40 protein-coding genes, 2 tRNA genes and 2 riboswitches (1 of these 44 running past the window's edge) are annotated in these 57671 nt (G+C 69.9%); of the genes, 16 read left to right on the top strand and 26 right to left on the bottom strand.

Annotated features, from left to right (window positions below; all coding sequences use genetic code 11):
* The 9 genes from purB to fbaA all read right to left on the bottom strand — a co-directional run.
* Window positions 1-330: the beginning of an adenylosuccinate lyase gene (gene purB, locus CcI49_RS21535; RefSeq protein WP_006542335.1), read on the bottom strand. It extends 978 nt beyond the left edge of the window; only the first 330 of its 1308 coding nucleotides appear in the window; its start codon is at window positions 328-330; its stop codon lies beyond the left edge, outside the window.
* Window positions 327-875, bottom strand: coding sequence for a 5-(carboxyamino)imidazole ribonucleotide mutase (purE, locus tag CcI49_RS21530; RefSeq protein ID WP_076828887.1), 549 nt, complete (start codon window positions 873-875; stop codon window positions 327-329). Before purE ends, purB begins: the two co-directional genes overlap by 4 nt.
* Window positions 876-886: 11 nt before the next feature.
* On the bottom strand, window positions 887-2152 hold the full coding sequence (purD, locus tag CcI49_RS21525) for a phosphoribosylamine--glycine ligase (protein ID WP_054568956.1): 1266 nt from the start codon (window positions 2150-2152) through the stop codon (window positions 887-889).
* 88 nt (window positions 2153-2240) lie between these two features.
* Entirely contained in the window at window positions 2241-3257 is a 1017-nt protein-coding gene (locus CcI49_RS21520; RefSeq protein WP_076828985.1) for a hypothetical protein, read from the bottom strand.
* A gap of 145 nt (window positions 3258-3402) precedes the next feature.
* Window positions 3403-4686: an adenylosuccinate synthase gene (locus CcI49_RS21515; RefSeq protein ID WP_054568957.1), complete on the bottom strand. Its 1284-nt coding sequence runs from the start codon at window positions 4684-4686 to the stop codon at window positions 3403-3405.
* A gap of 88 nt (window positions 4687-4774) precedes the next feature.
* Window positions 4775-5203, bottom strand: coding sequence for a DUF3151 domain-containing protein (locus CcI49_RS21510; RefSeq protein ID WP_054568958.1), 429 nt, complete (start codon window positions 5201-5203; stop codon window positions 4775-4777).
* Between the two features lie 135 nt (window positions 5204-5338).
* A complete protein-coding gene (locus CcI49_RS21505; protein ID WP_054568959.1) occupies window positions 5339-6082 on the bottom strand; it encodes a transglycosylase family protein in 744 nt (247 codons plus the stop codon).
* A 1-nt stretch (window position 6083) separates the two neighbouring features.
* Window positions 6084-6322: riboswitch (cyclic di-AMP (ydaO/yuaA leader) on the bottom strand.
* A 1336-nt stretch (window positions 6323-7658) separates the two neighbouring features.
* A complete protein-coding gene (locus tag CcI49_RS21500; RefSeq protein WP_054568961.1) occupies window positions 7659-8345 on the bottom strand; it encodes a transglycosylase family protein in 687 nt (228 codons plus the stop codon).
* 6 nt (window positions 8346-8351) lie between these two features.
* Window positions 8352-8597: riboswitch (cyclic di-AMP (ydaO/yuaA leader) on the bottom strand.
* 1691 nt (window positions 8598-10288) lie between these two features.
* Window positions 10289-11323 (bottom strand): class II fructose-bisphosphate aldolase, encoded by a 1035-nt coding sequence (fbaA, locus tag CcI49_RS21495; protein WP_054568962.1) that lies wholly within the window; start codon window positions 11321-11323, stop codon window positions 10289-10291.
* Window positions 11324-11610: 287 nt separating this feature from the next.
* Here fbaA and CcI49_RS21490 point away from each other — a divergent pair, with 287 nt between their 5' ends.
* From CcI49_RS21490 to CcI49_RS21470, 5 genes are all read left to right on the top strand, one after another.
* Window positions 11611-12204 carry a DedA family protein gene (locus CcI49_RS21490; protein WP_347280133.1) on the top strand — a complete coding sequence of 198 codons (594 nt, stop codon included), beginning with the start codon at window positions 11611-11613 and terminating at the stop codon, window positions 12202-12204.
* 319 nt (window positions 12205-12523) lie between these two features.
* Entirely contained in the window at window positions 12524-13897 is a 1374-nt protein-coding gene (locus CcI49_RS39800; RefSeq protein WP_241840178.1) for a CAP domain-containing protein, read from the top strand.
* Window positions 13898-14728: 831 nt separating this feature from the next.
* The gene (locus CcI49_RS21480) at window positions 14729-15835 is read left to right on the top strand and encodes an NAD(P)-dependent oxidoreductase (protein ID WP_054568965.1); all 1107 of its coding nucleotides are present in this window, start codon (window positions 14729-14731) and stop codon (window positions 15833-15835) included.
* On the top strand, window positions 15828-16379 hold the full coding sequence (locus CcI49_RS21475; RefSeq protein WP_054568966.1) for a hypothetical protein: 552 nt from the start codon (window positions 15828-15830) through the stop codon (window positions 16377-16379). Before CcI49_RS21480 ends, CcI49_RS21475 begins: the two co-directional genes overlap by 8 nt.
* Window positions 16380-16892: 513 nt before the next feature.
* Window positions 16893-17984 (top strand): nucleotidyltransferase, encoded by a 1092-nt coding sequence (locus CcI49_RS21470; protein ID WP_054568967.1) that lies wholly within the window; start codon window positions 16893-16895, stop codon window positions 17982-17984.
* Between the two features lie 99 nt (window positions 17985-18083).
* Here CcI49_RS21470 and CcI49_RS21465 read toward each other — a convergent pair whose 3' ends face one another.
* The 3 genes from CcI49_RS21465 to CcI49_RS21455 all read right to left on the bottom strand — a co-directional run bounded on the left by CcI49_RS21465 (window position 18084) and on the right by CcI49_RS21455 (window position 22541).
* Window positions 18084-19412, bottom strand: coding sequence for a PH domain-containing protein (locus CcI49_RS21465; RefSeq protein WP_054568968.1), 1329 nt, complete (start codon window positions 19410-19412; stop codon window positions 18084-18086).
* Window positions 19409-19894 carry a PH domain-containing protein gene (locus CcI49_RS21460; protein WP_116437466.1) on the bottom strand — a complete coding sequence of 162 codons (486 nt, stop codon included), beginning with the start codon at window positions 19892-19894 and terminating at the stop codon, window positions 19409-19411. The genes CcI49_RS21465 and CcI49_RS21460 overlap by 4 nt, the downstream gene beginning before the upstream one ends.
* A 262-nt stretch (window positions 19895-20156) precedes the next feature.
* Window positions 20157-22541 (bottom strand): MMPL family transporter, encoded by a 2385-nt coding sequence (locus tag CcI49_RS21455; RefSeq protein WP_076828885.1) that lies wholly within the window; start codon window positions 22539-22541, stop codon window positions 20157-20159.
* 500 nt (window positions 22542-23041) lie between these two features.
* On the opposite strand from CcI49_RS21455, the gene CcI49_RS21450 reads away from it, so the two are divergent.
* Window positions 23042-23752 carry a hypothetical protein gene (locus tag CcI49_RS21450; RefSeq protein WP_235498195.1) on the top strand — a complete coding sequence of 237 codons (711 nt, stop codon included), beginning with the start codon at window positions 23042-23044 and terminating at the stop codon, window positions 23750-23752.
* A 111-nt stretch (window positions 23753-23863) separates the two neighbouring features.
* On the opposite strand, the gene CcI49_RS21445 is transcribed toward CcI49_RS21450, so the two are convergent.
* The 7 genes from CcI49_RS21445 to CcI49_RS21415 form a co-directional block, all read right to left on the bottom strand.
* On the bottom strand, window positions 23864-24784 hold the full coding sequence (locus tag CcI49_RS21445) for a pseudouridine-5'-phosphate glycosidase (protein ID WP_076828883.1): 921 nt from the start codon (window positions 24782-24784) through the stop codon (window positions 23864-23866).
* 56 nt (window positions 24785-24840) lie between these two features.
* Window positions 24841-27453: an ATP-dependent chaperone ClpB gene (gene clpB, locus CcI49_RS21440; protein ID WP_054568973.1), complete on the bottom strand. Its 2613-nt coding sequence runs from the start codon at window positions 27451-27453 to the stop codon at window positions 24841-24843.
* A 253-nt stretch (window positions 27454-27706) separates the two neighbouring features.
* Window positions 27707-28297, bottom strand: coding sequence for a helix-turn-helix transcriptional regulator (locus CcI49_RS43485; RefSeq protein WP_076828881.1), 591 nt, complete (start codon window positions 28295-28297; stop codon window positions 27707-27709).
* The gene (gene dnaJ / locus CcI49_RS21430) at window positions 28294-29472 is read right to left on the bottom strand and encodes a molecular chaperone DnaJ (RefSeq protein WP_054568975.1); all 1179 of its coding nucleotides are present in this window, start codon (window positions 29470-29472) and stop codon (window positions 28294-28296) included. Before dnaJ ends, CcI49_RS43485 begins: the two co-directional genes overlap by 4 nt.
* Window positions 29473-29644: 172 nt before the next feature.
* Entirely contained in the window at window positions 29645-30490 is an 846-nt protein-coding gene (grpE, locus tag CcI49_RS21425) for a nucleotide exchange factor GrpE (protein ID WP_054568976.1), read from the bottom strand.
* Window positions 30487-32319: a molecular chaperone DnaK gene (gene dnaK, locus CcI49_RS21420; RefSeq protein WP_054568977.1), complete on the bottom strand. Its 1833-nt coding sequence runs from the start codon at window positions 32317-32319 to the stop codon at window positions 30487-30489. The genes grpE and dnaK overlap by 4 nt, the downstream gene beginning before the upstream one ends.
* A gap of 934 nt (window positions 32320-33253) precedes the next feature.
* Window positions 33254-34459 (bottom strand): nuclease-related domain-containing protein, encoded by a 1206-nt coding sequence (locus tag CcI49_RS21415; RefSeq protein WP_054568978.1) that lies wholly within the window; start codon window positions 34457-34459, stop codon window positions 33254-33256.
* Between the two features lie 900 nt (window positions 34460-35359).
* Between CcI49_RS21415 and CcI49_RS21405 the strand changes: the two genes are divergently transcribed.
* Window positions 35360-37576, top strand: a complete 2217-nt coding sequence (locus CcI49_RS21405) for a heterodisulfide reductase-related iron-sulfur binding cluster (RefSeq protein WP_054568980.1) — start codon at window positions 35360-35362, stop codon at window positions 37574-37576.
* A 483-nt stretch (window positions 37577-38059) separates the two neighbouring features.
* Here the strand turns inward: CcI49_RS21405 and CcI49_RS21400 are convergent.
* From CcI49_RS21400 to CcI49_RS21390, 3 genes are all read right to left on the bottom strand, one after another.
* A tRNA-Gly gene (locus CcI49_RS21400) sits at window positions 38060-38130 on the bottom strand.
* Between the two features lie 149 nt (window positions 38131-38279).
* Window positions 38280-40727 carry a glycosyl hydrolase family 65 protein gene (locus tag CcI49_RS21395; protein ID WP_083749650.1) on the bottom strand — a complete coding sequence of 816 codons (2448 nt, stop codon included), beginning with the start codon at window positions 40725-40727 and terminating at the stop codon, window positions 38280-38282.
* Entirely contained in the window at window positions 40724-41500 is a 777-nt protein-coding gene (locus CcI49_RS21390; protein ID WP_054568981.1) for an HAD-IA family hydrolase, read from the bottom strand. The genes CcI49_RS21395 and CcI49_RS21390 overlap by 4 nt, the downstream gene beginning before the upstream one ends.
* Before the next feature lie 176 nt (window positions 41501-41676).
* Between CcI49_RS21390 and dcd the strand changes: the two genes are divergently transcribed.
* Together dcd and CcI49_RS21380 are read left to right on the top strand one after the other, a co-directional pair.
* The gene (dcd, locus tag CcI49_RS21385; RefSeq protein WP_054568982.1) at window positions 41677-42300 is read left to right on the top strand and encodes a dCTP deaminase; all 624 of its coding nucleotides are present in this window, start codon (window positions 41677-41679) and stop codon (window positions 42298-42300) included.
* Between the two features lie 529 nt (window positions 42301-42829).
* Window positions 42830-43036, top strand: coding sequence for a cold-shock protein (locus CcI49_RS21380; protein WP_006540654.1), 207 nt, complete (start codon window positions 42830-42832; stop codon window positions 43034-43036).
* Here the strand turns inward: CcI49_RS21380 and CcI49_RS42125 are convergent.
* Window positions 43029-43421 (bottom strand): hypothetical protein, encoded by a 393-nt coding sequence (locus CcI49_RS42125; protein ID WP_076828880.1) that lies wholly within the window; start codon window positions 43419-43421, stop codon window positions 43029-43031. The two genes, CcI49_RS21380 and CcI49_RS42125, sit on opposite strands and share 8 nt — an antisense overlap.
* A gap of 45 nt (window positions 43422-43466) precedes the next feature.
* Window positions 43467-45425: a serine/threonine-protein kinase gene (locus CcI49_RS21370; RefSeq protein WP_076828877.1), complete on the bottom strand. Its 1959-nt coding sequence runs from the start codon at window positions 45423-45425 to the stop codon at window positions 43467-43469.
* Window positions 45426-45800: 375 nt separating this feature from the next.
* Here CcI49_RS21370 and CcI49_RS21365 point away from each other — a divergent pair, with 375 nt between their 5' ends.
* The 5 genes from CcI49_RS21365 to CcI49_RS21345 all read left to right on the top strand — a co-directional run bounded on the left by CcI49_RS21365 (window position 45801) and on the right by CcI49_RS21345 (window position 53567).
* On the top strand, window positions 45801-46691 hold the full coding sequence (locus CcI49_RS21365) for a class II glutamine amidotransferase (protein ID WP_054568984.1): 891 nt from the start codon (window positions 45801-45803) through the stop codon (window positions 46689-46691).
* A 768-nt stretch (window positions 46692-47459) separates the two neighbouring features.
* Entirely contained in the window at window positions 47460-48359 is a 900-nt protein-coding gene (locus CcI49_RS21360; RefSeq protein WP_076828875.1) for an LLM class F420-dependent oxidoreductase, read from the top strand.
* A 418-nt stretch (window positions 48360-48777) separates the two neighbouring features.
* Window positions 48778-49887 (top strand): ABC transporter ATP-binding protein, encoded by a 1110-nt coding sequence (locus CcI49_RS21355; protein WP_076828873.1) that lies wholly within the window; start codon window positions 48778-48780, stop codon window positions 49885-49887.
* Window positions 49884-50645: an ABC transporter permease gene (locus CcI49_RS21350; protein ID WP_054568987.1), complete on the top strand. Its 762-nt coding sequence runs from the start codon at window positions 49884-49886 to the stop codon at window positions 50643-50645. The genes CcI49_RS21355 and CcI49_RS21350 overlap by 4 nt, the downstream gene beginning before the upstream one ends.
* 132 nt (window positions 50646-50777) lie before the next feature.
* Complete coding sequence (locus CcI49_RS21345) at window positions 50778-53567, top strand: FUSC family protein (RefSeq protein WP_076828871.1); 2790 nt, start codon at window positions 50778-50780, stop codon at window positions 53565-53567.
* Here the strand turns inward: CcI49_RS21345 and CcI49_RS21340 are convergent.
* Entirely contained in the window at window positions 53498-54022 is a 525-nt protein-coding gene (locus CcI49_RS21340) for a hypothetical protein (RefSeq protein WP_241840177.1), read from the bottom strand. The genes CcI49_RS21345 and CcI49_RS21340 overlap by 70 nt on opposite strands.
* Window positions 54023-54369: 347 nt before the next feature.
* Between CcI49_RS21340 and CcI49_RS21335 the strand changes: the two genes are divergently transcribed.
* Window positions 54370-54458: transfer RNA gene (locus tag CcI49_RS21335), tRNA-Ser, on the top strand.
* Window positions 54459-54585: 127 nt separating this feature from the next.
* On the opposite strand, the gene CcI49_RS21330 is transcribed toward CcI49_RS21335, so the two are convergent.
* Window positions 54586-55560, bottom strand: coding sequence for a LysR substrate-binding domain-containing protein (locus CcI49_RS21330; protein WP_076828869.1), 975 nt, complete (start codon window positions 55558-55560; stop codon window positions 54586-54588).
* Window positions 55561-55815: 255 nt separating this feature from the next.
* Here CcI49_RS21330 and CcI49_RS21325 point away from each other — a divergent pair, with 255 nt between their 5' ends.
* Window positions 55816-56484 carry a class I SAM-dependent methyltransferase gene (locus tag CcI49_RS21325; protein WP_076828867.1) on the top strand — a complete coding sequence of 223 codons (669 nt, stop codon included), beginning with the start codon at window positions 55816-55818 and terminating at the stop codon, window positions 56482-56484.
* The last annotated feature ends 1187 nt before the right edge of the window (window positions 56485-57671 follow it).

The raw sequence follows: 57671 nt of genomic DNA, 5'->3' as shown, positions 1-57671 counted from the left end.
CTCGACGAGCTGGCAGGCGAGCGCGGTGTCGAGCAGGTCCGACGAGGTCATCCCGAAGTGCACGTAGGCCGCGGCGGAACGTGGCTCGGTGTTGTCCGCCCAGGCGGTGAGGAAGGCGATCACGTCGTGCTGGGTGACCGCCTCGACCTCCGCGACGGCCTCGGGTGTCGGCGCGGGCGCGGCGCGCACCGGGTCCACCGAGTCGGCGGGGATGCGCCCGGCGGCCGCGTGGGCCTCCATGACGAGGACCTCGACCTTGCACCACAGCTCGTACTTGTTGGCCTCGGACCACACCCGGCCCATGTCGGGCAGCGTGTAACGACCGATCATGCGCGCGCCGCCGCGACGTCGGCGAGGGAGTCGGCCGCCGCCTGCTCGAACTCGTCCTTGAACGTCGCCAGCTTCAGCCCCAGGTCAGGGTCGCCGAGCGCGAGGATCTGGATCGCCAGGATCGCCRCGTTCGTCGAGTTGTTGAGCCCCACCGTCGCCACCGGCACGCCGGGCGGCATCTGCGCGATGGCCAGCATCGAGTCCATCCCGTCCAGCGCGCCGCCGGAGATCGGGACGCCGATCACGGGCAGTGTCGTCATCGAGGCGACCGCTCCGGGCAGCGCCGCGGCGAGCCCGGCGCCCGCGATCACGATGGAGATCCCCCGCTCGCGCAGCTGCCCGACCCACTCGGCCAGGGTGCGCGGCGCACGGTGCGCGGAGAGCGAGACCTCCTCGTAGGTGACGCCGAAACGCTCCAGCGTTGCACCGGCCTTACTCATGGTCTGGGTGTCCGACGGAGAGCCGTAGACGATCGCCACCCGCGGCCCAGCCGAGCTGCCACCCGATCCGTTGCTCTGCGACGACTTGCCCTGAGACACGCTCACTCCTCTGCTTCCTACCGGTTTCTGCTGGTTCCCGCGTGGGGCATCCGGGACGGGTCCCCGATGTCAGTGCGGTAGTGCGCCCCGTCGAGCGAGATGCGGCTGACCGCTTCGTACGCCGATCCTCGCGCGGACTCGAGGTTGGAGCCGATGGCCGTGACCGAGAGCACCCTGCCACCCGATGCGACGACCTGCCCGCTCTCGTCGCGGCGAGTCCCGGCATGCAGCACATCGACACCGGTCAGCGCCCCCGCGGCGGTGAGACCACGGATCGGGCCACCGAGCCGAGGCGCCGTGGGGTAGCCGGGCGCCGCGACGACGACGGTGATCGCTGCCCCGGAACGCCACGTCGGGCGCACGCGGCCGGACAGCACCGCGGTCAGCGGCGAGTTCAGCAGGGCCAGGATCGCCTGAACCTCGGGGTCACCGAAGCGAACGTTGAATTCGACCACACGAAGGCCACGGGACGTCAGCGCCAGCCCGGCGTAGAGCAGGCCTGTGAACGGGGTGCCGCGCCGTGCCATCTCGTCCACCGTGGGTCGGATCACGGTACGGACCACCTCGTCGACCAGACCCGCGGGCGCCCAGGGCAGCGGGGTGTACGCGCCCATGCCGCCGGTGTTGGGGCCGGTGTCACCGTCGCCGACCCGCTTGTGGTCCTGAGCGGGCGAAAGCGGCACGATCGCGCCGGACTCGGTCACGATCGCGAACAGCGAGACCTCGGGCCCGTCGAGGTACTCCTCCAGAACCACCCGGTCGTCGGTGTCACGCAGGCTGGCACGCACGGCCTCGACCGCCACGTCCCGGTCAGTGGTGACCGTGACGCCCTTGCCGGCCGCCAAGCCGTCGTACTTCACCACGTAGGGCGGGCCGAACGTGTCGAGGTCGGCCAGCGCCGAGGAGATCTCGGTGTGATCTCGTGAGTCGGCCGTCGGCACGCCGGCCGCGCGCATGATCTCCTTCGCGAAGGCCTTGCTGCCCTCCAGCCGTGCCGCGGCGGCGGACGGCCCGAACACCGGGAGCCCGCGGGCCCGAAGCTCGTCGCCCGCACCCGCCACCAGCGGGACCTCCGGGCCGACGATGGTCAGGTCGGCGTGGACGGTCTCGGCCAGGCTGGCGACCGCGTCCGGATCCTCGACCCGAAGCGGGCGTGGCTCGGCAAGCTCCGCTGTACCAGCGTTTCCAGGGGCGCACACGAGCCCGCCGACCGCCGGATCCCGGGAGAGCGCGCGGCAAAGAGCATGCTCACGCCCACCGGACCCGACAACAAGAACCTTCATCGCTTGGAGGGGGCGAAGGACGCAGCCGCGGAAGTCACGGGGTCCAGGTTAGCGCGCGCCTTGATCGTTGAGCCTTTTTACCGTGGTCTCAGAGGCCGACCCCGGCCTGCCAGAGCAGGTGGGCCATGCCGTGCACGAGGTGCAGCGCGCAGCGCCGGGCATCGACCTCGGCCATGGTCTGGACGATGGCCGGAGCGTCGACGGGCCACACGTGGGGCTCGCGGCCGAGCACGGTCAGCGGTGCCGGGTCGTCCCGGCCCTCGAAGGTGCGTCCGCCGGGCTCGACGAACAGGTGTAGCGACCGGCCGGGGGCAGGGAAGCTCTCACACCGCCAGTAGAGCAGCGGCCAGGCGTGCAGCCGCTCGCGACGCAGCAGCGGCCGCCGGTGATCGTGCGGGCCACCCGCGCCCCGCACGCCCCGCCGGTCCGCGGACGGACCATCCTCGGCCTCCACGGCGTCCTCACCGTGATCGTCCTCATCGTGACGACCGCGACGCCCGCCGCGAACGCGGCGATCGCCGTGGCCCTCGTCGAAGCCGGCCCCGGCCCCGGGGGTCCGGATCGATCCCGGCCGGCCCGAGCCGGCGCCGCTGACGCCGGCGTCCCAGCCGCGGTCCGCCCGCCGCCCGTTCGCGCGCACCGTCACCGGGGGCGTCAGATTCTCCGCCGCGCAGAAGGAGAGGAACTCCGTGATCTGCGCCTGGACGTGTTCGGCGATCGCCGCCGCCCGTTCCAGACGCAGCGCCTCGGCGCGTTTCGAGCTGCGGATCGCGTGGCTTCCGCGCAGCAGGACATCGGTCAGGGTCTCCGGGAGCGCCTCCCCGGTCGGGGAGAAGCCGACCGGCCAGGTCGCCGGGTCGATTCCGCGTCCAAGCGGATGATCCGGCCGGACCGTCGGCGACCAGCGGGCCGGGCTGGGCTGACGCGGCGCGGTCGCCCTCGTCGTGTCGAGCTCGGTCGACGCCGACGCCGACGCCGACGCCGACGCCGACGCCGACGCCGACGCCGATGTCGACGCGGGCGTCGGCACCGGCTGGGTCGGCCCGCTGTCGCGCGCGTCGGCGCGGTCGTCGTCCCAGGAGGGGTGCGGCGGTAGCCCCGCCATCGTCATCACCCCCGGTCGTCGCCAACTGTGACGACGTCAGCCTGGGCCGTAACTCTGTGTAGCGCAACCCGAGGCCGTTGTCGGCGCGTGGGGGATCACCGCGCCGAATCGGGGCGTCGTGCGCCAGTGTGGCGCGACAGCGTGATCAGAGCAGTTCGTTGATCACCAGGGTCTGTGCCCGGCCGGGACCGACACCCACAGCCGACACCGGGGCTCCGGACATCTCCTCGATCGTCGCCACGTACGCCCGGGCGGCGTCCGGGAGGTCGGCGAAGTCCGTCACACCGGAGATGTCCTCATGCCAGCCGGGGAGCTCTTCGTAGATCGGCTTCGCGTGGTGGAAGTCCGTCTGCGTCATCGGCATCTCGTCGGTCCGCCTGCCGTTGATCTCGTAGCCGACGCAGACCGGCACGGTGTCGAAGCCCGAAAGCACGTCGAGCTTTGTCAGGAACAGATCGGTGAGCCCGTTGACCCGTACGGCGTAGCGGGCGATCACCGCGTCGAACCAGCCGGTGCGCCGCGCCCGGCCGGTCGTCACGCCGAACTCGCCACCGATCCGGCGGAGCTCCTCACCGACCTTGTCGTCGAGCTCGGTGGGGAAGGGCCCCGAACCCACCCGGGTGGTGTACGCCTTGATGATCCCGACGACCCGGCTGATCCTGGTCGGACCGATCCCCGCCCCGGTCGCCGCGTAGCCGGCCGTCGGGTTGGAGGAGGTCACAAACGGATACGTGCCGTGGTCGACGTCGAGCAGCGTGCCCTGCGATCCCTCGAGAAGCACGACCTTGCCGTCGCGCAGCGCCGTGTCCAGCAGGAGACCGGTGTCGGCGATGTGCGGCGTCAGCCGCCGCGCGTAGGCCGCGTACTCCTCGACCACCTCGTCGACATCGATCCGGCGCCGGTTGTAGACCTTCGTCAGGACCTGGTTCTTCTCCCGCAGCGCCAGCTCCAGCTTCTGCCGGAAGATGCCCGGGTCGAGCAGGTCCTGGACACGGATGCCGGTGCGGGCGACCTTGTCCCCGTAGGCGGGGCCGATGCCGCGGCCGGTCGTACCGATCCGCGCCTTGCCGAGGTATCGCTCGGTGACGCGGTCGAGCGCCCGGTGGTGCGGCATGATCAGATGTGCGTCCGCGCTGATCAGCAGCCGGGAGACGTCGACCCCCCGAGCCTGCAGCCCGTCCATCTCGGACAGCAGCACGCCCGGGTCGATGACGACACCGTTCCCGATGACCGGGACGCAGTCGGCTCGCAGAACTCCGGAGGGGATCAGGTGCAGAGCGTAGCTCTCCGCACCGATCACCACCGTGTGGCCGGCGTTGTTACCTCCCTGGTACCGAACGACGTAGTCGACGGCGCCGCCCAGGAGGTCGGTCGCCTTTCCTTTTCCTTCGTCGCCCCACTGGGCGCCGATGAGGACTAGAGCAGGCACCGGGCGAGGTTACTAGGGATATCGCCCTGTCGGGACCCGATCGGCCTCGACAGGGAAAAGCTCGCTGCGTTATGCCATCTCATGACTACTATGCGAGGTCGAGTTCACGGAGTGCGACCGGATCGCTGTCGGCGAGAAACTCGCGGCACCTGGTCGCCTCCGCGTCCTCGCCGATCTCCGCCGCAGCCCGCGACAGTGCGGCCAGCGCGCGCAGGAAGCCGCGGTTCGGCTCATGAGACCACGGAATGGGCCCGTGGCCCTTCCATCCGGACCGCCGGAGCTGATCGAGGCCCCGGTGATAGCCGGTACGCGCGTAGGCGTAGGCCGCCACCGGCTGACCCGCGCCGAGCGCCTCCTCCGCGAGGATCGCCCAGCCGAGGCAGGCAGCGGGGAAACGGGCCGCGACGGACTCCGCGCCCGCACCCGAGGTCATCGCCTCCACCACAGCGGCGTCGGATGGAAGCAGCGTCGGCGGCGGACCCGACAGCAGGTTCTGGTTCGCGGGCGGTGTCGTCATGGGCACATCCTGCCCGACCGGCGTCACGCCCGGCGCCGGGCGGGCCCACCGGCTGACTGCTGGTCCCGCCGCGGCCCACATGCCAACCAGGCATACGACGACCTGCCAAACTGGCATGAGGCACCCGGAGCCAGGTCAGCTGGTGACGGTGGCGCTCCACAGGTTCTGCCCGACCACGCCGGGCTGCCCGTCGCTGATCCGCGTCAGGTATGAGTAGAGCGCGGCGACGCCCTGGGACTCCTGGCCGAACTTGCCGTCGACCGTCAGCACGAACTTGCGCTCGCGCATCTCGGCCTGCCACACGAACGCGTCGGCGCGTACCTCGTCGCCCATGCCGACGTTCAGCGCTTCACCGCCGAAGTTGGTGCCGACCTGGCTGCGTGCGCGTTCGAGGGTCATGGGGGGCTCGGCCGGGGTGAGTGCCTGCTCGACGGCATCGCCGATGGTGCCCGAGGATTCCGGGGCCGGGCCGTTGCGCGTCAGGCCGAGCTTGTTGCTGCAGGCCGGCCACGGTGACCAGCCACGCGAGTCATACAGCTTGTAGGCGGCATCGTCCTGCATCGCCGGCGGAGCCTGGTCGGGTCGACCGGGGTAGCCGAGGCCTGTCCAGGTGCGCTGGTCGAACTGGTAGGCGCCGTAGAAGCCGTTGCCCGTGTTGATGGCGTAGTTGCCGCCGGACTCGCACTGGCGTAGCCGGGCGAAATCATCCGCCGTCGCGGCGCCGGCAGGGGCCGCGGTGACGGCGAGCCCCGTTCCGACCAGGGCCGTGACGGCCCCGGTGGTCCGCAGGACACGGGTGGCGGTGGACGGCGGCTGCGCCGCTCGGTGCCTGCCACCACGACCGGTCGAACGGACGGGATCACGATCATGCGACCGCATCAGGTGTCCTTCCCGTCGCCTGCGGGGTGAGCTGTCGGGTTCGGGCTGGAAGCTGCCCGGTCGGCGTACCAGGACCCGGCCCGTCCTCGCGGACCGGTGTGTCCCGGCTGTATCGGTACGCCGGCTTAACCCCTAGGACGCAACGAATGCGCCCGGATGGTGGGTCCCCCACTCCTGCCCTGTGTCGTCCGCTCCAGTACCGGCCGAGTGGACGGGGGCAGGATTCGGCGTCCGTCCACACGACCTCGCCCCGGGGGGAGGCGAGTGGGCGGAACTGTAGCGAGATCTACCTACATGACGCAAATCCCGCTGGCCAGGGCGGGATCGGAAAGGACCATATCGGAGTCACCCGAACGGGCCAATTGACGGATGGGTGGAGGAGATGGTCATCACACCCGAACCGCGCCACATTACCGTCCCCTCGACATCTCGGACGCACCGGGGGTCCGTCATGCGGCTGGCGCCCCTGCCGGCTTCAGGCCGGGACGGTCCATGACCCGAGGAAGGTCCATGACCGGCGATGCCCGCTCGGCGGCCCAGGCCTGGGCGCCCGGGGACACGGGGCGGCGCCAGGGAGGGTCGGCGGCGGGCGGTGGGGGGCCGGCGACGGCGCCGGCCACCGGCAGCTGGAGAGCGCCGACGCCACGCCCGCCTACCGGGATCGCCGGTGTGGGGCGGGTACCGATCTGGCCATGACCGGTGCGGTGAGGTGGCGTCGTCGAGGGAGGTCGTTCGGCGCGGCCGTGGAGGGAATGCGCGCCGAACGCATCCCGCGGGTGATCGAGATGATCGGCGGGAAGGCCGCGACGCCCGGACACCTGCCCCGAGGCCGGTACCGCTCCGGCGGTGGGGCTGTCCGGGTCCTGCGACACGCGGACCGTTGGGGCGCTCCGCGTTGCGTCCCGCGCGCCACGGCTGGGTCAGCGCCGGGCGGGCGGGCCGTCGCACGTCACGGCGACTGGATGAGACGCCTTCCGGGCTTGACGGACCGGGAGGAACGTCCCGTCGGGCGAGGTGCTCGACAACTCGGATGTGGACAACTCAGATGTGGATCAGGTGTGGACAACCGCGCTGGGACGGTGCAGCCACGGTCGGGTGGTTCCTGGGGCTCCTGGCATCACCGCGCCCGACCGGGACGGAGCGGGCGGGTGCGGTGAGCCTCCCCGGCGCGCGTCCGCGCTTTCGGGGCTGGGAGGAGGGAGGGACGAGGATCCGGTCGGACGGCCGTGAAGGCCCGCTCTCGCCGGAGCGGGAACGCAGTCGGTGGGCCGACCGTTGTCAGGCGAGGACGGCATGCACGCCCTCGACCGACTCCCGGTTCGCGGCGGGGTCCTTGTCAGCGTTGAGCCTTTTCCATCGTCGGCTCCGACCTGCGGTATCTCCGGTCGTGCACCATGAGATGGGAAGGCTCGTCGATCCGGTCCGGGCGGGGGCTTTCCCCGTGCAGCCGGGAGGGTTCGGCTGTGGAAGGCAGGTTGCCCTCACGGGGTGCTGGCTTTCGGTGCCGCGCGCTGGGGCCCGCGAATGAGCGGGCGGGCAGGCAGGCGACCGAGTGCTCCGCCGGGGCGGGCAGGCGTCAGCCGAAGGTGGCCGCCCAGGTCTGCGGGCCGAGGACGCCATCGACGATGAGGCCGCGCGCCGTCTGGAAGTCCCTGGCCGCGGCTGCGGACTTCGGCCCGTAGCAGCCGTCGACGGCGAGGGAGTAGCCGAGGGAGTTCATCTTTTCCTGCCAGGTCTTGATTTCGTCAGTGACCTGGTTGTGTACCGACGCGAAGTAGTTGCGCGTCAGAGGGGGCACACCCGTGGTGGCGACGGGCTGCGCGACCAGACTGGTTCGCTCGGCCGTACGGGAGGCCTGGCTGCCTGACCCCGACGACGACGCGCCGGGTGAGAGCTGGTCGCCGCCCATTCCGCTCCCGCACACCGGCCACTGGCCGAATCCGGAGCGGAGCGCGAGCTTCAGCGCCGCCTCGTCCTGCAGGGCGGGTGGAGCGGTGTGTGGAAGGCCAGAGTACCCCAGGCTCTGCCAGGTCCCGGCGGAGAACTGGTAAGCGCCATAGTAGCCGTTACCGGTGTTCGTCGTGTAGTTGCCGCCGGACTCGCATTGCCGCAGACCTTCCCAGGTCGTTGCGGCATTCGCCGGTTGGCTGATGGCGATTGTGCCTCCGACCGTCGCGACAAGGACGGATACGGGGACGAGGGTGCGGGCCCGGCTGCGGGTACTGCTGCGGCGTTGTCGGCCACTGGTACGTGCGTCGGACATGCGTGAGTTTTCCTTCCCCACGCCTGCGAGGTGAGCTGTCGGGTTCGGGCAGGGAACAAGCCCGGCCGCATGTCAGGAACTCCCAAATCCTGTGCCTTCGACAGCAAGGAAGACGGTTCCTCATTGCTGTCAACGGCCCTGCGGCTTCACCCCAAGGCCACCAGGTTCGGTGGCCGGGTATTGGTTCCCCCGCTCCTGCCATCGGGTTTTTGTTTCCGGCGGATGGGGGCAGGGATTCGGCGTGCACCCGTCGGGTGCCCGGCCTGTCTCCGGGCACGGCGAAGACCATAACCACAACGTCGGGCGAGGCGACAAGGATTGAATGGTCGACGTGAAGAAGAGCACACTCCCGCGCGCCTTCTTGAGATTGGCTGTGGGCCCTGGTATCGCGCGCGCACGCGCGCTCATTAACTTGGTGGGCGTTTCGTGGTGGAGGGTTCGGGTCGACTGATCACGCTCGCGAAAGATCACCGGTATTGCCTGCGGTGCGAGCTATTCGCCGGAATCGGAGCCAAGGCTACCGCTCACTGCGGATCTCGTCACTAACGAGGGTAAAAATTTATATTCTTGTACCGATGGGGGTTCGGGCGTCGCGTCATGTGAGATACGCAATCGTAACTATGAGTTAACGTAAGTGTATCTTTCGTCGCCGACGAGCCTGTCGGGGGGTCGGATCGAGGGCTCGGAGCGCCGCACCGCCGAGGCCTGGAGTGATCTTGTGAGGGTGCGTGCAGACTCGGGCGTCATCGTCGCTGTGGCACCCATGGTGCCTCTCGGTGTCTCTCTGGTAGCCGATAGTCACATCGGTGGCAATGTGGCGAATGGCCGGGCCCGTGGCGACCGGTCCGGCCAGCCCGCTGTGGACGGCGGCGCGAACTATGTCCCCGCGCTTCGGTGCGGGACGGGTCGGGAGAGCCTGCAGCGAGCCGGACGTTTCCCGGTCTGTCTGGACGAGGCCGGAGATTCCGGATGGCGGGYCCGCTGCCGCGGTGGTGCGTTCCGTCCACCGATTCGCTGCTTGGCGCTGATCCCTCACTGCCGTGCGAGCCCGTGGGTGGCCGAATCGGCCGAAGAGGCCACATGGCAGCCCACGCGAGGCTTTGCCCAGGCGTGGGCGGCCTTGGCATCGAGGTGTGGTCTGAGCAGGTCGTCGGGCCGCGTCTACTTCCGCGCGGGATCGGACCACTGTGGCCCTGAGGGTGTCCTGGCTCGGTATGGCGGGCGATGTGCCGTCGCCAGGCCGCACGATCTTCGTGGGGTTCTTCCGGGTGCTTGACGTCCCGGATCGCGGCCGGGCGCGGGCTGGTCACCCGCTGGAGACCTGTGAGTGAAATAGATCACACACTGCTGCCGGCCGGTCGTCCGGACGGGTGAACGTCAGCGGCCGGGCGTTGCCGGTTGAGATCACGTGCGGGCGTGGCGGGGGTGCTGGGCGGCCGGGGCGGGCCGTCGTACTGCCAGCGGCGACAGGGAGCCGGAGCAGTGGGAAAGGAGATGCCGGGAGCAGCGGGAGAAGGAGATAAGGAGAGGGAGATGGGAGACAAGGGAGATGGGAGACAAGGAGGAGAAGGAGGAGATGGAGGAGATGGAGACAGGGAGCGGGCGACGGGCCGCGGGGGAGCGGTGCGCCAGGAGCCGCGGGGAGCGGAGAGGCCAGGAGCCGGAGCCAGGCATGGGCGCGGCCGCGATCGGTGAGCCTTCTCGATCTCACGTTGTCGGGCGCTGTGGCCCACAGGCCAGAGCCGACGATGGAAAAGGCTCGGTCGGCGCGCACGCGGACGATGCACCGGGCGGCATCAGGCGAGCGGCATCAGGCGAGCGGAGTGCTCCCGGGAACGTGGGCGCCCCCGGGAGCATGAACGGACTACTGAGGTCCCTGCCGGACCAGCGTGGCCCGGCTCAGATGTCGGGCAACGGACCGGGCAGAGCCCGGATGACGTCGGTCAGACGCCGATCGAACGGCCCGCGGACCGCAGGTCAGAACAGGCCTGGGCGACTCGTGCCGCCATCGAGGTCTCCGCGGCCTTCCCGTAGGTGCGCGGGTCGTAGGCCTTCTTGACCCCGACCTCGCCGTCCACCTTCAGGACCCCGTCGTAGTTCCGGAACACGTGGTCCACGATGGGGCGGGTGAAGGCGTACTGGGTGTCGGTGTCGACGTTCATCTTGATGACACCGTAGTCGAGCGTTTCGCGGATCTCGGAGAGGTCCGAGCCGCTGCCGCCGTGGAAGACGAGGTTGAACGGCTTGGCGTCGGCACCGAGGCCGAGCTTCTCGGCCACATGCTGCTGGCCCTCGCGAAGGATCGCAGGCCGTAGCTGGACATTGCCGGGCTTGTACACGCCGTGAACGTTGCCGAACGTCGCGGCCAGCATGTAAGCCCCCTTCTCCCCGGTTCCGAGCACCTCGGCGGTGCGGAACATATCGCCGGGAGTGGTGTAGAGCTTCTCATCGATCGCGCCGACGACGCCGTCCTCCTCGCCGCCCACGACGCCGATTTCGACCTCCAGCACGATACGTGCGGCCCGACAGTCGGCGAGCAGCTCGTCCGCAATCTTGAGGTTTTCCTCGAGCTCTACCGCGGAGCCGTCCCACATATGGGACTGGAAAAGCGGATCCCGCCCCTGCGAAACTCGCTCACGAGAGATCGCGATAAGTGGGCGAATGTAGGTGTCGAGCTTGTCGGCCGGGCAGTGATCCGTGTGCAGCGCGATGTTTACCGGATATGCTTTGGCGACGTGGTGCGCGTACTCTGCGAGTGCCTCGGCCCCGAGCACCATGTTCTTGATGGTCGTGCCTGAAAGGAACTCGGCGCCGCCGGTTGAGACCTGGACGATTCCGTCACTGCCGGCCTCCGCGAAGCCCCGCAGCGCCGCGTTGAGGGTCTGCGACGAGGTCACGTTGATGGCGGGGTAGGCGTAGGCGTTCGACTTCGCCTGGCTGAGCATCTCGGCGTAGACGTCTGGGCTGGCGATGGGCATCGGTGGAGCTCCTCGAAAGGTCTAGGGGCGCCCGACCGCCCGGTGGCACCAAGCCACCGCGGGCCGTGGCGCCGGACGCGCCGCCGAACCCGCCACCACCCCCCGGAGATCCCGGGGCGCGGTTGCGCCCGACGCGTGCCGACGGCAGGTGTTGGCCGAAGGGTATGACGTCACCCGGCTCGGACGGGTGTGGTTCCACGTGACATCGCCGGAAGCTGGTCGGATGTCTCATCCTGATCGCGCTCCGGCGGCAGACTGGCCTCGTGGACATCGAAGACCTCTCTGGGATGACCCTCTACGCCATCCTCTTCGCGGTGATTTTCGTGGAGAGTGGGGTCCTGGTCGGCTTCTGGCTCCCCGGCGACACCGTGCTGTTCGGTGCGGGTCTGGTCGCAGCCGACCCGTCAGCCGACGTCTCGATCCTCGTACTCGCGCTCGGTGTGCCGGTGGCGGCGAGCCTCGGCGCCGTTGTCGGGTATGCGACCGGCCGTCATCTCGGCCGCCCCTACCTCGAACGCCGCCATGCGGGAGCGCTGGTTCGAACGGAGGACTTCTACCAGCGCTTCGGCGCGGCCACACTGATCGCGGCTCGGTTCGTGCCCTGGGCGCGGACGTTCGCCCCGGTGCTGGCCGGCGCGGTGTCGATGCCCAGGCACCGGTTCGGCGCGGCAGTGATCGCCGGGGCTGTCATCTGGGGAACCGGCCTGGTCCTGCTCGGCTATGCGGCCTCAGCCGTTCCCGGCCTGCGCGATGCCGCGGTCTGGATCGGGGTTGTGGTGATCGTGGTGTCCGTGCTCGCCGGGGCGGGGGGCGAGCTCATGCGCAGGCGGGTGGCCCGCTCACGGAGCGTGGAGGACCCCGCGGGTACGAGTGCGGGCTGATCCGCTCCCGTACCCCGCGTCGTCCCAAGCGCGCTGCCGCATTGGGTGTCCGTTGCTCGTTCTGTCGTGATCAGGTCCGTACGGTTACTGATCGTGGGCTTCGTCGGGCAAACGTGTGGTCGTATGAGCGATCACACCGAAGTGCCGATCACACCGAAGTGCCGATCACGCCGCGGCTGGAATGCGCGCGGAACCTCCTGAACGCGCGGGTACGGGCCGGTCGGATTCTGGCCGGCCGGGCCGGTCGCGCCCGGTTGGTGGACCCCGATCCCGCGGCGGACGGGTACGGAGGCCTTCCTGCCGGCCTTTGATCGTGTTCGTGGTCCTGCTGGGTCTGGCGGCGGTCTCCGGTGTGGGTGTGCCGAGCATCGGCGTTGCTTCGGTGGCGTTGCCGGCTTCGAGCGCCGAGGCGGCCAGCGCCGCGATGTCGGATCGCGGCGGTCAGCTTTCCGCCGATCACGCGCGTGTCGCGGCCGGTGTGGACACCGCGCCCGCGGGTGCGTCGAGGAGCCGCCTGCCCGCCGTGGTGATCCCCAGGGCGGCTCCGCGTCCGGTGGACGCACGCCGCACGGCGGACCCACCGACTGCGAGGCGGGCGGCGACTGCGCCGTCGGCGCGGGCGCTCGCGCACCCTGTGGTCGTCAGCCGTGGTGACGGCGAGATCCATGAGGGCACGGACGATGACGCCAGGGGGATCTCCGGGCCCGGTGGCAGTTCAGCGCAACCTGGCAGTTCGCCACAACCCGGTGGCACCCGGCCGAACGGTGGCCAGCCCGGTCGCACTGCGTCCGGTGCGACCGGCACCGACGCGGACGGATCGGGCGACGTCGAGTCCGGGCAGTCCGGGCAGCCCGGGCAGGTCGGTAGGCGACCGGTTGCCGCCGGTCAGGCCGCCGCGGGTGGGCCGGAGCTGCCCGGTGTCCCAACGACGGTCAACGGCCCGGCAACGGTCAACGGCCCGGTAGCGGTCGCTGGGCCGGAGCCGGCCGCCAGCGCGGGACCCGCAGGCCCCGCGCAGTCCGGTCCGGACAGCGTTACGGTCGCTTCCCGGCCGGAACCAGCGCCGGCTCAGCAGCCTTCCGCATCCGCCACCGGCGCCGAGCCCGCGACGGGCGCCGAGCCCGCCGCCGGCACAGCGGCCGACTCAGGCACAGCAGCCGTCGGCCCAGACGCAGCCGTCGGCTCAGGCACCGGCGCGGCCACCGGCGCGGCCACCGGCACCACGCCTGCCGCCGGCACGGCTACCGCTGCGGGCGTCGAGCCCGCCGCCGTGGCTACCGCCTCCGGCGCTGCCGCTGACAACAGTGCCGCGCTCATCGCGCAGGTCATCGCGCTCACCAACGATCAGCGCGCCGCGGTCGGATGCTTGCCGCTGGCGATCGACTCCCGCCTCAGTGCCTCGGCGCAGGCCCACAGCGACGACATGGCGAGCCACAACTACTTCAGCCACACCGGGTTGGACGGGAAGTCACCGTTCGACCGGATCACGGCCGCCGGCTACGACTTCTCGGTCGCGGCAGAGAACATCGCGGCCGGTCAGCGGGCCCCGGCAGCCGTGGTCGCCGACTGGATGGCCAGCCCGGAGCACCGGGCGAACATCGTGGACTGTGAGCTCACCCAGATCGGGGTCGGGTACGCGACCGGTGGTGACTACGGCACCTACTGGGTCGAGAACTTCGGCACCGGTGCATGAGAGCTGCTGGGCAGCACCACACATGCGGCACACGCTGCCTCGCTTCTCGGTGAGGCACCGCGAATCTGACCGGCCGGCGCCGGCGACCCGCCAAGTCCCTCTGAAGATCTGGCGATTCTGCTCGTTCGGGAGTCTGTCGCAGATGGCGCCGATCAAGAGCGCTGGTCGGTGGGCGGGGAGGTTCGCACTCCACGAACGCTGCCGGACCTCCGCCTCCGAGTGTCCGCTAGCCTGGCGGCCCGGTTTGGCGAGTCGCAAGAGTGAACGATTTTGGTCGGTGCAACGACCAAAATCCTTCTTTCTTGCGGGTGGCCAGGCGGCGTCGCGCCCATTTTGCCCCTTTTGAGGAACTATCGGTGCTGCGTGGCGGTGCGGGATCATCGATGGGTGGATGTGCGGGTGGGGTTCGCATCCCATGGGCATGGCTCCGCAAAGCCCATGCTGGTGGCCCGGCATCCGCCGCGCCCCAGGACTCTGCCACGGGCTCTCCGGCTCCGGCGACCACGAACCCCTCAGATCCTGGCGGCGGCAGCGGCAGCGGCAGCGGCAGCGGCGGCGGCAGCGGCGGCAGCGGCAGCACGGCCGGGGCGGCAAGTCCGCTCGCACCCGCCACCTTTGTGGACGTCCCATCTGTCCGGCGGCGAGCTGTCGGACGTACCGGGTACGATCTCTCGCCACCGACCCAAGGTCGGGCGGATCTCGTCCGGCGAGGTCGGCACCAGTAGATCACGTATTCTCTGGTCCAAAACGGACCGGTGTGTCGGATTCCGTCCGTCGGCACGCGCGGAGCGCGGACCAGCCGAGCGGATCGGGCAGCGGGTGGGAGGGCGATTGGCTCGGTCGGTGGTCACCGGCGCGGCCGGATTCCTCGGTGGCGCTGTGGCGCAGGAGCTCCGCCAGCGGGGCGACGAGGTGGTCGCGCTCGACGTTCGGCGTGGGCCCGGTATCACGCAGGCCGATGTGACGACCGCCGGCGACTGGGAGAAGGCGCTCGACGGTGCGGACCTGCTCGTCCACGCCGCCGCGGTGGGCATGGGCGGGGTCGGCGAGCTCACGCCGGTGCGGGCGGGCCGGGTGACACCGCCGAGCCGTGTCACCACCGCGCAGATGCGCAAGGTGCTGCTCGGCGGCACCGCGACGGTGCTGGACGCCGCCCAGCGAGCCGGTGTGGGCCGGGTGATCCACCTGTCCTGCGTGAGCGCGCTGGGTGGCGACACGCCGATGCTCGCCGACGAGTCCGCGCCGGTAGGTCTCACCGGCGAGCCACGTGCGGACGCGATCGCCGCGGCCGAGCAGACGGCGAACGCCGCCGCGGCGCACGGAGCGCCCGTCACCGTGCTGCGGATCGCGGACGCCTACGGCCCCCGTGCCGGGCGTTGGACGCTGTGGCCGGTGCTGCTGATGCGCGCCGGGCGGTTCGTGCTCGTCGACGGCGGCGGAGGCCGGCTCAGCCCCGTCCATGTCGACGATGTGGTCGCCGCGGTGACGGCGGTGGCCGCCGCTCCCGTCGATGTGGTCGCCGGCCGGGTGCTCCATGTGACCGGTCCCGAGGCGACGACCGGCGCCGACTTCTTCGGCCGCTATGCGGCGCTGGCGGAGGTCAGGCCGCCGAGATCGGTCCCCGCACGGCTGTGCGAGGTCGTTGACGCGGTTGATCGGCTGCCCGGCCGGTCTCGGTCGGCGTCAGGCCGCCGCCCCGGGCTGCTTCGCGGGCTTGGCGCCAAGCTCGTCGTGAACGTGGATCCGCGGGTGCGGGTGGATCTGGGCCCGCTGACCATCCAGGATCTGACCAGGACCGGAACGGTGTCCGGGCGCCGCATCGCCGAGCTCGTCGGCTGGGAGCCCCGGGTCGACCTCGATGAGGGGATGCGCCGGACCGGCGCCTGGCTGCGTGACCGGGGTTTGCTCGGCGTCACGGAGCCGGCGCGTCGTGGGTGAGGGCCCCACCCTCACCACAGCGCGGATGCGCGCACTTCCACTCACGGTCTGGAACGTCGGTTTCGTGGCCGAGGAACTCGCCCAGGCGATGGTCCTGGCCGCCCGAGGCCGGCCGGTGCGGCTTGCGGCCGGCGAGCTCTTCGGCGGTGCGCTCGACTCCGCGCCTGCGGCAGCGGATTCCGCGGCCACGGATCCGACCGGAATGCGCAGGGAGCTGAGGCGGCGAGTCAGCGCCGGCACCGGGATCCTCACCTGGGTGTTGCGCGGTCAGGACGGCGTGGCGCTGGGGCTGTTGGCCGCGGACACGCATCGCGCCCGCGCGGTGGTCGGCGTTCGGGTGAGCAACCCGTATCGGCGTGATGGTTTCGGCGGTGAGGCGGTCCAGGCGCTCTCGAGCTGGCTGGAATATCGGGGCCTGCTGGTCGGGAGCCGGATCGGGGTCGGCGACGTGGTCGGCAAGCGCCTGGCCCAGACGACGGCCTTCGTGCCGACCGGAGTACTGCTCACCGAACGCCGGAGATTGTGGATTCGGCCGCCCTTGTGATCACTCGGGGTGGCGCCGCAGTGCGTCGGTTGTCCGCTCGATGATCTGTTACGCAACGTTAGCATTGCCGGAACTGTTGGGCTGCTGGTGCTGAAGTGTGGCCTCTCGTGTGGGCTGCCCGTGGTGGGGCTGGAGGTGACGGGAGACGGAACGCCGCCGCCCGCGCAGTCCGGCCCCGACACCCCCCGAACGTGCCATTGGTGCTGGTCAAGGGCTTCCCCTTCACCTGTCAAGGGTGGTATTCGTGAAGACCCCTCAGGGGCGGGGTGTCGGCGATCCGACAAAGTTTCTTCGTGGTTTCGTGGACAGCCCGGCTCGGTCGGACACGCCGACGCCACGAGCCCCCTGTTCAGAACGTGACGTCCTGGGGCACCATAGGAGCTGATGTCGCCACCGGTAGTCGGTCGCCCAACGGTCGGCCGGTCCGGTTGAGGCATCCGCGACGAGTGGGGCCGTCGTGGCTCGGAAGGGGAACTCGCACCTTCGCGTCACCTGCGTCTGGAGGTCTGCACGATGAGCGTGGATGCCCGTAGGGAGGTTCCGGCCGGAACCCGACCGAGCGAGGTCACGTACGACCACCTGATCATTCCTCCGCACTGGCGCCGGCCGGCGGGTTCGGCTCCCGGGGCACCCAACACGCTTTTCCCGCGTGGCGAGCAGACAACCGCGCCGCCGCCCGGGCCCGCCGTGACAGGCGCGTCGCCGATCAACCCGGTCACCGGGCCGATGACGGGCCCGCTGCTCGTCGGCACCACCGCACGTGCGTTCGCCAAGCTGGACGATCTCGTGCGGCTCAGCGAGAACGATCGTGCGGTGATCGACGAACGGCGGGCCGAGGCGGAGCGGGCCCTGCGGTCGATCTTCCCGCCGCGCTGTGCCCTTCCGCTCGTGGGCGTGGCCACCATCGGTTCCGCCGGGCGCGACACGATGATCCGCCCGCTCGACGAGGTGGACATCTTCGTGGTCTTCAGCGCCGCGAACAGCGCCTGGAAGCGTTTCCGCTGGGATTCACGCGATCTTCTCGTCTGCGTCCGGAACGCGATCGGTGGCGACCGGGTGCAGACGATCGGCACCCGCGGGCAGGCCCTGCGCATCGTGTACGACGCCGCGCCCGACGTCCATCTGGTGCCTGCCTTCGACCACCCCCGTGCCGGCTACGTGATCCCGGACAGGGTCGGCGGCTGGTTGCCGACGCGCCCGGAGCGCCATGCCAGCTGGACGATGGACCTCGGGCCCCGGGTGATCTCAGCGGTCCGGTTGCTCAAGGCGTGGAACCGGGTCTGCGGGAGCCACCTGCGGTCGTTCCACATCGAGGCGCTCGCCGGGCAGGTGCTCGCCGGCCGTGGGCTCAACACCCGCCAGGGCCTCGCCGAGGTCTTCCGGTACATGGACGAGATCGGCCTCGCCGTCGGCGATCCGTCCGACATCCGGGGTGACCTCTCCAGCTACCTTCGTCGGGACGATCTCGACGACCTGGCGGTGTTTGTTCGGCAGGCGCGTGACTTCTCGGCCCGCGCGGTCGCGGCCGAGCGGGCCGGCAGGCACGAGGAGGCTGTGAGCCTGTGGGGAACCATCTTCGGGCCGGAGTTCCCGACCTTCGGGTGACATCTCACCGAGCCTGCCGAGGTCCTGTTCGCTATTGAGCCTTTTCCGGCTCACAGCCGTCACCGAACGCCGCGAGTCCGGGTCGACGATGGAAAAGGCTCATTCTCCGGGCGTGGTCTGCTCCGGCCCGAGCCGGGAGCGTTCCGCCTGTTCGGCGGCAAGCTGGCACGCCTCCCGCGCGTCCCGTAGACGTGCCTGGATTCGCACCGGGCCGCCGGTGGAGTCCAGGTGGACGTCCGCGAGGCCCAGCAGACGGGGCAGCGGTCGCGCGACCAGCTGAATGCTCTGAACCTTGTTGTGCGGGATGATGTCGGTCCGTTGCCAGAGGCGTCCGGAGCGAGTGACGAAAACCTGGTCGTCGTGGCCGCAACGGAGCTGGCGCCAGCGGAACGGCGCCAGCAGCCGAGCACGGCCCGGTGGCGGCAGCAGCTGGACGTCCGCCAGGTTCACACCGGGCAGCAGGCGTTCGACCAGCATCACCGCCTGGGCCCGGGGCGCCACCGGCAACAAGGTGCTTCGCGCGTCGCCAGCGACGTTTACCTGGACCTCCACCCAGTCCGGCCAGCGCCACAGCGGTGAGCTGTGCAGCCGGATCGCCTGCACCCGACCATGCGGAACGGTGTGATGAGCGCGATCGAGCAGGCCGCCTCGAATACGCAGACCGTCCGGCGATTCCGACACGGTGAACAGGTAGCCGCTCGCGAAACGACGGAAGGACGTACGCCAGACACCGACGAGCGCGGGCGTGACCGCCACGAAGCCGGCGAGGGTTCCCGTGAAYAGCGCCGGCGTGACAAGCAGTACGGCGGCGGCGAGGGCCAGCCACGGTCCGGGAGAAAGCGCGATGGACGCGGCCAACCGTCGCGGCGGGACGATGGTGAGCGGGCGTTCGGGCGCCTCGCCCGCCTCGGGGGCGATTCCGGCGGCGCGGGCGAGCAGCTCGGCCCGCAACGTCCTCGCCCGGTCCAGCGACAGGTAGCTCAGGCTGGTGACCGATTCCTCGTCTCCGTCGTGCGCGCCACCGAGATCCAGCCGCAGCGCGGCGAGCCCGGTCGCGCGGGCGATCAACGACTGGGTGATCTCCACCGACTGGATGCGGTCGAGACGCACGTCGCGGAAACGTTTGACGAGAAGGCCGGTTTCCAGCCGGATGCTGTCGGCCCCGACCCGGAAGCGGGTGAACCGCCAGGCGCAGTATCCGTAGGCGGCGGCCGAGGGAAGCAGGACCGCGAGAGTGGCCAGCACGCCATGCGTGCTCAGTTCGTCGGCGAAGTTCCTCAGCACGCTCGCCGCGACGGCCGCGACCAACAGCCAGCCCCGCAGGAGCGGTGTCAGGGGGTGCAGGTGCTGATACCCGTCACCCTGGCTGGCGGACGGGCCGGTGGCGTGGTTCGGGTCGGCGGCGTGGTCCGAACCTGCTGTGGTCAAAGCCCGGCTGCCCGGGAGCGGCCGCGCGCGGCCAGTGAGTCCCGTAGCCTCGCCGCCTCGCCCGGCCCCAGCCCGGGGATGACCGCGTCCGTCGTGGCTGCGGCGGTGTGCAGGCGTACCTGGGCCACCCCGAACCGGCGAGAAAGCGGGCCGGAGGTGACATCCACCAGCTGCATCCGGCCGTAGGGGACCACGACCAGCCTGCGGACCAGCACGCCGTGCTGGATGAGCAGGTCGTCGTCGCGTTCGGCGTAGCGCCAGGCCGCCCACGCCCGGCCGATGGACCGCCAGGCCAGGGCGGCCGCCGCAAGCGGGACGAACCCGACGAGAAGGCCCGGAAAACCCAGGAGGCCGCCACCGGCGAGCGCGGCGAAAACGCTGAGCGGGAGCGCGACGGCGGCGAGCAGCAGGCGGCGTAGTCGCCGGAGCTGGGGTGACAGTCCAGACCAGCATTCCGGTGGAACCCGCCAGATGTCCGCCATCGCTGCGCTGTCCGGGGCAGGGCGCGCAGCGGTGTGCATGTGGCAACCATAAGGTCTGCACGCCGGGCTTCCAGCTCATTTTCGCAGTGGTAGTCACCGTGTGGCCGGCATTGACCAATCTGACTACGGATTGGCCGGAACGAAACCTGCGCGCATGGTCTGTTTGTGTGCGTTCAGTAAGCCTTTTCCATCTCACGGTGCACGGTCGAGGACGCCGCCGGTCCGAGTCGGGGGCCGGTCCGAGTCGGCACGAAAACGAGGCTCAGTCGTCTCGGCCGGTCCTCGCCGGCGCCCCGTCCTGGGAACGCCGGCGGCCGTGCTCGGGCGGCGCCGGGGCGTTGTGGTGACGGTGGTCGCTCTGGAGGTCGTCGCCTTGAACGTGGTCGCCCTGAAGGTGGTCGTGCTGGAGGTCGCCGCCTTGAACGTGGTCGCCCTGAAGGTCGTCGTGCTGGAGGTCGTCGCCCTGAACGGCGTCGTGACGAGGGCTGTCGTGCGCAAGCAGGTGGACTTCGGTGAGCATGTCGTCCACAGCCACGGAGCCGGTGGGGGCCGGGTGGACGTCACCGGCCGCGCGGGGTGCCGCGGCGAGGGCCGGGTGGCTCGGCCACCACACGGCGGGGCCCACGTCCAGGGCGAGCGCCGGCACCAGCACCGAGCGGACGACGAGCGTGTCGAGCAGAACCCCGAAAGACACCAGAAAGCCGACCGCGGCGAGCTGAACCAGAGGGAAGATCATAAGTACCGCGAAGGTGGCGGCAAGAACGACTCCTGCCGAGGTAATCACCCCGCCGGTTACCGCCAGTCCGCGGCGGACGCCCGCGGCGTGCCCGATCTGCCCCGCCTCTTCCCTCACCCGGGTCATCAGGAAGATGTTGTAGTCGACGCCGAGCGCCACCAGGAAGATGAAACCGACCAGCGGGAGCGCCGGGTCGATGCCCGGGAAATGGAAGAGGTAGCGGAACGCCAAAGCGCTCGCGCCAAGAGCGGCGAAGAACGACAGCACAACCGTGGCCATGAGCAGGACCGGTGCCACGATCGCTCGCAGCAGCAGCCCGAGGATCAGCAGCACCACCAGGAGGACGACCGGGATGATCACGCCGCGGTCGCGGATCGCGGCATCGCGCACGTCGAGGTTCACCGCGGTGTTCCCGCCGACCAGGGCGTCGGCGCCGGGTACCGCATGGACCGCGGTGCGGAGAGCCTCCACGGAGTGGAACGAGTCGGTGCTGTCGGGTGGCGAGTCGAGCACCACCAGAAACTGCACCAGCTCGGACGTCCGACCGCTTTCAGTCGCTCCCACCACTCCGGGCGTCGCGCGGACCGCGGCGGCCACCTCGTCCGCGTGAGCCGCGTTCGCGACGACGAACGTGGGTGCTGTGACGCCCGGGGGGAAGCTCTGCTCGGCGAGGTGCTGACCCTTGACGGATTCCACCTCGTTGCGGAAGGCCTGGTCCTGGCGGAGCACGCCGGGAAGCACGCTCATGCCGATGACCAGCGCGCCCAGGACAGCCGCCGTCGCCAGCCAGATGCGGCGCGGGTGCCGGGCGATCGCGGCGCCGGTCCTGGCCCAGAAACCGGTTCGCTCGATCTGCTCGATGTGCTCGGGCTTGCCCAGCTCCGGTACGAACGGCCAGAACAGACGCCGACCGCCGACCACCATCGCCGCCGGGAGCAGCGTCAGCATGGTCACCACCGCGACGAGGATCCCGAGCGCGCAGACCGGACCGAGCCCGCGGTGCGAGTTCAACGTGCCGAGCAGCAGACAGAGCATGCCGATGATCACGGTTCCGGCGGAGGCCAGAATCGCCGGCCCGGCTCGGTGCAGCGCTATCCGCATGGCGGTGGCGGGCTCGGCGTATCTGGTCAGTTCCTCTCGATATCGCGCGATGAGCAGCAGCGCGTAGTCGGTGCCCGCGCCGAAGACGAGTACCCGCAGCATGCCCGAGCTCTGGCCGTTGACCGTGAGATCGGCGTGTTTGGCCAGCAGGTAGATCAGGCCGGCGGCCATCTGGTCGGCGATGCCGACCGAAAGCAACGGCACGATCCAGAGGAACGGGCTGCGATAGACCACGAGCAGAATCACAGCCACGATGGACGCCGTGACGAGCAGCAGCGCGTCCTCAATTTTCGAGAACACGTCGTAGGTGTCGGCGAGGAGGCCGGCCGGGCCCGTGACGGCGACGGTGAGGCCGGGGTTCCCCGCGGCGGTGCGCTCGGCGATCTCCCGCATCTTCTGGACGTTTGCGGTGAAGCGGTCGGCGTCCTTGTCCTGCGGCATCGGGACTGTGATCAGTGCTGCCCGCCGATCACCTGACGGAATGACCGCGGGTAGTTGGGTCGTCGCGAACCCCCGCAACTCCGTGCGCAGCACGTCGGCGGCGGCCAGATCTTGGTCGGTCAGCGTGGTGTCCCGGTGCAGAACGACCACCGCAGGTACGGAGTCTCCGCCGGGAAGTTTTTTCTGCGCTTCCAGCAGACGGGTCGACTCGGCATCCTTGGGAAGGAATGCGGAGGCATTGTTGGTCTGCGCCTCGGTGAGCTTGAAGGCGAGCGGACTGATTGCTATGCCGGCCAGCAGCCAGCACGCGACGATCAGCCAGGGGAACAGCCGCGTTGAACGCGCGGCGGCGCGACGCGGCCGGATCATGCGGTGCCCTCTCCTTCGGTCTCCTCGCCGATGCTGCCAGCTCGGAGCGTCTCGCGCGCGTCGCGTTCGATGATCTGTTCGCGCGATCAGGGGGAAGCGGCGGCCGACTGTTACGGAATGTGCGCAGGTGATGGCCGGATGTGGTGGAGGGGTCGTAATTAGCTGACAATCTGCGCTCCGTCAAGGGCGGTACCGGGTTCCTGATCCGGCGGACCGCTGTCCCGACAACGACCCACCACATCGACCGACGGCGGCATTTTCTGCGGCATTGTGGAAGAAGGACGCCGTGGCCCGTCGCGGGACGCGGTGAAATCTTCCGGCTCGACCATCAGAATTCGGGCCGTCGTTGTCAGGGGGTCTGACTGATGGTTGTGTGGGGCGCCGGTCGGCGACTGGCGGATTCCTTGCTCCCCGATGGCGCGGACACGATTACGGGCCGCCGGGACTCCGTGGCGGGGCCATGGCGTCGCGGAACCGCGGCCCTCGCCCGTGGCGGTCTGGTGATTGCCGTCGCGGCTTTGCTGGCGTCCTGCCAGGGCGGTGATCTCACCGCGTTCAATCCGCCGGGACCGCCTGGCGCCACCGGCACGCCACCTGCTGTCCCGGCGTCGCCCGCGTCCGCCGAGGTGCCGCTGGACGCCGAAGACTACGTCCTGATGGAAGGGGAAATCACAGCTGGTTTCACGGCATCTCCGCCCGCCGCAGGGTCAAATTCGGAGGATATTTCGTTGGGTTCGGTCGGGCAGTGCCTCGGCATCTCGGGCGATCATCTCGACGACTATCAGGACACCGCCGACGGTCCCAAGTTCACCAGCGAAGCCGACGCCATCGTGGCGATATCCTCAACCGCGTCGATCGTGTCCACCGAGACGGCTGCCGCACATCTCGAGCTCCTCAACAATCCGCGGTTCGGCGAGTGCTTCGGCCAGGCGATCCAGCAGCAGTTCGACGCTGTCTCCGAGCCTGGAAGCGAGATCAAGGTCGTCGCGGTCGAGACACCGCAGGCCCCCTCCGGGGCACGCGTGCTGCTGCGGATGAGCGTGAGCGTGAAGGCTGGCGGCGAAACGCTCGGACTCGTCCTGGACAGCCTCTTCCTCATCGAAGGACAGGTCGAGGTGATCGTGACCTACTCGAATGTCGACAACAACCCGGCGGATGTTCACCTGCAGCGGATCACGGACCAGATCGCCGGCAAGCTCCAGCTCCAGTAGGGAGATGCCAGCCCCGGCCGGCAGGCGCCAGCCCCGGCCGGCACGCGCCAGCCGGGGCCAGCAGGTGCCGGCAGGTGCTGGTACGCGGGCCGGCCCGTTGGACACCGTCGATCAGCGTGACGCCCAGGCCACCGCGATCTCGGCGGCCACCGCCACGTTGTTCCGCACGACAGCGATGTTGACCTCAAGGCTCGCACCGGCGGTCTCGGTGTGGAAGGTCTCCAGCAGGAACGGGGTGACGGCCTTGCCGCGCAGGCCGATCTTGTCCGCCTGCTGCAGCGCGGTGCGCAGAACGTCGTCGTGGATGGCCTCGTCGAGGGCCTGACCTGCCGGCACCGGGTTCGCGACGACGATCGCGGACGTCAGGCCGAGGCGATCTCTGACCGCCATGGCCTCCGCCACCTGCGCGGCGCCATCCACCTGCCAGTCGAGCCGATGGCCGGTGGACGGGAGGTAGAAGCCGGGAAAGTCCGAGGTGCGCCAGCCCAGCAACGTGATCCCGAACGTCTCGAGGCGTTCGATGGTCGCGTCGATGTCCAGGATGGATTTGACGCCCGCGGCTACGACGGTGATCGGTGTGGCGGCCAGCGTCGGCAGGTCCGCGGACTCGTCGAAGGTCTCGGCCGCGCCGCGGTGCACACCGCCGAGACCGCCGGTGGCGAACACCCGGATTCCCACCCGGGCGGCCAGCACGGAGGTGGCCGCGACCGTCGTGGCGCAGGTGAGACCCAGCGCCGCGGCGGCCGGCAGATCGCGTACGGATGCCTTCGTGACTCCGGGGTCGCCGGCGATCCGCCCGAGCGTGTCGTCATCCAGCCCCACGGTGGGCACGCCATCGATCACGGCCACCGTGGCGGGGGTGACGCCACGGTCGCGCAGCATCGCTTCCAGCTCCACCGCCACGGCCCGGTTACGGGGGCGCGGCAGCCCATGGGCGATCAAGGTCGACTCCAGCGCGACCACCGGCGAGCCGGTAGCCAGCGCGGCCTCGACCTCGGCGGAAACCGACAGACCTGCAACCTCCCGCGCCACCCGTCGACCCTACGCGGAGGGGGCCGGAGGGGACTGGCGCGGGAGGCTCGGTCAGATCAGATGGCTGGCGCGCTGACCGCGGGATGCACGGTCAGTGCCGACCGCTTCGGGTCGACGTCGACGACGACCTCGTTACCGTCCCTGATCTCACCGGCGAGGATCTCGCGAGCGAGCTGGTCCCCGATCGAGGTCTGAACCAGCCGGCGCAGCGGCCGCGCCCCGTAGACCGGGTCGTAGCCCGCGTCGGCGAGCCAGCCCTTCGCGGCGTCGCTGACGGTGAGATCGATGCGGCGGTCGGCGAGCCGCCGCCGAAGCCGGTCGATCTGGATGTCGACGATCCGGGTGAGGTCCTCCCGCCCCAGCTGCTCGAAGACCAGGACGTCGTCGAGCCGGTTGAGGAACTCCGGCTTGAAGGCATCCCGCACGGCCACCATGACCGAATCCCGGCGCACCTGCGGAGGCAGCGTCGGGTCGGCGATGAAGGCCGATCCGAGGTTCGAGGTGAGGATCAGGATCGTGTTCCGGAAATCGACCGTGCGGCCCTGGCCGTCGGTCAGCCGCCCGTCGTCGAGGACGGCGAGCAGCACGTCGAAGACGTCCGGATGGGCCTTCTCGACCTCGTCGAGCAGGATCACGCTGTAGGGGCGGCGCCGGATCGCCTCGGTGAGCTGACCGCCAGACTCGAAGCCGACATACCCCGGAGGAGCACCGATCAGCCGGGCCACCGAGTGCTTCTCGGCGTACTCGCTCATGTCGATGCGCACGACCGCCCGCTCGTCGTCGAACAGGAAGTCAGCCACCGCCTTCGCCAGCTCGGTCTTGCCGACACCGGTCGGCCCGAGGAACAGGAACGAGCCGGTGGGCCGGTCCGGGTCGGCGATGCCGGCCCGCGCGCGGCGGACCGCGTCCGACACGATGCGCACGGCGTCGTCCTGCCCGATCACCCGGCGGTGCAGCTCCTCCTCCATCCGCAGGAGCTTGGCGGTCTCGCCCTCGAGCATGCGACCGGCGGGAATGCCCGTCCAGGAGGCGACGACCTCGGCGACATCGTCCGGACCGACCTCCTCGCTCAGCATCGCGCCACCGGGGGAGTCGGAGCCGGCGAGCGCGTCCGTCGCCGCCGCGAGCCGCTTCTCCAACGTCGGGATGGTGCCGTAGCGCAGCTCGCCGGCCTTGGCGAGATCGAGGTCGCGCTCCGCCATCTCGGCCGCGCGGCGGGCGTTCTCCAGCTCTTCCTTGATCTTCTGGACCTCGGAGATCGAGTTCTTCTCGCGCTGCCAGCGCGCGGTCAGCGCGGAGAGCTCCTCGCGCTTCTCGGCGAGCTCTCGCTGAAGCCGCTCCCGCCGCTGCCGGGAGGCGTCGTCGTTCTCCTTGGACAGCGCCATGTCCTCGATCTCGAGGCGGCGCACCGCGCGCTCGAGCTCGTCGACCGCGACCGGCCGGCTGTCGATTTCCATCCGCAGCCGGGAGGCGGCTTCGTCGACCAGGTCGATCGCCTTGTCCGGCAGGAAGCGGGCGGTGACGTAGCGGTCGGAGAGCGTGGCCGCGGCGACCAGCGCGGAGTCGGTGATCCGCACGCCGTGGTGGACCTCGTAGCGCTCCTTGAGCCCGCGCAGGATGCCGATGGTGTCCTCCACCGAGGGCTCCCCGACCATGACGGGCTGGAAGCGACGCTCCAACGCCGGGTCCTTCTCGATCCGGGAGCGGTATTCGTCCAGCGTCGTCGCGCCGATCATGCGCAGCTCGCCGCGGGCCAGCATCGGCTTGAGCATGTTGCCCGCGTCCATCGCGCCTTCGGCCGCGCCGGCGCCCACGACGGTGTGCAGCTCGTCGATGAAGGTGATGATCTGGCCTTCGGCCTCGCGGATCTCGGTGAGCACCGAGGTGAGGCGCTCCTCGAACTCCCCGCGCAGCTTCGAGCCGGCGACCATCGACCCCAGGTCGAGGGAGACGATCCGCCGGCCGCGCAGGGATTCGGGAACATCGCCGGCGGCGACCCGCAGGGCGAGCCCCTCGACGATCGCGGTCTTGCCGACGCCGGGCTCACCGATCAGGACGGGGTTGTTCTTCGTGCGCCGGGAGAGCACCTGCACCACCCGGCGGATCTCGGTGTCCCGACCGATCACCGGGTCGAGCTTGCCCTCCCGCGCCCGCGCGGTGAGATCGATGGAGTACTTCTCCAGCGCGCGGTAGGCCCCCTCGGGATCACGGCTGGTCACGCGCCGGGCACCGCCGCGCACGCGGTCGAACGCGCCGCGCAGGGCATCCGCGGTGGCCCCCGTGTCGGCGAGGATGCGCGAGGCCTCGCCGCCTTCCTCGGCCAGCGCCACGACGAGGTGCTCGACCGAGATGTACTCGTCGCCCATCCGCGCGGCCTGCCGCTCGGCGTTGTTGAGCACGGCGACGAGCTGGCGCGAGAGCTGAGGCGGCGCGACGTTGGCCCCGGCCGCCCGTGGGAGCCGGCCGACCGCGGCTTCTGCGCGCGAGCGGACCGCCGCCGCGTCGGCGCCCACGGCGTCGAGCAGTGCGGCGCCAACACCGTCATGCGCTTCCAGCAGCGCCGTCAGCAGGTGCAGTGGGTCGACGAGCGGGGATCCGTCGCCGGTGGCACGGCTGATCGCGGAGGACAGCGCCTCCTGCGAGCGGGCGGTGAGACGGTCAGCGTTCATGGCGATCCCAGTGTCTCGGAGCGATCCGGTGTCAGGCGGCTCCGGTGGTGCCGGACCCGCGTGATTGGTCCTGTGTCGGCGGGGTCGGTCGACTCCGCTCTTCTCCGGTAATGACACTCAGCATACCTGAGTCATTCCCACTCAACTCTTACTGCTGATGGTGCTGCTGCTGTGTCGGTGGCCGGACGTCGGTGTCGGCAGCGGTGGCGGTGGCGATGCTGGCGGTGCTGGTGGCGGTGCTGGTGGCCGGACGTCAGCGGCGGTGGCCGGGACGCCAGACCACTACCGCACCGCGTTCGATGGGAACGAGGTCACGCCGATGGCTCGCATGCGCCTCGGCGACCCGTCGGTCGGCCTCGACACGGGCCGCGGCGAGCTCTTCGGCGAGCTGGCGAACCTGGGCCTGCAGCGCGACGACCTGCGCTCCGAGATGGAGGATCTGCCGGATGCCCTCCAGGTTGACGCCCTCCTCCTGGGAGAGCCGCTGTACCTCGCGGAGCAGGGCGACATCGCGGGCGGAGTAGCGCCGACCACGGCCTGCGGTGCGCCCAGGCGTCACCAGGCCGAGCCGGTCATAGGACCGCAGCGTCTGCGGATGCATGCCGGCGAGCTGCGCCGCGATGGAGATCACATAGACCGGCGCGTCATCGTCGTGGGCAGGGCCGGCGGTGGGACCGGGGGGCTGGTAATAGCCGGTGCCCTGCCCGTCCCCGGGATGCGGGGGAGCCGGCGGCCTGCCGGCGGCCGGGCCGCCAGATGGCATGCCGGTACCCGGTCGGGATCGGCCACTGGACCCGCGCGCCGCCTGGGGCGGATCGGAAGTACGGTTCGGGCGCGCGTTCATGACCGGCCCTCCATCTGGGCTATCAGGGCTTCACGGGGATCCTCGGGATGTGCCCGCGCGAACTCCTGGAGCGCGGTCCGTGCCTTCGGGGAGAGCTCGGACGGTCGGGGAACCGTCACCTCGAGGGTCACGATGAGGTCGCCGTTCTCTCCGCCGGGGCGGGGCACACCACGACCGCGGGCGCGCAGCCGCCGGCCGCTCGACGTCCCGGGCGGCACCTTCACGGTCAACGGTGTCCCGTCGATGGTGGGCACCTTCACCGAGGCGCCGAGCGCGGCCTCGGTGATCGTCACCGGCAGGATGATGGTCAGGTTGTGACCCTCCCGCCCGAAGACCGGGTGGCTCTGGACATGCACGGTGACCTCAAGATCACCTGCTGCTCCGCCGCGCTCCCCCGGAGAGCCGCGTCCACGCACGCGCAGGCGCTGCCCGTTGCTGACTCCCGCCGGAATCCGGATCCGCTGCTCGCGTTCACGGCGGCCGGTTCCGTGGCAGTCCGGGCACGGGTGGTCGATGAGACTGCCCTTGCCCAGGCAGTCCCGACACGGCTCGGAGAGCGCGAAACCGCCCTGGGAGCGGGAGATCACACCGAGACCTCGGCAGACCGGGCAGGTTCGCGGCGTGGTTCCCGGCCTCGCGGCGGTTCCGCCGCAGGTCGTACAGGTCGCAGCCCCCGGCAGCCGCACCGTTGCCTCGAGACCGGTCAGCGACTTCTCGAACGAGATGGTCACCTCGGCCGCGATGTCGGCGCCACGGCGGGGGGCCCGGCCGGGGGCCGACCGCTGGAAGAGATTGTCGAAGATCCCGCCGAGGCCACCCCCGCCGCTGCCATTCAGGAGATCATCGAGATTGATCCCGGAGGTCGGCCCGTAGCCGCCCGGGGCGCCGAACCCGCCCATGCCACCGCGCCCGCCGCCCGCGCCCGGGTAGGCCCCGGACGCGAACAACGCGCGCGCCTCGTCGTACTCACGACGCCGGGTCTCGTCAGAGAGGACGTCGTAGGCTTCGGAGACCTCCTTGAACCGTGCCTCGGCCTTGAGATCTCCGGGGTTCTTGTCGGGGTGCAGCTCGCGGGCAAGCTTGCGGTACGCCTTTTTGATGTCGGCCGCGGACGCGTCCTTGGGGACACCGAGAGCGGCGTAGTAGTCCTTCTCGACCATGTCGCGAACACTCACGGCGCCCCTCCTTCCGTCTTGATCGAGCCCGGCACGCGGGCGTCGGAAGCGTCCAGGCGTGCGGAGCCACCCGGCCGCCGGTCAGGTCGGAGCGGGCCGACCCGCCCGACGCGAGGCGTCGGGCGGGAGGCACGCGAGCGGTCGATCGGCATGCTTCTAGTAGGCCATCTCTTCAGTCGGCGCTGACGGTCGGGCCCCCGCGGTCCGGCCCGGGAATGCTGCCGGTGTCGTCCGGCACGGACGCGTGCTCCCTCCCGGGAGACGCGCCGGGCACCGGCTGACCCTCGTCCGCACGTGTCCCGGTGGACCCGGTATCGCCGGCCTGGACCGATCCGCCCTCATACCCGCTGCCGTCGACGTCCGCGCCGGCGGCACCGCCCTCGTCGGACGGCTCGGCGACCGCGACCTGCGCGGCCCGCAGCACCGTGTTTCCGCGCCGATAGCCCGCGCGGAAGATCTCAACGCAGGTCGTCTCGGACACGTCCGACCGGTAGGAGTGCAGCAGAGCGTGGTGCAGGTGCGGGTCGAATGCCTCGCCCGGGGCTCCGAAGCGCTCCAGGCCGGTCGACTCCAGCGCCGCTTCCAGGGACTCGGCGATGGCCTTGAACGGGCCTTCGAGATCGCCGTGGTCCCGCGCGCGACCGATGTCGTCGAGAACCCCGAGCAGGGCGGTCAGCAGCTTGGAGACCGCCTGGTCGCCGGCCGCCTCACGCTCCCGGGTCGCCCGGCGCCGGTAGTTGTCGAACTCGGCCTTCAGCCGCTGCAGGTCGGCCGTCCGCTCGCCGAGCTGCTCGTGCAGCGAAGCGACCAGCTCGGTGTCACCGACGCCGACGCCAGCGACACCGGCCGAGGCCGGGCCGGCAGGCTCGGCGCCAGCGGCGGCCTGGCCGGCCCCGGCGCGGACCTGGCCCGTCTCCGGATCGATGCGGCGCCTGTCCTTGACGATGGGCTCCTCCGGGCCGCCGTCCCCGCCGGCCCGGCTGTGGTCCAGCCGGTGCTCGTCGTGGGAAGGGGTCACTTCGGGTCCTCCTCGTCGACGATCTCGGCGTCAACCACGTCGTCGTCGGTCTGGCCCGCGCCCGGAGCACCCGGGCCGGCCTGCGCACTGGCGGCCTGGGCGTACATCGATTCGCCCATGGCCTGGCTGGCCTTGGTGAGCTCGTCCGCCGCCTCGCGGATGGCGGCGATGTCGGTCCCGGCGACCGCCCCGCGCAGCGTGCCGAGCTTCTCCTCGACGTCGGACTTCACGGTGGCGTCGATCTTGTCGCCGTTCTCGGCCAGGAAGCGCTCCGTGGAGTACACCAGCGACTCGGCCCGGTTGCGGGTCTCGGCCTCCTCGCGGCGCTGACGGTCCTCCTCCGCGTACTGCTCCGCGTCCTGCACCATGCGGTTGATGTCGTCCTTCGGCAGCGCCGAGCCGCCGGTGATCGTCATCGACTGCTCCTTGCCCGTGCCCAGGTCCTTCGCGGACACGTGCACGATGCCGTTGGCGTCGATGTCGAAGGTGACCTCGATCTGCGGCATGCCACGGGGCGCCGGCGGCAGGCCGGTCAGCTCGAACATGCCCAGCTTCTTGTTGTAGGCGGCCATCTCGCGCTCGCCCTGGAAGACCTGGATCTGCACGGAGGGCTGGCTGTCCTCGGCGGTGGTGAAGATCTCCGAGCGCTTGGTCGGGATCGTGGTGTTCCGCTCGATCAGCTTGGTCATGATGCCGCCCTTGGTCTCGATGCCGAGGGACAGCGGGGTGACGTCGAGCAGCAGGACGTCCTTGACCTCGCCCTTGAGGACACCGGCCTGCAGGGACGCGCCGACGGCGACGACCTCGTCGGCGTTGACGCCCTTGTTCGGCTCCTTGCCGCCGGTCAGCTCACGGACGAGGTCCACGACCGCGGGCATCCGGGTGGAACCGCCGACGAGCACCACGTGGTCCACATCGCTGATCTTGATGCGGGCGTCCTTGACTGCCTGCTGGAACGGGCCCTTCAGGCGGTCGACGAGGTCCTGCGTCATCCGCTGGAACTCCGCGCGGGTCAGCGAGACGTCCAGGTGCAGCGGGCCTTCGGCCGAGGCGGTGATGTACGGCAGGTTGATCGAGGTCTGCGTCGACTGCGAGAGGTTGATCTTGGCCTTCTCGGCCTCCTCGCGCAGGCGCTGCAGCGCCATCTTGTCCTTGCCGAGGTCGACGCCGTGCTGGTCGTTGAAGGTCTTGATGAGGTGATCGGTGATCCGCTGGTCCCAGTCGTCACCGCCGAGCTGGGTGTCACCGGAGGTCGACTTGACCTCGACCACACCGTCGCCGATCTCCAGCAGGGAGACGTCGAACGTACCGCCACCCAGGTCGAAGACCAGGATGGTCTGCTCCTTCTCGCCCTTGTCCAGGCCGTAGGCGAGGGCGGCGGCGGTCGGCTCGTTGACGATGCGCAGGACGTTGAGACCCGCGATGGTGCCGGCCTCCGTGGTCGTCTGGCGCTGCGCGTCGTCGAAGTAGGCCGGGACGGTGATGACCGCGTCGGACACCGGCTCGCCCAGGTAGGCCTCGGCGTCCCGCTTGAGCTTCTGCAGGATGCGGGCGCTGATCTCCTGGGGGGTGAACTCCTTGGAGTCCACCTTCATCTTCCAGTCTGTGCCCATGTGGCGCTTGACCGACCGGATGGTCCGCTCCACGTTCGTCACGGCCTGCCGCTTGGCGACCTCGCCGACGAGCACCTCGCCGTTCTTCGCGAAGGCCACGACAGACGGAGTCGTCCGGGAGCCCTCGGCGTTGGCGATCACCGTGGGCTCTCCACCCTCGAGCACGCTCACGACGGAGTTCGTGGTGCCGAGGTCGATACCGACCGCTCGTGCCATGTCTGTATGCCTCTCGATCATGCAGGCCCGCCTGGTGGAGACCGGCGGGACGCTCTTGTTGGTGTGAGCCCCGGACCCGGCTCCAGCGCCGAGGCACGGGGTGCGTGCGACTGCGTGGTGCCTGGTCCTACGGGCTCGCCGCACGCTCCTCGCGTCGGAGTCAAGCGCCCGGATTCGACTTGAGTATGGTCCGCTCAGGATGAACGAACCTAGGATAGCCCGACGAACCTGAGTCTTGTCCACTCAGTTTTTCTCCGCCCGCCCGACTGTCGTGATCGGACACCCCGGGGGTGACCATACGTGACTCCGGTATCGCTCTAGGGCACTCGTGGGCTGCCTGGACGAACAGCTCGCGGTCCGGACCGCGCCGCGGACAGGTTCCGGCCCGCGGGACCGGCGTTCGTCGGGGGTCAAGATCCTCACATCTACGAGGTCCGGCTTCGGTCTTCGGGCTGCCGCCTCTGCCGTTGTCGCCGAGCAAGAAGTGAGAATCCAGGCTGCTGGAGCAACCGAAATCCGCACTTCTTGCCGATTGTCAAGCAACTTCCCGCCCCTTTTTGCACCTATTGGGGCGAATTGCGCCGGTGCGGTGCGGTGCGGCGCGCGCGGGATCCCCGGTGGGTCGCCGTGCGGCGGGTGGGCACGGCCGCCAGGTCAATATCGGTGGGCCGGATCCGCCACGTGGACTGCGGGAGCGGCACGAGGCGGCCGTCGTCGACGGTGACGATGTTTCGCGGCTCGCGGCTCGCGGCTCGCGGCTCGCGGCGGCCGCAGACGCCAGGCGGACAAACGGACCACAGGCGCTCATGAGGCGGTGCGGACGCGCGGTGTGGCTGGTGCGCAAGCCACTACGCCGCGTCCAGAGCCGCCGCTGGCCTCAGACAGCCTGGGTCGGGTGCGGCCGGGAAACCTGGTTGCCTGGCCGAGCCCGGATCTACAACTTGGAGCCCGGCTCCCCCGGGGTGCCATCCGTGGTGTTCCCGCCATCATGAGCACCCGGCGACGCCTGCTGGTCGGTGCCGGCCTGAGCAGGGCCCGCCGCGCCGCCCTTGGAGAGCAGCGGTCGGCCCTGTGCGGCTTTGGAATCGCCGCCGCGCTCCGGCTGTACTGACGCCAGGATGCGGCGCCCTCGCCTGGCTCCCGGGCGGACCGCGGGGGCGTTCGGAGCCAGCGGCGCGAGCCCGGAGCCGGTGCTGCCCGGTGGCACCACCGAGTCTGTCGTGGCGCCGGTGCCGAACCCGGCCGTGGGCTCGTCGGAGCCGGAGCGGGCCCTGCGCAGGCCCCGGCGTTCGACGAGATCCGCCTGCCGGCCCAGATCTGCTTCGATCTGCGCGAGGCGGTCAAGCATCCCGGAAGCGTCGCCGCCGTTTTCCTGGATGGTGCGCAGGGCGTCCATCAGGGTGAGCCACTGGTCCCGATCGACGACGATTTCCTCGGCGAGCCGGTTCGACGAGTACGGCGGAAACAGCCGCTGGGCGGCGGCCACCACCTGCTGTACCTGCCCGGGGTTGAGACGCCCGGGCTTGTGCCGGATGTAGTCGACCACGTCCTTGACGTTCAGGACGGTTACTCCTTCGAGAGCACCGTCCTTCCACAGGACGCTCGCCTCGACCATCACCAGGATCGGGTAGGTGGGGAACTTCAGCATCGGGAGCGCGGCCCGGATCTGGTTGCGCACCTCGCCGCCCAGCCACGCGGTCTTGTCGATCGCCGGCTTGAGGGATTCCCCGTCCACCACCGCGCCGCCCTTGGTGTAGCGGACGACGCCCTTGTTGGTGTCACTGCCGAGGATCATCACCCCGCCGGGGCCGACCAGCAGGTGGCCGATGGTGGCCTCCGAGTACGGCACGGCCCGGTCGTGAAGGATGACGTACCCGCGCCGGCGCAGCCGGGAGATCGCGTGTGCGGTCTTCCGCTCGGCCTCGGCCGCCTCGCGCAGTGTTTCGACGTCCGGTGACGCACCGAAGGCGGCCAGAGCCATGCCACCGGGCCAGATCACAAGGAGGGCCACGAACACGGTGACCCCGAGGCTGGGCAGGCCCAGCCCGAAGCCGATGACCAGGCCGAGGCCGAGGCCGACGATCGCGGCGCGGATGGCCGCCCGAGGAACGTCACGCGCGATGCGGTCACGTCTGACCATCGCCTGGTTCTCCCGCGCACGGAGATACTCAGTGTGCTGAGAAAAGCCAGGACGCCCGGCCCGACCTGTCGTCGGCCTGGTGCTTGTCACCATCGTGCCCACCATGGATCGCAGGGTCGTCAACGTCGTCGGGACCCGCCCCCAGGAGCGCACCGGGTGCCCTGGTGGCGGCGCTGCTGCCAGCGCGCAGCGTCATGCGCCCCCGACCAGCGCGCGAACGAGCCGCCACGGTCCGGACCAGGACACTGACCCATGGTGGGGCGGGACCCGCGGTCATCTCAAGAGTTGACATCAACCCGCGCGATGATCCATGAGTTGTGGGTCGGTGGCTGGCTGGTCGTTGCGGGCCGCAGCGTCAGGTCGTCTGGCCCGACCTGGAAGTAGTGGTCCTGGTCGTGGCTCTTGGTGTGGCTGGTCGGGAACGGACAGTGCGGAGCGTTGTGGTTCTGGCGATTGTCTGCCACTCAAAGTAGCAGGCTCTCCTGCGTCTCGGGCAAGATCGGCCCAATAGGTGCCCGATCCCGCGACGCTCGGACCACGTCGTGGCAGGGTCGGGGGCGGTGGGTATCACGAGGTCGGGAGTCGCCCCGGTGGCTCGACCTCTCCGGGGTGCGGTGGGTGAATGGAGATGAGATGGAGCGCCGTCGGTGATCTGAACGTGTCCCTGGTCACTCCGCTGGTCACCGGTCGTGAGGTCCCGGCGAGGCTTGCTTTCCGGAGCGCAGCCGGCGGCCGAGGTGCAGTGTGCGATGGTCGCGCAGGGCTCCGGAGTCGTGGCCGTTGGTGGTGTGGCTGTCGGGATCGACAAGTTACTGGCCGGTAGGAGTAGGCTCGCCGCGTCGTCGGGCAGCATCCGGGCAGCCCCAGGCAGAGGTGGATAGCACAGCAGATGGAGGACCTGTGAGAATCGCGATCGGTCTAGCGATCACGCTGATCGCTCTCGCGGTGGCCGGCCGCCGCGTCTTCTGGCTGACCAGACTGATCAGGTCTGGCCAGCCCGCAGAGGGCCGGCTCGATGATCTGCCGACCAGGATCTGGACGGAGATCAGCGAGGTAGGAGGCCAGCGCAAGCTGCTGAAGTGGTCCGTACCCGGCCTGGCGCACTTCTTCACCTTCTGGGGATTCACCATCCTCGGGTTGACGATCGTCGAGGCCTACGGGGCCCTGTTCGACCACGACTTCCACATCCCGCTGTTCGGCGACTGGGCGATCATCGGGTTCCTGGAGGACTTCTTCGCGGTCGCCGTCCTCGCGGGCCTGCTCACGTTCACCATCATCCGGCTGCGTAACGCCCCCGCCCGGCTGGACCGCAAGTCCCGCTTCTACGGGTCCCACATCGGCCCGGCCTGGGTCATCCTCGGCATGATCACCCTGGTCATCGTGACCCTGCTGATCACGCGTGGCGCCCAGTTCAACGCCGGTACCCACCCGCAGGGCGACACCAAGTGGGCGTTCGCCTCCTGGCTGGTCAGCGAGCCGCTCAGCGCCTTCTCGGTGCACACCAACGAGGACATCGAGACGGCGTTCCTGCTGCTCAACATCGCGATCATCATGGGCTTCCTGGTGCTCGTGGTCTACTCCAAGCACCTGCACATCGGGCTTGCGCCGATCAACGTCATCCTCAAGCGCGAGCCGGTTGCCCTGGGCCCGCTGGGCACGACCCCCGACATCGAGAAGCTGATGGAGGAGGACGAGCCCGTCGTCGGTGTGGGCAAGGTCGAGGACTTCTCCTGGAAGGCCATGCTCGACTTCGCCACCTGCACCGAGTGCGGGCGGTGCCAGAGCCAGTGCCCGGCCTGGAACACCGGCAAGCCGCTGTCGCCCAAGATTCTGATCATGGACCTGCGCGACCACCTGTTCGCCAAGGCTCCCTACCTGCTCGCGCCCAAGAAGGACGAGGAGGGCGAGGAGACCACGACATCGGCCACCGCGTCCGCCGAGGAGACGTCCGAGAAGCACGCGGTGCACCATGTGCCGGAATCCGGCTTCGGTCGGGTGCCCGAGCCCGGTCAGCCCCAGGTCGACCGCCCGCTCGTCGGGACCGAGGAGGAGGGCGGGGTCATCGACCCCGACGTCCTGTGGTCGTGCACCAACTGCGGCGCCTGCGTGGAGCAGTGCCCGGTGGACATCGAGCACGTCGACCACATCGTCGACATGCGGCGTTACCAGGTCATGATCGAGTCGGCGTTCCCGTCCGAGGCCGGCGTGATGCTGCGCAACCTCGAGAACAACGGCAACCCGTGGGGCGTCTCGCCGCGGTCGCGCACCGAGTGGACCGAGGGCCTGCCCTTCGAGGTCCGCATCCTCGACGAGGGCGAGCAGATCCCGGACGAGGTCGAGTACCTCTACTGGGTCGGTTGCGCCGGTGCGATCGAGGACCGGGCCAAGAAGGTCGCCCGGTCGTTCGCCGAGCTGCTGCACACCGCCGGGGTCGAGTTCGCCGTCCTCGGCAGCCAGGAGTCGTGCACCGGTGACCCGGCCCGCCGCCTCGGCAACGAGTACCTGTACCAGGAGATGGCGAAGGCCAACATCGAGCTCCTGAACGAGACCGGTGTCAAGAAGATCGTCGCCACCTGCCCGCACTGCTTCAACAGCCTCGCGCGGGAGTACTCGGCACTCGGCGGCAACTTCGAGGTCGTCCACCACACCCAGCTGCTCGGCAAGCTCGTCGAGGAGCGCAGGCTCGTCCCGATCACCCCGATCGAGTCGTCGGTGACCTACCACGACCCGTGCTTCCTCGGCCGGCACAACAAGGTCTACACCCCGCCGCGGGAGATCCTGGAGGCCATCCCGGGCATCCGGGGGCAGGAGATGCACCGCTGTAAGGACCGGGGCTTCTGCTGCGGCGCGGGTGGTGCGCGGATGTGGATGGAAGAGAAGATCGGCAAGCGGGTCAACGTCGACCGCATGGAGGAGGCGCTCGGCCTCGACCCCGACGTGGTCTCGACCGCCTGCCCGTTCTGCATCGTCATGCTCTCCGACGCGGTGACCGAGAAGAAGCTGGCCGGCGAGGCAAAGGAGAGCGTCGAGGTTCTCGACGTCTCCCAGCTGCTGGCACGCTCCCTTGCCGCCCCGCCCACACCGGCCGCCGCCGCGGCTCCGGCGGAAGGCGCATAACCCTGCGGGTGCCGTAGGCAAATCGAACTGACCGGACGGGGCGTGGCGAACGGGCCACGCCCCGTCCGGCATTTCCGCGCCCCGCGCCGCATGGTTCGGCCACCCGAAGTAGCCGGGGGGACTCGAATCTTCGAGCCGCGGCCTCCGGGCGCCGTGGGGGTTGGTGCCGTGGCCGGGCAGGAGTTGAGGATTTTGGTCGCCCTGACACCAAAATCCGCAACTCTTGCGGATCGTCAAATAACCCTGCGCCCGCTGTGTCTGGTCCTGAGGTGAATTGCCGGAGCGGCGCGACGGCGCCGGATCCCTGGGGGCAACCACCGTGAACCGGTAACCATGGTGAACCGGACGTCCTCGTCGAAGGCACGATGCCCCCCCCACCGGGGCAGTCATGCCGGGGGCTCGGGGGCTCGGGGGACGCCCCCCGAAAAAATAACGGCCCACCGGGCAGCCCCCACAAGGGGGCAACCACAGTGAACCGGCTCGAGCGGGCGACGGGAATCGAACCCGCGTTGCAAGCTTGGGAAGCTCGTGTTCTGCCTCTGAACTACGCCCGCATGGTGCATCCGCATCCTACCGGACGAGCGCGCCACACGGCGTGGCGCCACCCCTGACTTCTCGTCCAGGCTGGGCTTCCGGACGTACAGGGTGTCGACGGGCCGACCGGGGGACGGTCTGTGGAGTCGGGTAACTGAGCGATCGTGGATTACCGATCATGCTGCTCGGGCCGGTCGCCGGCGCCGGCACCGGCGCGGGCGTTGTCGGCGCGGCGTGCCTCGGCACGTTTCACTTCGCTGCTGTCCACCTGGTGCAGGAAGCGCAGCGGCTCCCGGCCTGGGGGCTGCTGCGGGCGTTCGAGCTCCGGGGCGGGGGGTACGTCCAGCGTGCAGGCCTGGCCGGGCGGAATCCGGACTTCCTCGCCGTGGTGCACGATGGTCATCCCGTCGCCTTCGAGCACCGTGTAGGTGGCGGACGAGGCGAAGACCTCGACTCGGAGGTGGCGGGACCGTACCCGTAGGCCGAAGGAGAGCCGGGTGAGTCCTTCGGGCAGTCGGGGCGCGAAGGAGAGCAGCCGTCCGGTGTCGCGCAGCCCGCCGAAGCCTTCGACGAGTGCGATCCAGCTGCCGGCGAGGGAGGCCACGTGCAGCCCGTCGCCGGTGTTGTGCTCGATGTCCTTCAGATCCATGAAGGCGGCTTCGCGAAGGTAGTCGTGGGCGAGTGACAGGTGCCCGCATTCGGCGGCCATCACCGCCTGACAGCAGGCGGAGAGCGACGAGTCCCGGACGGTGAGTGCCTCGTAGTAGGCGAAGTTGCGTACCTTCTGCTCGGCGGTGAAGGCATCGCTGCGCCGCTGCATGGCGAGCACCAGGTCGGCCTGTTTCACGACCTGCTTGCGGTAGAGGTCGAAGTACGGGAAGTGCAGCAGCAGGGGGTACTGCTCGGGCCTGGTGCTGTCGAAATCCCACACCTGGTGATGGGTGAACCCCTCCGACTGCGGATGGACCCCGAGATGCACGTCGTAGGGGATGTACATGTCGTCGGCGGCGTCCCGCCAGTTGGCGGCGGTCTCGGCGTCGACACCGAGGGCGCGTGCGCGCTCGGGGTGGCGCTGGACGGCGTCGGCGGCGCCGATGAGGTTTCGCTGGGCCATGAGGTTGGTGTAGACGTTGTTGTCGGCGAGCGCGGAGTACTCGTCGGGTCCGGTCACACCGTCGATGCGGAATTTCCCGGACAGGTCGTGATGCCCGATGGAGCGCCACAGCCTGGCCGTTTCGATCAGGATCGCGAGGCCGACCTCCACCTCGAAATCCGTGTCCTCCGTCACCCAGACATACCTGATGACGGCGTCGGCGATGTCGGCGTTCACGTGGTAGGCGGCGGTGCCGGCGGGCCAGTAGCCGGAGCATTCCTCGCCGTGGATGGTTCGCCAGGGAAACGCGGCTCCGTCCAGGTTGAGCAGCTGCGCGCGCTCGCGGGCCATCGGGAGGATGGAGTGGCGCCAGCGCAGTGCGTCGGCGGCAGCTGCCGGCGCCGTGTAGGTCAGTACGGGTAGCACATAGCTCTCGGTGTCCCAGAAGGCGTGACCGTCGTAGCCCGGGCCGGTGAGTCCCTTGGCGGGGATCGCCCGGCGTTCGGCTCGCGCGCCGGCCTGCAGCACGTGGAACAGTGCGAAGCGGACGGCCTGTTGAACCTCGGCGTCCCCGTCGACCTCGACGTCCGCGCACCGCCAGAACTCGCCGAGGTACTCCCTCTGTTCGTCGACCAGCCCGTCCCATCCGGTCTGGCGGGCAGCAACCAGCGCGGCGACGGCCTGGTCGCGCAGCGCGGGCAGGGAGCGCTGCTCGGACCAGCCGTAGGCGAGGAACTTGATCATCCGAAGCGTCTCGCCGGCGGCCAGGACGGCCGTCGCGGTCACCCGCCCGGCATCGGGCTCGCTTTCCGAGCTGACCCCGAGCGAGCGGGGACCGTCGAAAATGTGGTCCATGGCCGCGGCGACCCGGATGTCGCTGTGCCGGGTGCAGTGGACGAGCTCCACCATGGAACCCCGGGCCCGGTGCCGCTCCGAGACGAGCGGTGACTCCAGGACCGCGGCCGCCCGTGGATCGCCTCGACGCATCGGAAGCTGCTCGTTGGCGACCAGTTCGGACTGGATGACGATGCGTGCGGAGCCGTCCACCGGCTCGATCTCGTAGGAGATCGCGGCGACGGATCGCTGGGTGAAGGAAACCATCCGCTGGGAGCGGATCCTGATGCGCTGACCGGCGGGAGACACCCAGTCGGCCTCCCTGGACAGCACGCCTTCACGGAAATCGATTGTTCTGGTATGGGTCAGCAGATCTCCGTACCGCACGTCGAACGGCTCGTCGTCGACCAGCAGGCGAATAATCTTTCCGTTGGTGACGTTGATGACCGTCTGGCCGGATTCTGGATATCCGTAGCCCGCCTCGGCGTAGGGCAGCGGCCGCAGTTCGTGGACGGAGTTCAGGTAGGTGCCGGGAAGCCCGTGCGGGTCGCCCTCGTCGAGATTCCCGCGCAGGCCCACGTGCCCGTTGGAGAGCACGAACAGCGACTCGGAGCGGGCAAGGGCGTCGATGTCGAGGCCGTGTTCGGTCAGCGACCAGGCCTCGATGAGGTAGTTCGGCTTGCCGATCACACGGTTCTCCCGGCGGCGACGGCACCCAACGCCTGCCCGCCGAGCAGGTCGGCGAGATCCTTGACGACGATGTCGGCGCCGCTGTGCCGCAGGGCGTCGGCGTGGCCGATCCGGTCCACACCCACCACGTAGCCGAAGGCGCCGGCCCGCCCGGCCTGCACGCCCGCCACGGCGTCCTCGAAGACCGCGGCCGCCTCGGGCTGGACCCCCAGAGCCTGTGCGCCGGCGAGGTAGGTGTCCGGAGCCGGCTTCCCCGCCAGGCCACGTTCCTGCGCGACGAGACCGTCGATCCGTGCGAGCAGCAGCCGCTCGATTCCGGCCGCCCGGACGACCTCGGCGCAGTTGGCGCTGGACGACACGACTGCGCGCGGGACGCCGGCCTCGTCGAGCGCCTGGAGGTATCGCACCGAACCTTCGAAGACCTCGACGCCGTCCCGTTCCATCCGCTGTAGGAGCAGGATGTTCTTCCTGGTCGCGAGGGCGTTGATCGTCAGGCCCGAGGGTGGGTCGCCGGGCACACCCGGCGGCAGGTGGATGCCCCGCGAGTCCAGGAACGCCTGTACGCCGTCGGCTCGCGGCCGCCCGTCGACGTAGTCGGGGTAGTCGGTGCCGATGTCGAAGGGAACGTACGGATCACCGGAGCGTCTGGCCCAGTTCTCCAGGAAGTCGTCGAACATCTCCTTCCAGGCGGCGGCGTGCACGGCGGCGGTGCGGGTCAGCACACCGTCGAGATCGAACAGGCACGCCCTGATGTGATCCGGTAGCCCCAACATCGGTCCCCATCCTGGATCAGGGTCAGCCGGCAGGCCGGCAGGCCGGCAGGGGCGCCGGCGACGTCCTACCGGCGGCGACCTGCGCACGGTTTCGAGTTCGAGGGGCTACTTACCCGATAACTGCACGCGTTCCACCCCACGGCAACAATCCGGCGCTCTGCGGTAGCGTCCGGGACGTGCTGCTGTCAGATCGGGATATCCGTGCCGAGATCACTACCGGCCGTGTGCGGCTCGATCCCTACGACGAGCGGCTGATCCAGCCGTCCAGTGTGGATCTGCGACTGGACCGTGCCTTCCGGGTCTTCCAGAACCACCGCTACACCCACATCGACCCGGCCGTCGAGCAGGAGGATCTCACCGAGCTCGTCGCTCCGGAGGGCGACGAGCCGTTCGTGCTGCATCCGGGGGAGTTCGTGCTGGGGTCGACCCTGGAGATCGTGACCTTGCCGGACGACCTGGCCGGGCGTCTCGAAGGCAAGTCGAGCCTGGGGCGCCTGGGGCTGCTCACCCACTCGACCGCGGGCTTCATCGATCCCGGCTTCTCCGGGCACGTGACGCTCGAGCTGTCCAATGTCGCCACGCTGCCCATCAGGCTCTGGCCCGGGATGAAGATCGGCCAGCTCTGCCTCTTCCGGCTGTCGTCGCCGGCCGAGCACCCCTACGGCTCGGCGATCTACGGCTCGCGTTACCAGGGCCAGCGTGGGCCCACCCCGTCCAGGGCCTACCGCGACTTCACTCGGACGACGGTCCCCGAGCTTGCTGAGGTCGCCGAGGTCACAGAGGCGCCCGGGTACAACTGATCGTCGGGATCGTCGGGATCGTCGGGATCGTCGGGATCGTCGGGATCGTCGTGCGGCGTCGAACCCGCGCGGAGGGCCGGAATCGTCGCGCTCGCCCTGGTAGGCGACGTCCTGGCAATCCCCAGCTCTGCCTTCGGCGAGCCCGATTTCGATGTCACTCGCCCGTGGACGTTCGAAATGGGGCGTTGATTGCACCCGGTTGAAGGAAATCCTCGTGATGCACAGCTGTCGGCACGCTCCACCGAGACCGCCAGCCGGTCGTCCACTTGTCCACAGATCACCCTCGGCCGTGCGGATCCATGGTAAAGGGGACGTACACGGTGCGACCGGGTGGCGCACCCGCGAACCGCATGGCATCACTCTCCCGTGAGGCCGTCCGCGGGTCGGGGGTGTACGGTGGTCCCGTTGCTCTTCTCCTTGGTGCCGCCGGTCACCACCAGGATGGCATCGCGGTAATCGCCAACGGCGGTTGTCGGCATAAAGCAGGAACACCACGTGGGTGCGCCGTAGCAGGGGAACGAGGAAAAACGTGTCCGAAGGTACTGTCAAGTGGTTCAACGCCGAAAAGGGCTTCGGCTTCATCACCGTCGACGGCGGAGGCCCTGACGTCTTCGCCCACTTCTCCTCGATCGTGGGAGACGGCTACAAGTCCCTCGAAGAGGGGCAGCGAGTTTCGTTCACGATCGAGCAGGGCCAGAAGGGTCCGCAGGCTGCTCAGGTGCAGCCCCTCATCTGATCTGTTCGAACTGCGGCCAGCTCGGCCGGGGATCGGCCTCACGGCCTTCCTCCGGGCGAGCCCCATGAGGTCGCGGTAGTCGCGACCGCGGCGGGGTGACAACCGGCCCATCCCCGCCGTCGGTTCGTGGCACGATCGCTGCGTTGTCGCGTCCGTACCCGGACGCGTCGACGCGGAGGGCCACCGGCAGACCGCGAAGGGCCACCAGCAGGCAGAGGGCCACCAGCAGGCAGAGGGCCACCAGCAGGCAGAGGGCCACCAGCAGGCAGAGGGCCACCAGCAGGCAGAGGGCCACCAGCAGGCAGAGGGCCACCAGCAGGCAGAGGGCCACCAGCAGGCAGAGGGCCACCAGCAGGCAGAGGGCCACCAGCAGGCAGAGGGCCACCAGCAGAGACGTTCAGGCCGGGCGGCCCTTTTTCATGTCATGGCGTCAGTGGTCCACGTACTTCCCGTCGCAGCTGTAGGTGCGGGTCCTACCGTCACCGTTGTCGTCGACGTAGCTGAGCTTGACGCTCCCGCCGTAGATCCACCCGGCGGTCGTGGTGCCGTCCAGGCGGGCCCACCACCAGACGTTGTCGTAGCTGTTGACGACGCTGCAGTGCAGCCAGACCTTCAGCCCTCTGGCGAGCTTCGAGACGGTGGAACAGGTTGCGTACGGCCCCGTGCGCAGCGGTGCGTCCTCGACGAGCACGGCGTAGCCGTCGCCGTTGTAGCTGTGGCTGGGGCTCGCGGGGCATCCAGGAGCGGTGGTGCTCGCTGTGGCAGGGGGCTTCGACACCGCGGCGGCCGGGCGTGCCGACGGAGAGGTCGTCGGCGTGCCCGATGCGGCGGTGGTCGGGGACGCGCCGGGCGGCTTCTGGGTTGATCCCGGTGCGGCGCTCGGGTCGGCGGCGCCTGGTCCGCCCGGGCCTGCTGCGCCGGGGGTGGTGAGCCCTGGTCCGGGCAGCACGGCGTCGGGGCCAGCCCCCTTGGGTGCCACGCGACGGGACTGATCACCATCGGGACCAGGGCCGCCCACCGAGGCGGTCATGGGCGTCGTTGGCGCCGGCTCGTCGGAGCGTGGGAGCAGCACGGCCACAAGGGCGATCGCCGCGACCGCCGCCACGGCCGCGATCGCCGCAAGCAGCCACGGCGGCCGGGCGCCGGGAGGCTTGCCAGGCGACGGCGACGGCGGCTGCGACGGGTGGCGGGCGGCTGTTCCCACCGGTGCCTGGGCGTATCCGCGCGCGGGAAGGCGTCCCGGGCTCGCCGGGTAGTCGCCGGAGCCCGTTCTGACACCCGGCATCGCACCCGGTGTTGAGGTTGGTATCGCGCCTGGGACATGGGTCGGCGGATCCACCTGCGGTGCGCGTGGCTCAGGCAGGCGGGCGACGCGGTAGCGAGTGATCTCCGCCGCGACGGTCGGGGGAAGCCAGTCAGTCGTGAGGCCCTGGTGGTCCTGGGCGGTCAGCCGCCCGAGGGGAGCCGCGAACTGGCAGAGCTCGATCAGTTCGGTCGGCGTGGGCCGCGACGTGGGGTCCTTTGCCATGCAACGGGACAGGATGTCGCGCAGGTCGTCCGAGCAGCCCGCCCAGTCCGGCTGCTGGTGCTCGATGCGGTGGAACACCGCGGCGTCCACTCCGAACGGCGGGCGGCCGGTCAGCGCGAAGTAGGCGGTGGAGCCCAGGGCGAAGATGTCGCCGGGGCGGTCGAGGGGCCTGCCCTGGACCTGTTCCGGGGCCATGAAGGCCGGGGTCCCGAGCCGGGCGCCGGTCTGGGTCATCGCCGCCGTGGCCGCGTCGATCGCCCGGGCGACCCCGAAGTCGATGACGCGCGGGCCGTCCGGCGCAAGAATGACGTTCCCCGGTTTGAGGTCGCGGTGAACCACGCCGACCCGGTGAATGGACTGCAACGCCTCGGCGACGCCGGCAATCAGCATCAGGACGGTCGATTCGGGCAGCACACCGGTCCGGGCTATGGCGACCGCGAGGGAGGGCGCGGGAACATAGGCGGTCGCGATCCACGGGCGAACGGCGTCGACGTCCGCGTCGATGACCGGGACCGTGTACGGGCCCTGCACCCGCTGCGCGATCGCCACCTCCTTCGCGAAACGAGCGCGGAAGTCGGGATCGGTGGCGAACTCCGGCCGCACCACCTTGAGCGCCAGCGGACGTCCGCCAGGGGTGTGTGAAAGGTAGACCGCGCCCATGCCGCCCTCGCCGATGCGGGCCTGGAGCGGGTAGCCGCTGATTTCGTAGGGATCGGTGGCGGCCAGCGGGGCGAACACACCGTCCCAGGACGGGCGCGCCGACCGGGGCCGGTCCATGTCTCGGCCCGGCTCCAGCCCACTGGGCCGGTCAAACGGCTGGCCCGGGTCTGGCCTGGCCGCAGTGGGTGGCGTGCTGCTCATCCTGCCCTCCGGGCGCTGCCGGCGTGCCGCCGCGGTGCCACGGTGATCCCGATCATGGGCAACGGAGGTAGACCACTGGTAGATCACCTGATGCGGACGCGTCTCGTGTCCTGGTGTCTCGGTGTCCTGGTGTCGCGGCAAGTCCGTTTTCATCATATTGGCTGACCTGCGGCCCGACCGTCGGGGCCTGCATCGGCTGCGGTGCCCGGCGTGACTGCCCGAATCCTGGGCAGGTTCCAGGCGATGTCATGGATTCGGCCGGCTGCGGTCGGCGGACCACGGACTGAGCAACGCGCGGATGACCGCTGGTGATCTGTGCCCGTGGGGACGGCTCCTGGGGCGTGGGGACGACTCCCGGGTGTGAGGAGGTCATGTATGTGCCATCTGTTCGCGATGAGCGGCGGCGCGGAGCGGATCGAGGCGACCTTCTGGCTGCTCGACGCCCCGGACAACCCCCGCACGCAGACGCGCCGCCCGCCGGACGGCGCCGGCCTCGGTGTCTTCGCCGAGGACGGAACCGCGCAGGTGCGCCGGCAGGCGATCCGTTCGCGCGCCGACACGGCGTTCGCGCGGGAGGCGCAGCAGGTGACCTCCACCACGTTCGTCGCGCACGTTCGGCATGCCTCGACGGGGCGGGTCGACGACGCCAACACCCACCCCTTCCTGCAGGACGGCCGGATCTTCGCCCACAACGGGGTGGTCGAGGGCCTGGACAAGCTCGACGCCGAGCTGGGGCCGGCCCGTGCGGGCGTAGCCGGCGACACCGACTCCGAGCGGTACTTCGCCCTGGTGACACGGGAGATCGCCGCGCGGGACGGAGACGTCGGCGAAGGAATCACTGCCGCGGTGAACTGGATCGCCGAGAACCTGCCCCTGTACTCGATCAACATGGTGCTGGCCACTCCGCGTGAGCTGTGGGCGCTTCGCTACCCGGACACCAACGGCCTGCACGTGCTTCAACGCGCCCCGGGTGGGCGTAACCAGCGTCATCTCGACCACGCGAGCCCTTTCAGCGAGATCCGGGTCCGGTCCGTTGACCTGCGGACGCGACCCGCCGTGGTGGTGGAGAGCGAGCGGATGGACGAGGACCCGCGATGGCGCCTCATGGCCAGCGGTGAACTGCTGCACGTGGCTCCCGATCTGTCCATGACCTCTCGGCTGGTGCTTGCCGGACCGCCGGCGCATGCGCTGGATCTCGACGACCTTCGCCCGGAGGCGGCCGCCTCGCAGACCGCCGCGGTGCCCGACATCCAGATTCCCGCCTGAACGTAGCGAGGCGGACTGCGAGGCAGCTGACCGTGGCCTGTGGATAACGTGTGGAAATCATGTGGAGAGCTGTGGACACCTGTGGTGGATGTGATCGCGATCCTGGGAGTTCGGCGGTATGAATTGCCTGCTGGGAGGGCTTTCGCCGCCCCGCGGAGCCACGCTGCCGCACGCGGGCTTCCTGTGGATGACCTGTTGACAGCCTCAGCTGCTTCCGTCGCGGGCGCTGGGTTGCCAGCCCCGTCGGCGGGGTCGGCGCGGCTTGCCGATCGCCCGGTCGGTGCCTGGCGCCAGGCCCGATCGGGCCGGTGGGCCGACCACGGGGGAAGGGTGTGAGAAGCGCCCGGTTCAAACCCGCGACCTGCGCTCTTCCCGCCTGAGCCCGCCGGACGGCTGGTTGCTCAGGGGTCACGAGGTCCCCGCCGAGGGTGACGATCGTCCTCCTGGCTGGCTATGGTCGTTACAGGGTCCGTCTCACCCGATCCGCCGTTGTGGTGGTGGCATCTCGACTTCCCGGGCGAAACCCACCACCCCCAATCCGACACGGTTCGCTTAACCTCTTTCGTTTCAAGATCGAAATGGTGGTCCGGTGGGCCGATGATTCGTCACCAACGGGTCGGATGTAACCGATGTCCACCGGCCAATCGGGGTGGCATACCCGTCAGGACCACACCGAGACGTGAGGAGGGCCGCGGCATCGGGTAGGACGACCCGATCGGATCGCGGCGTCGATGACGACGATGTGACCAGCGAGAAGGGATCACAGAAGTGACCATGAATGTCGCCAGGATCGGGCTCTGGATGTCCGCGAGGCAGTGGCCACATGGCACGGCCGAACGTCGCGACACCGCTCAGGAGCTTGCGGAGCTCGGCTACGACATGGTCTGGCTGGGCGGTGCCACGGCGGACCTCGAGCTTCCGGCGGCGTTGCTGGAGTCCACCGAGCGCCTGTGCGTCGGTACCGGGATCCTGAACATCTGGACCGAGTCGGTGGACCTGCTGGCCGACACCTACGGAATGCTGGAGAAGGCACACCCCGGCCGCCTGCTGCTGGGCGTGGGCGCGGGGCACGCGCGGATGGTCGAGAGCGTGACCGGCCGCCGCTATCGTCGGCCACTGGGCGCCGTGATCTCCTACCTGGAGGCGCTCGACGCGGTCGGCATCCCGGCGTCGGCGCGGGTGCTGGCGGCGCTGGGCCCACGCATGCTCGGTCTGGCTGCCCGCCGGTCGGCCGGGGCACATCCCTACCTCGTCACGCCCGAGCACACCCGGATGGCGCGGGAGATCCTCGGGCCGGGCGCACTTCTCGCACCCGAGCAGAAGATCGTCCTGGAGACGGACCCGGCCCGGGCGCGGGCGATCGGCCGGGCCGCACTGTCGATCTATCTGGAACTGCCCAACTACACGAACAATCTGCGCCGGCTCGGCTTCACCGACGCGGATCTGGCCGCGGGTGGCAGCGACCGTCTGGTCGACGCGCTCATTGCCTGGGGCGACCTGGACAGCATCCGGACCCGGCTGGAGGAGCACTGCGCGGCTGGCGCCGACCAGGTCGCGGTGCAGATCCTCACCGACAACAAGCAACTCCCGCGGGCCCAGTGGCGCATCTTCGCCGCCGGGCTCGATCTGAGGCCACCGGCGGTGGCCGGCGCGGTCAGCGGAATCTGAGCCCGAAAAGACCCCGGCACTGTGTGGCCGGGCCCGTTGGCGATGGTCAGCGAACAGTTCGCGATGGTCAGCGAACAGTTCTTTCTGGCGGGCCGGCCGGCGATAACACTTCGCCGCCCGGCCCGATCGGGTATCGGCGCCTACTCGCGCCGGTAGTCGCGCCTGTTCTCACACCCTCGTTGTGATCATGTGACGATCTTGCGCTGACAGTGCGATCACTGCCTGCGAAGGCGGTGTGCCTGCCAGGCCGGCTGGTCGTGCGCGCGGCTCCGTACTGTGTCGGGAGCCCGACAGGCCAATTACCTACCGGGTTCACCCCATGGTTGGGAAGTGTCGGCTGGCGATGCAAGTATCGGGTCGGCGACCGACGGCTCCCACAGCCGTCGGCGCTCGCGATCATGACCATGAAGGGAGTGTGATGATCGAGGCACGAGGGCTGACGAAGCGCTACGGGCGCACCGTCGCAGTCAACGCCCTGTCCTTCACCGTGCAACCCGGCCGGGTGACTGGCTTTCTCGGCCCGAACGGCGCGGGCAAATCGACGACGATGCGGATGATTCTCGGGCTTGACCGGCCTTCGGCCGGCGAGGTTCGAATCGGCGGCCGCCGATACACCGAGCTGAAGGAGCCGCTGCGCGAGGTGGGCGCCCTGCTGGAGGCGAAATGGGTGCACCCCAATCGCTCCGCGCGGGCGCACCTGCGCTGGATGGCGGCTTCCAACAGGATTTCCGCGAAGCGTGTCGACGAGGTTCTGGACGCTGTGGGCCTGACCGCGGTCGCCGGTCGCCGCGCGGGCAGCTACTCGCTGGGCATGGCCCAGCGGCTGGGCATCGCGGTCGCGCTGCTGGGCGACCCGGGCGTCCTCCTGTTCGACGAGCCGGTGAACGGGCTCGATCCAGAAGGCATTCTCTGGATCCGTCAGTTCATGCACCGGCTGGCGGACGAGGGCCGCACTGTCTTCGTATCCAGTCACCTTCTCTCCGAGATGGCGCTCACCGCGCAGGACCTCGTCGTCATCGGTCGTGGCCGGCTCATCGCGCAGACCAGCACCAAGAGCTTCATCGAATCGGCCGCCGACTCCTCGGTGCGGGTACGCGGGCCTGAGCTGGCGCGGCTGCACAGCGTCCTGGCCGGCCAGGGGCTGGCCGTCCAGGAGCAGGCGGCCACCGAGGACACTCCGGCGGTGCTGGTCGTGCGTGGAAGCTCCACCGAAGCGGTCGGTGAGCTGGCAGGTGCCGTGGGGCTGGTGCTCCACGAGCTCACCGAGTCGCGTGGCTCGCTGGAGCAGGCCTTCATCCAGATGACCGGCGGCGAGGTCGAATACCAGGCCGGTGGAGGCACCGCGCCAGCCCCCTCGGGAGTCGCCGTGCCAGTCGACGCGCAGGTGGCGTTCGCTCCGCCTGGGCCGGTCTCCGGGGCGCCCGGTTTCCCGCCGCCCGGGRCCGTACCGGCGCCCGGTGGCGGGTCCGGCCCGGCTGCCACTCGGGAAACAGCCAGCCGCGGTGGTCAGGAGGGCCCGGCTCAATGACACTCATGACAGTCGAGCGGATCAAGCTCTTCTCCACCCGCTCCCCGTGGTGGTGCATGATCATCACGGTGGCGCTGACCGTCGGCCTGACCGCCATCTTCAGCGCCGCGACGAAGCCGGACGACCTCAGCGACCTCACCCCGTCCGTCACCCAGTTCGCCTACAACTTCGGGCTCGTCGTGATGATGGTGATGGCGGCGCTCACCGTCACCACCGAGTACCGGTTCGGGACGATCAGGTCGACCTTCCTCGCCGTTCCCGGTCGGACGCAGGCTTTGCTGGCGAAGACGGCCGTCGTCGCCGGGCTCGCCGGGATTGTCGGTGAGATCACCGCGGTGGGCTCCTGGGCCATCGCCAAGGCGATCAGGCCGGACGCACCGCTGGCACTCGACACCGGCCAGGAGTTCCGAAACGTTTTCGGGGTCGGGCTGATCTACCTGCTCGCGGCGGTCTTCGCGATCGGCCTCGCGCTGCTGATCCGGCATACCGCCGGGGCCATCGTGGTCATGCTCGTCTATCTCTTCCTCGCGGAGAGCCTGCTGCCGGCCATACCCCGGATCGGGCCCCACATCCAGGACTGGATGCCCTTCATCGTCGGAAACAACTTCGTCGTCGCGGGCCAGCTCGAGACGGACGACGGGCCGCCGGTCATCGAGGGCCTGCCGTTCGGGCCGTGGGGATCGCTGCTCTACTTCGCCGCGGTCTGCTTCGGTCTGCTGGCTCTCGGCCTCATCAGCGCCAAACGCCGGGACGCCTGACCTCCGTCGACATTCGTCCGGTAACCTGCGCGCCCCGACCGGGTCCCCTGGTCGGGGCGCGCTCCGCGTTTCGGCGGGAGGCGCCCGCAGCCGGACGCATCGGGCGCTGCCCGCCGGGTAGCGCCTACTACGATGCGACAGCGACAGCGACGGCGGCGGGTCTGGGCTCGCGATCCGGGGCATTTCGGCGCCACCTCGGCGGCTCGGGTCGCGATTGTCGCGCCAGCCGCGCTCGCGCTCACCGTCGGGATCGCCGGTAACGTGCGAATGAGCCTCTTCGCCTGGTTCGCCGTCATCGCTCTCCTCGAGTTCGTCGAGTTCGAGGGCCCGCGAACAACGCGGCTGCGCGCCTATCTCACGCTCACGGCGACCGGCGCAACACTGATCGTCCTCGGGACGCTCTGCTCGCGGTCGATCTTTCTCGCGGTCACCATGACCGCAGTCGTCGCGTTCGTCATCCTGTTCTCCGGCGTCCTCAACCCCTATGTGGCCGTTGCCGGACGTTCCGCGTTACTCGCCTTCGTTCTGGCGGTGATGACACCGGGGCCACTGACGGCGATACCGGAGCGACTCGCGGGGTGGGCCATCGGCGCGGCGGGTTCGATCACCGCCGTGATGCTCCTGAGGCCGCGCCGTCCGCCCGACCGGCTGCGGGCGAACATCGCGGCGGTCTCCCGCGCCCTGGCCAGCGGGGTGGCCTGGCCCGCAGCGGCGGAGTCGGCGGCGCAGACAGCGCGGATCTGGACGGAGCTGCGGCGGCTGCGACGCGAGTTCGCCGCCACGGTCCATCGGCCCACGGGGCTCGGCGGGCGGGCCGCGGCGCTCGGGTACGTCTTCATCGACCTCAACTGGCTGATGCCGTTCGCCCTGCCCTGGCCGGAGCGGGACCGGACAGCACGTGCCTGCTTCCCCGCCGAGGCCGCTGAGCTGCACGCCGCGGTGGCAGCGACGCTGCAGGCCATCTCCACCCGGATCGAGCCGGCCGCGCCGGCATCGACCGGGTCTGCCGCCGCCGGTGATGACCGGCTCGGCATGGCTCGCCTGGAACGGGCCGAGCGCGCGATCCGCGCCGCGCTTCTGGCCTTCCTGCGCAGCCAGGAGCACCAGGAGCACCAGGAGTATCAGGAGCGGCAGGTTCGGCAGGGTCGGCATGATCATCTGAAACACGAGAATCGCGGAGAGGAGTGGCAGGCCAGGGCCCGGGCGCGGGGGAGCGCAGGATTCGGCCCGGTCCGCGCCGAGCACGCCGCCGCTGAGGCGTTTCGGCTGCGCAGGCTCGCTCGGGGCACCCGTGACCTGGCGCTCAACGTCCTGAAGGCGACCGCGTCCACCCGTGGCCTCGGCTCCATCGAGCGCCTCCGGCCCGCGAAGGCCGCCACCGGCCCCAGGCATTCGTGGCGGGAGCGCTCGTGGCGGGAACGAGGCACGGTCGCGACCGACGTCGCCGCCGGGTACGCCAATCCGCGATCGGCCTGGTTCCGCAACAGTGTGCGTCGAGCGCTCGGGCTTTCGCTGGCTGTCCTCATCGCCCAGGCCGTAGGGGTCGACCACGCCTTCTGGGTCGTGCTGGGAACGCTGTCCGTCCTGCGGACCAATGCGCTCGCGACCAACGCGGCGGCAGCGAAGGCACTCGCCGGCACCGTTCTCGGGATCGTCGTGGGCGGCCTGACCGTGGCCATCGCCACCGCCGGCGGCCACTGGGCCGCGCTGTGGGCGGTGCTGCCGATCGCGGTCTTCCTCGGCAGCTACGCCCGCCGCGTGGCAGGTTTCGCGCTCGGTCAGGCCGGCTTCACGACCGCGGTCATCCTGCTCTTCAACATCGTCGCACCCGAAGGGTGGCAGGTCGGAATTGTTCGGATCGAGGATGTTCTGATCGGTTTCGCGGTCAGCATCGCGGCAGGCGCGCTGCTGTGGCCGCGAGGCGCGGTCGCGGTGCTGCGGGCTCGGGCCGAATCCGCGTATCTGACCGCGGTGGATTTCCTCGAGACCACGGTGGCGAGGTTGCCCGGCACGCTCGGACCACGCGTGGGGCTGGAGGCCGGGGCTGGTGACGAGCCGGTCTCGGGGGCGGGCGCGGGGCATGAGGCAGGCGCTGAACCTGGGGCGGGCGCTGAACCTGGGGCGGGCACGGCGCGTGGGGTGGGTATGGCGCTTGGAGTGGGTACGGGGGCTGCGGTGGCAGCGCGGGAATCGGATGCGGAGGTGGCGGAGGAAGCGCGCCGCGCGATCCGGTCCGGTCGTCTCCTGGACGACGCCATGCGCCATTTCCTCGACGAGGACCCTCCGGAGCGGTTCGACATCGACGCGCTGATGATGATCGCGGCCGGTGCGCAGCGGATGCGCCGTACGGCACAACTACTGCGGCATGGGGACGTCCGCTGGCCCCCGGACCTGTCCGACTTCGACAGGACGTCGGCATTCGGCGCTGCCTTCGCCACGGCCCGCGAAGCGCTCGCCCAGGATCTGGATGGTCTCTGCGACTGGTACCGCCGTTTCGCGGTGGCGCTTGGGGCCGCCTGGCRCCCACCCGAGCCCGACCTCGCCCCGGGCGGCGGCGGACCGGCCGGTCTGGCGGTGCTTCATGAGGTGGAGCACCTGCCAGGCCACCCAGAAACACTCGCCGGCATCGCGTTCGCCGCCCGGGCCAGCTACCTCGACATTCTGCGGGGAATCGAGCCCATGCTCACGGCGGCCGCCACGGCACTCGAACGAAGGTCCGACGGTGGCGCTGACGACGACGTGGATCGTCTGTGGTCCTCCGCCGAGGATGCCGCGGACAGGGATCCGTCCAGGGGTGTCGCCGGGAGTGCGGGCAGTGTGGGCAGGGTGGGACGGATTGTGGCGGATGATCATCAGGGTCCGAAACCCCACAGGTCACGGCCTGCCTCGGTGCGCTCGCGCGCCTTCATCCGGGCCTCGTAGACGTGCCGGTGCCCATCGGTGAGCTGGTCACGGACCCGCTCCTCGGTGGCGACAAAAGGGCGATAGTACAGATCGTCGTATTCCTCGACGATCTGGAAGGTCCACCGGCCGTCCAGGACGTTGCGGCCGTACAGCTCGCGGCGGACCTCGCCTGCGACCTGCTCGTGCCCGGCCTCCCGTAGTGCGTCCAGCGCCTCACCGAGAATGATGTCGGCCCGCCCCGAAAGCTGGTGGAACGAGTAGAGCGCCCCCCGGGCCCGTTCCACCCACTCGAGTGCCTCACTCAGCCGCCCGGTGGCGTTGACCGTCGCCTCGTCGAGATGCGGGACGGTGCGGTCTTCCGGGGCCGAGCCCGCCCCGTCGGTGACCGTGGTCGGCGGCGTGTTCACCTGGCTTGTCAGCCGGGTGACGTGATCCGGCCGACTCGCGGGTTTCTGATCATGTGTTCTGGTCACAGTCTCGACCTGCCCTGATCGCCGTCGACACAACCCATCGGCGGAGTCGCATGATCGCAGGGCATGTTCCCCAGATCAGATGCTCGTCGGACCACCAGATCAGGCCGCATCGATCCGCTCGGTGACAGCCCGGCCCTCCGGCGTCGTCGGGCCATCTGCCGGTGCAGCCACGACGCCAGGAGGTGATCGCGAACGGCTCGATCGAACGGGCCCTCGGCACGCCCGACGCCGGAGCTGCGATACTCGACCATGACCACCCGGCCGGCGACGGTCCGGACGGTCACGCGGAACAGGCGCGGAACGGCCCTACGGACGATCGGGGCCAACCGGGCTGAAGCTGCAGGTCAGGAGGGCTCGCCTAGTGGCCGATGGCGGCGGTCTTGAAAACCGCTAAGGGGAGTGATCCTCTTCGTGGGTTCGAATCCCACGCCCTCCGCTCTGTGATGTCTCGGGACATCGGAGACAGCCGGACCTACGATTCGCGGGTTCGGCTGTCGCGCGAATCCCGCCCGGGACAGGGCGCGTGACCTCGCCCCCCTGCCGAATCACCGCCGTCGAAGTGCTCAACCAGCCACCGGCCGCGTCACGACGTCCGGCCCCGCCGCCGCCGAGCCGCCGGCGAGTGCCTGTCTCAGGCAGTCACGGACCCGGCCGCGCAGCCAGCGATGCTGGCCGTCCGCGTCGTGACGGGGATGCCAGGCCTGGGACAGCAGCAGCGGTGGGAGCCGCAGGTCGAGGTCGAGCGGGACGAGGCCCAGCGCGTCCAGCTGAGCCCGGCCGAGCCGGATCGGTGCGATCGAGACGAGATCGCTGTTCGCCACCAGCACCAGGGCCGCGGCGTGGGTCGGTACGGCTGCGGCGACCTCGCGGCGCAGGCCGTGGGCGGCAAGCATCTCGTCCATCGGGCCGCTTAGTCTGCCCCGGCGGGAAGCGGTCACGTGCCGGGCGGCTGCCAGCCGGGCGAGTGTGACGGGTCCTGTGGTCAGTGGATGGCCGGCGCGTACCACGGCGATCGCCCGCTCCTCCCCGACGGCCTCGGTGAGGATCTCTGGGGCGGTCGAGTCGATCTCGCCGATCTCCAGGTCGGCCGTGCCGTCCCGGAGCGGGTCGGACCGCAGGTCCGGCTCGGGGAGGAAGCGGAGCCGGACACCGGGTGCCTCGGTTCCGAGCCGGTCGAGGAGATCGACCCCGATCGCGGTGATGAGCAGGTCGCTGCTGAGGATCGTGAACGTCCGGGTCAGCGTCGTCGGGTCGCTGGGCTGCGCCGGTGCGAAGACCGCCTGGGCGCGCAGAACCAGGTCGTGGACCTCGGCGCGCATGGCGAGTGCCCGGGGTGTCGGCACCATGCTGTGACCGGCCCGAACCAGGACGGGGTCGTCGACCGTGCGGCGGATCCGCCCGAGCGTGCGGCTCATCGCGGACTCGGTCAGGTGCAGCCGGCGGGCCGCCGCGCTGACGCTGAGCTCCTCCAGCAGTGCGTCCAGGGCAACCAGCAGGTTGAGGTCGACACCTGACAGGTCCGATTGACTTCGGTGCACTAATCAACTGTACAAGTTGCATTTGAAGCCAGATCGTCTTCTTCCTACAGTCGTGGTGAGCGTTCGAGGGCAGGCCCGCGGCCTTGCCCAGGCCGGCCCGCGGAGCCACTCGGCCCACAGACCCACAGACCCACAGACCCACGGACCCACGGACCCGCGTAGCCCGGTGGCTTCCGGGTCGCCCAGCTGCTTCGCGGCCTGGCTCCTCCGAACGCGGATCCCCTGCCTGCCACCTGAAAGAGAAGGACGATCTTCGTGCCCTCGTCATCGCTGCTCGCCCCGCCCGCCGCGAACGTCATCGACCGCCTGTTCGGTGCCTCAGAAACCGACGACGCGGCCTTCGCCGCGTTCCGCGCGGCGCATGCCGGCTTCGTCCCGCGGGAACTGCCCGCCGCCAGGCTCGCCGAACTCACCGGTGACATCTATATGCCGGTTTCCCGGGAGACCGGCGTCTTCCTCTACCAACTCGTCCGTGCTGTGCGGCCCAGGCTCGTCGTCGAGTTCGGCACCTCTTTCGGGATCGCTGCGGTCCACCTGGCCGCCGCCGTCCGTGACAACGGGGCCGGACGGGTCGTCAGCACCGAACTGTCGCCGAGCAAGGTCGCCGCAGCCCGCGCCAATCTCGCCGAGGCGGGGCTGAGCGATGTGGCGGAGGTCTGGCCCGGTGACGCCCTGGAGACACTCGCCACCCTGCCGGGCCAGGTCGACTTCCTGCTGCTGGACGGCTGGAACCACCTCTACCTGCCGGTTCTGAACCTGATCGAGCCCGGACTGTCGAAAGGAGCGGTGGTCGTCGCCGACGACACGGTGCTGTTCGCCGACGACACCGCGGACTATCTCGCCTACGTTCGCGACCCCGCGCACGGCTACATCTCCAGCCCGCTGCCGATTGATGACGGTCTGGAGCTCTCCACCCGGCTTTGAACCGCGATGCGGTGGCTGGCCTCGGCGCCACCGGGCCACTCGCCGGCGTTCGTGGGCGCGGTGGGGCTACTGCGCTTCCCATGAGGCTTCCCATGAGGGAGTGCGGCTCCCTCGCGAACAGGACGCCGGCGACGGCCGCGACCATCGTCGGCACCAGCAGAGGAACGGCCGCGGGGGCTCGGGTCAGGCGTCCGGCGGCGACGCTGGGCGAATGCCCCCAGCAGGACGACGGCCGGAGTGGTCGCCAGCTCCACGACAACAGGCCTGGCCCACCGCGCCCGGGCGCGGAAACGAGAGGGAGGAACCGCAGCGCGACGAGGGCCGGTTCGGATCTACGGCCTGTGCGCCCAGCCCTGGCTCGATCAACGAGACCAGCCTGGCCGCGGCTTGGTCCGCGGCGCTCACCTGGGTGGGGCGCCCCGACTCCGCCGGGCCGTGACGGGCTCGGCCCGGCGACGGGCGCCGGTCCAGGTCGGTGCAAATCAAGCTGTATGGGTGGATGGTCGCACTTCAGGTCGGTAACCAGTGGCGCTGGAGCTCGTTCTTCCGTGCCGTGCCGCCATCCATAAACCCGGTTGCCGTTCACCCGTTGACGTTAATCCCTCGCAGGAAATCTCGTCCGCCGTGATTAACCCACCGTTCGGGACCCGACCTGGCCGACCATAGAGCGTGAACGCTGTCGATGTTCCTGCTCACCCTTTTGTCGGATTATGGTAGGATAGGCGCTCGAGATTTGTCGCCACGAACGGCTCAGCTCGGACCCTGTCGCCGGTCCGGTAATGCAGTCGCTCCAGCGTATTCTCTTATTTCACGGCGACCACTGGCAGATCGTTCGTCGCAACTACACGGGCTGCCTTGAAGTATTAGGCCAGGAATCCGGGTAGGGATGCGGCGGAGTGGCGCACCGGGAGGATGTCCAGCGTCCCGGTTCGCTGTAGCGGCTGATTGCTCTTGCTGAGTGGTATCGCCGCATGGGGGTGGCCACCTTCCTCCGTCTGAGAAGCGGAACGAGCAAGGGGGTTATCGATGAAGCTCGACAAGAAGCGAGTTTGCGGAATGCTGGTTTCGGTGCCCGCGGCTGCGGTGCTGATGTTTGCTGCACCGGCGAATGCGGCTGCTCAGGGTGGTTCCACGGGCTCGTTTGGGGGCGGTGGGGCTCAGGGTGGTTCCACGGGCTCGTTTGGGGG

It is taken from the genome of Frankia sp. CcI49, from assembly GCF_001983215.1.
GTDB classification, from domain to species: domain Bacteria; phylum Actinomycetota; class Actinomycetes; order Frankiales; family Frankiaceae; genus Parafrankia; species Parafrankia irregularis.
The sequence above is the reverse complement of the archived record's forward strand: the minus strand, read 5'-3'. Positions and strand labels throughout refer to the sequence as shown.

What these genes read in the sequence shown, in the direction of transcription:
- purD (WP_054568956.1), bottom strand. Translation starts at nt 2,152, where the DNA reads ATGAAGGTTCTTGTTGTCGGGTCCGGTGGGCGTGAGCATGCTCTTTGC.
- CcI49_RS21520 (WP_076828985.1), bottom strand. Translation starts at nt 3,257, where the DNA reads ATGGCGGGGCTACCGCCGCACCCCTCCTGGGACGACGACCGCGCCGAC.
- CcI49_RS21510 (WP_054568958.1), bottom strand. Translation starts at nt 5,203, where the DNA reads ATGACGACACCGCCCGCGAACCAGAACCTGCTGTCGGGTCCGCCGCCG.
- CcI49_RS21505 (WP_054568959.1), bottom strand. Translation starts at nt 6,082, where the DNA reads ATGCGGTCGCATGATCGTGATCCCGTCCGTTCGACCGGTCGTGGTGGC.
- CcI49_RS21500 (WP_054568961.1), bottom strand. Translation starts at nt 8,345, where the DNA reads ATGTCCGACGCACGTACCAGTGGCCGACAACGCCGCAGCAGTACCCGC.
- fbaA (WP_054568962.1), bottom strand. Translation starts at nt 11,323, where the DNA reads ATGCCCATCGCCAGCCCAGACGTCTACGCCGAGATGCTCAGCCAGGCG.
- CcI49_RS21490 (WP_347280133.1), top strand. Translation starts at nt 11,611, where the DNA reads ATGACCCTCTACGCCATCCTCTTCGCGGTGATTTTCGTGGAGAGTGGG.
- CcI49_RS21470 (WP_054568967.1), top strand. Translation starts at nt 16,893, where the DNA reads ATGAGCGTGGATGCCCGTAGGGAGGTTCCGGCCGGAACCCGACCGAGC.
- CcI49_RS21460 (WP_116437466.1), bottom strand. Translation starts at nt 19,894, where the DNA reads ATGGCGGACATCTGGCGGGTTCCACCGGAATGCTGGTCTGGACTGTCA.
- CcI49_RS21455 (WP_076828885.1), bottom strand. Translation starts at nt 22,541, where the DNA reads ATGATCCGGCCGCGTCGCGCCGCCGCGCGTTCAACGCGGCTGTTCCCC.
- clpB (WP_054568973.1), bottom strand. Translation starts at nt 27,453, where the DNA reads ATGAACGCTGACCGTCTCACCGCCCGCTCGCAGGAGGCGCTGTCCTCC.
- CcI49_RS43485 (WP_076828881.1), bottom strand. Translation starts at nt 28,297, where the DNA reads ATGAACGCGCGCCCGAACCGTACTTCCGATCCGCCCCAGGCGGCGCGC.
- dnaK (WP_054568977.1), bottom strand. Translation starts at nt 32,319, where the DNA reads ATGGCACGAGCGGTCGGTATCGACCTCGGCACCACGAACTCCGTCGTG.
- CcI49_RS21415 (WP_054568978.1), bottom strand. Translation starts at nt 34,459, where the DNA reads ATGGTCAGACGTGACCGCATCGCGCGTGACGTTCCTCGGGCGGCCATC.
- CcI49_RS21390 (WP_054568981.1), bottom strand. Translation starts at nt 41,500, where the DNA reads ATGTTGGGGCTACCGGATCACATCAGGGCGTGCCTGTTCGATCTCGAC.
- CcI49_RS21370 (WP_076828877.1), bottom strand. Translation starts at nt 45,425, where the DNA reads ATGAGCAGCACGCCACCCACTGCGGCCAGGCCAGACCCGGGCCAGCCG.
- CcI49_RS21365 (WP_054568984.1), top strand. Translation starts at nt 45,801, where the DNA reads ATGTGCCATCTGTTCGCGATGAGCGGCGGCGCGGAGCGGATCGAGGCG.
- CcI49_RS21350 (WP_054568987.1), top strand. Translation starts at nt 49,884, where the DNA reads ATGACACTCATGACAGTCGAGCGGATCAAGCTCTTCTCCACCCGCTCC.